The organism is Chryseobacterium sp. (genome assembly GCF_008014695.1).
Taxonomy (GTDB): domain Bacteria; phylum Bacteroidota; class Bacteroidia; order Flavobacteriales; family Weeksellaceae; genus Kaistella.
This window is the reverse complement of the sequence record NZ_VOXE01000002.1, coordinates 576,714-634,384: the sequence shown is the minus strand read 5'-3', so window position 1 is coordinate 634,384 and position 57,671 is coordinate 576,714. Positions and strand designations below refer to the sequence as shown.

The following is a 57,671-nucleotide window of genomic DNA, read 5'->3' as shown; positions in this document are numbered from 1 at the left end:
ATGATTTACGGCACGCTTTTCCTCACATTTCTTGGGGCACTCGCGGCGCAGGTCAATCCGCTTGTTCTGAAATATACGGTGGATGAAGTAACGGAACTCACCCAACTTCCCGATCCGATGTCGGAAGGAATTCATGTTCTCGTTATCATCACCGCCATTTTACTGGGAAAGGAACTTGCCAATATCTTCATTCAGTTCGGGCAGAAATTTTACGGCGAAAAAATCAGGATCAGCGTGAGTTCGGTTCTGGCCCAATCGGCGATCGATAAAATCCTGCGCTACCGGATTGCCTATTTCAATGACGAAAACCACGAAACCGGTAAACTTCAGATCCGCATCGACCGTGGAATTGAAAGCCTGACGAAACTCGTCCAGAATTTTTTCATCGATATTTTACCGCTTTTTTCGAATGCCATCATCGCACTGGTCATCATGTACATGCAGAATGTGTATGTTGGTTTGGTTTCCACTGTTGTGGTTCCGGTTTATTTTTATGTGAGTTCTTTGCAGGCCAGAAAACTTTCCGGAGTGCGACGGACTTTAAGAAATCAGCGGGAACAGAAGACTTCGGGGCTGCTGAACCTCATCAATTCAATCATGGTCATCAAAAGTTTCGTTCGCGAAAAGTTTGAAGGCAAAAAACAGTATGACCTGCAGATGCAGCTCATGGAAAGTCAGCTTTTTACGCGCAGAACGAATTTTATTTATGACGGGCTTAAAACATTCATCGAACAGTTCGGCGTGGTACTGATTATATTGCTCACGGTTTATCTTGTTCTGGACCAGCAGATGACGATTGGCGCGATCATGCTTCACATCATGCTTTTCAACAATGTTTCGTCTCCCATCCGACAGCTTCACCGCATTTATGACGATATGAATGACGCCTTTATTTATGCGGAAGGCTATTTTGACATTTTAAATGCGGATGAAGAAACGGAACCGAACGGAAATCTTATTGAAAAAAACATCAACGGTACGTTTGAACTTAAAAATGTTGATTTTTCGTATCCAAACGGCACAAAAGCGCTCAACAATGTTTCAATGCTCATCGAAAACGGCAAAACAACGGCTTTAGTCGGTTTGAGCGGCGCCGGAAAATCAACGGTCATCAATCTGCTCTGTAAATTCTATCTCCCCGATTCCGGTGAAATTCTTTTGGATGGGATCAGTCTTAACGAGTATGAAAATTCTTTCCTCCGGAATGACATCGGTTTGGTACTGCAAAAAAACCATATTTTCCAGGGGAGTATTGAGGACAACATCCGCTACGGAAACATGAACGCCACTTTCGAAGAAATTGAAACCGCGGCAAAAAAAGCGTACCTGCACGACCAGATTCTGGATCTTCCGGAAAAGTATCTGCACGATGCCACACAGCTTTCCGGCGGACAGCAGCAGCGGATTGCCATTGCACGGTTATTTCTCAAAAATCCGCCCATTATTTTCCTTGATGAACCTACTGCAAGTCTTGATGCCATTGCCACCGAACAGATCAAGAATTCGCTTGACGCAATAAAAGAAGGCAGAACCGTTATCATTATTTCGCATTCATTATCCCAGATTCTCGACAGTGACGCGATCTATGTCATGAAAAAAGGCGAAGTCGTGGAAAACGGAACGCACGATGAACTGATGCAGATGCAGGGAATGTACCGCGAAATCTTCGATGCTTCAGCCAGAAGCCTGAATCTTGACAAACTTATGAGTTCGTACCGGGAAAATTAATTAAATAAAAATGAAAAAATACATCCTGATATTCAGCGCAACAGCACTTTTGGTTTCCTGCACCAAAGTGGAAGAAAAAATAAACGAAGTAGTGACAAAAACCACTGAAACGGCCAAACAGAAAGCTCAGGAAACGGTGAACGAAACCATCAGCAATTCCATCAATTCCATTACAAAAACAGAAAACGCTGAGTTCAGTGCGGTTTTTCCCGGCGCTGATGCCGTCAAGATTGAAGAATTCAGCGGGAAAAAGCTGCAGTTCCCGAACGGCAGTCCGGCTTATTTCTTTAAATACAAAGCCGATCCCGCGGTACTCATTTCCTTTCTTGAAAAACAGACCACAACAAATGAGGGAAAATCTGATCAGAACGCACAGAAAATCAGTGGCGAAAACATCATCGAAAAAATAAGTTTTGTAGAAAAATTCCTGCCTGAAAGCGTCGTAAGTTCAGGTTTTCTGCAGGACCTTAAAAATGATAAAACCATGGAATATTACCAGCTCAGGAGATTCCCCAACAAAAGCACCATAATCGTAAGTCCGAAAAACGGCATGGTCTACCAATTTGTCGAAATTCAGAAATAATTTCCAATGAAATGCTGATCAAATGTTTATATTTGATAAAAAAATAAATCATGCCCAAAACAGATAAAAATGACGAGGTTTTCCGCGAAAAACTCAGCCACCTGAATGATTTTGAATTCAACGATAAGGTTGCAGGCGTTTTTGATGATATGGTAAGCCGGTCGGTTCCGTATTACGACGAAATGCAGCGAATGACGAGTGAACTGGTGAAGGATTTTGCCAAAAAAGACTCGCTTGTATATGATTTGGGATGCTCCACCGGGACCACGATGATTTTAATGGACAAAACTGTTGATCCCGAAATCAAATTCGTAGGAATTGATGATTCGGAAGAAATGATCATTAAATGCCGCGAAAAACTCGACCGCTTTAAACTGCACCGAGAAATCGATTTGAAAGTGGCAGATTTAACGGAAGAAGTACCTGTTGAAAATGCCTCTGTCGTTATGATGGTGCTGGTTCTTCAGTTCATCCGCCCCATTCACCGTCTTGAGATCGTAAGAAAAATCTACGAAGGAATGAACAAAGGCGGCGTTTTCATTTTAATTGAAAAAATTCTGACGGAAGAAAAATCCTTCAACCGCAGTTTTATTGATTATTACTACGAATTCAAAAGAAGGAACAATTACAGTGAGCTCGAAATTTCTCAGAAAAGAGAAGCGCTGGAAAATGTTTTAATCCCTTATAAGTTAAGCGAAAATTTAAACATGCTGAAAGAAGCCGGTTTCGAAGAGACTGAAGTATTCTTTAAATGGTACAATTTTACAGGAATCATCGCAAAAAAAATATAATGATACAGATCGGTAATTTTTTCTTTAAATACAGAAATCAGCTTTTTATTCTGCTTTATCTGCTGCTTTTTCTTCCTTCTCCTCCACTTTTCGGTGAAGACACATTTGGCCGCCATTATTACTGGATTCCGATTGTTTTGGGACTTTTGATAACGGTTACCGGACAGATCATCCGCGGAGGAACCATCGGTTTGGCCTATATCGTGAGAGGCGGAAAAGACAAAAAAGTCTACGCAGACGGTCTCGTGACAGAAGGGATTTTCAGCCACGTCCGGAATCCGCTTTACGTTGGGAATATCCTGATGCTGTTGGGAGTGGGGATTTTGGCCAATTCACTGTATTTTGTCGGCATTGTAATGCCCATTTTCCTATTTATTTATCAGTGCATTGTTTTGGCGGAAGAAAATTTTCTCAGACAGAAATTTGGCGACGGATTTAATGAATACACTAAAAATGTTCACCGCTGGTTTCCGAACCTTTCCGGAATCGGTAAAACATTTTCTACCATGGATTTCAAATGGAGAAGATGGCTGATCAAAGAATACAACACGCAGTTTATTTGGCTTTGCGGAATCGCCCTTATTCTGCTTTTCAAATATCCGCATTTCACTCACGACGATCATAATTTAAGAAATATGCTCGCGATCATGTCAGTTGTGGTCTTTGCAATTTATTATGTCAGCGTACGGTATATGAAAAAAACAAAAAAATGGACTGAGTAAAGAAATTTGCTCATCGTTCTCTTCTTTTAATTTTTAATATTATTCATGAAAATCTATACCAAGACCGGCGACAAAGGCGAGACCGCTCTTTACGGCGGAACACGGGTTTCCAAAGCCTCTGCACGGGTTGAATCCTATGGAAATATCGACGAACTGAATTCTTTCATCGGTTCTGCAAAATGTGAAATCACCGATGAAAAAGTTCTCAGCCAACTGAAAAAAATTCAGTTTGATCTGTTTACCGTTGGTTCAGAATCTGCCACTCCCGCAGACAAACTTACTTTGGCCAACGGAAAATCGCGGTTAACGCTGATGATTTCTGAAACCGAAATCGAAGAGCTTGAGAACTGGATGGATGATTTTGAAAAGGATCTGGAACCTTTGCAGTTTTTCATTCTTCCGGGTGGCGGCAAAGCCGCCACATCACTCCATATCTGTCGGACCGTATGCAGAAGAGCAGAACGAAGCATGGTTTTTCTGAATGAAACCGAAGAAGTACGACCCGAACTCATCAAATATCTCAACAGACTATCCGATTACCTTTTTGTTTTGGCCCGGTATATTTCAAAAATAAACGGTGAAAAGGAAGAATACTGGAATCCGAACGATAGGACAAATAAGCTACAGAAGTAACAAATTATGAAAAAGGGGCTAACACTTTTATTTTTTTGTTTACTCGTAATCAATTGTTATTCACAAAGTGAAGTAAGGTTTCCTTTTGAAATAAAATATCAATATTATCGCAATTCCTATGAAAAACCAGAAATAATTAGTTTATCTATATCAAATGATCATAAAGATTTATATCTAATTTCTGAAAGAGATTCCAATAGAATTTTTGTAGAAAATGACAGCTATAATATTATTATTAAATCTAATAAAATAGATTATTCTGAATCATTTTTGTACAGTCGTCCCGGTGCAAGATATATAAAAATCCATTCTACTAAAGATTTTTTTGAGGTTGGCAGATATAAGGCGAGAAAATATATTATAGATTTACCCGAGTATAAGATGTTAATTTTTGTGGACGAAAATTCAAAAATAAATAATACTTCGTTTCTTAATAAAGTATATGGCATTATTGATCCTCCTAAGCTGCCGACAGGTTTAGTTGTACGAGTTGATATTATTTTTGATGGAAAAAATAATGAGAATGTTTGGCTCTTACAAAATGTAAACATCAAAAGCAAGAAGGTACTCCATATAAATTTCAGTCAAATTAAATTATTGGAAAGAAATTTAAAGAAGGAATTCGGCGATACGACAATAAGAACTAAACCGAAAGAACAAAATTGAAAGCCCTTCTTTTCATCAACGGAATTCCGCCCCAAAATCTTCCGGAAACAGAAGATTATGACCTTATCGCGTGTTCTGACGGGGCTTTTCATTATCTGAAAGAGAAAAATTTTCCTTTTGAGCGGCTCGATTTTATCTCTGGTGACTTTGATTCTCATTCAGGTGCCGACGAAAATATTTACAAAGAAAAATTTATTTACACCCCAGATCAGGATAAAACCGATTTCCAGAAATCTTTGGAAATCATTAAAGAAAAAGGCTTTAAAAAAGTGGATGTATATGGCGGTAGCGGCGGCGAAATGGATCATTTTCTCGGAAATCTGACGGTTGCTTTTCTATTTAAAGGTGACATGGACATCACCTTCGTTGATGAATTTTTCACCTATTATTTTGCGCCGAAACATTTGGTCCTGGAACAGGCAAAAGGTAAAATCATTTCACTTTTTCCTTTTCCCACAGCCGGAAACATTACTACTTCAGGTTTAAAATGGCCGCTGAACAGTGAAAACCTTCAACTTACCCAAAAAATCGGAACCCGGAATTTTGCTGCGGAAGAAACGGTGGTGATCGGTTATGAAAGTGGCGATCTCGTTGTTTTTATCTCGCATCAATGAAAAAAGCCGGACGTTGAAAAATTCTCGGAAACTTCTTCAAGAAATGCGGAATTTCACTCATTATGCAATGCATTTTGAATTGAGTATTAATGAAGCGCCGTAACTGCCATTAACAAAAATTTTTACCTTTAAAACCAACTTTTTTTACCAAATTTGCATTCCGAACCGTAACACGAGCACGAAAACATGAAAATTAAATATTCAGAACTTATTGACCAGACTCTGTATTTCCCGACCGAAGAATTCAACGTCGCGGAAAATACATTACAATTTCACGATATCCCTTTAATGGAGGTGGTGGAACAGTTTGGAACGCCTTTGAAATTTAATTATCTGCCGAAAATCTCCACGAACATTCAGCGTGCAAAAGCATGGTTCAAGGAAGCAATCGAAAAAAACGACTATAAAAAAGGGTACCGTTACTGCTACTGTACCAAATCGAGCCATTTTGCTTTCGTTCTTGAAGAAGCCCTGAAAAATGACATCTCTCTGGAAACATCTTCGGCTTATGATATGGACATTGTGAAATCGCTTTATGACAAAGGGAAATTCGACAAAACGGTGGAAGTCATCTGCAACGGTTTTAAGACCGATGATTATCTGGCAAAAATTTCAGACCTGATCAACAGCGGATTCGAAAACATCACGCCAATCCTTGATAATTACCGGGAACTCGATAAACTTACAGAAAGCATTGATTCCACCTTCAACATCGGAATCCGGATCGCCTCTGAAGAGGAACCGAAATTTGAATTTTATACGTCCAGATTGGGGATCGGCTATAAAGACATTATCCCGTATTACAGCCAAAAAATTGCGGAACATCCGAATGCGAGGCTGAAAATGCTCCACTTTTTCATCAACACCGGAATCAAGGATACCGCGTATTACTGGAATGAACTGTATAAATGTCTGCGTGTTTACGCACGACTGAAAAAAATTGCCCCAGAAGTGGATTCCCTGAATATCGGCGGCGGTTTTCCGATCAAGACATCTTTGAATTTCGACTACGATTACCAGTATATGGTAAACGAGATCGTGTCGCAGATCAAGAAATTCTGTGAAGAAGAAGGCGTTGAAGAACCAAATATCTACACCGAATTCGGGAGTTTTACCGTTGGCGAAAGCGGCGGCCATCTTTATAAAATCATTTCCCAAAAACGTCAGAACGACCGGGAAAAATGGAATATGATCGATTCATCTTTCATGACCACATTACCTGATACATGGGCGATTTCACGCCATTTCATCATGCTTCCGCTGAACCGTTGGGAAGATACTTATGAAAGAGTCTTTTTGGGAGGTTTAACTTGCGATTCCGATGATTATTACAATTCTGAACAGCACACTAATGCAATCTATCTGCCTGTTTTCAGCGACACAAAGCCGCTTTATATCGGATTTTTCCACACCGGTGCGTATCAGGAAACAATCGGAGGTTACGGCGGCGTTCATCACTGTCTGATGCCACAACCAAAGCATATCCTCATCGACAAAGATGAAGAGGGGAATTTCACTTATGAAGTTTTCCGAGAAGAGCAGCAGCCTGAGGAAGTCCTGAAACTTTTGGGATATTAATGTCGGTCAAATACATTTAAATCAAACAAAAAGCCTGAGCTGATAAACAAAAACTCCGTCTTCAATGAAGACGGAGTTTTTTTTGTATGTTACAGGAAATTACTTCCGGATCATCAGTTTGCTTGAATAATCAACATTTATTCCTTTGATTTTTACCACATAAACCCCATTCGGTAAATTTTGGGTAGATATTGATTCTTTACCGCTCATGGTTTGGTAAGCAACCAGTTTTCCGGATGCATCATAAATATCCACTTTCACTTTGCCCAATGTTTTGGAAGGTAATTTTATAGAGAATTCATTTTTAGCCGGATTCGGATAAATTGAAATTCCAGCATTTGCAGTACCTTCCTCCGTAGCCAAGAAACATTCTGCAGGTACGGTAAAATCAGCCAACTGATCATTAATATCAGTTGCGGAACCTGCAGAAGCATTTAAACCCACGCCTCTTTTTGCAAAAGTCCTCCAAATCATACAGCGGTCTGCTCCGCCTGTTGCCAGTAATTCGGCTGCTAAAACAGCATCTCTTCCAGTCACAAAATCAGGGTTGCAGGGCTGAAGTTTTAAAGCATCGGTAACGAGCTGTAAAACCCTGCTGCTTCCGCTTGTAGTGTTTGTACTGACGTCAGCAGTGTATCCGTATTTTTGAACAAAATTCCAATGCAGATCCCATAATATAGTGGCCCAGACAAATCCTATGGAATGAACATCCGGCACCATTGTTCCGGATCCATCGTCGTATTCCATTCCATTGGTATCGTTATACGTATAATCATTCACCGTAAAAAGCGGCGAATATTTTGCAGGTCTGATTCCTGAACCCGAGTTGGCCTGTCCAATAGCATAGGTACCAATACCTCTGGCTACAGAAGCATTATCCCCCGGTTTATTGGTTAACATTAAAGCGAAGAAATCTGACCAGCCTTCGCCCATCTGTTCTTTTGAACTTGAAGAGGAAAGACAGGTATATCCGTCGCCGGTATTCCTGTTCGATATTCCATGACCATATTCGTGAGCAACTATTCCGTTGTCGAAGCTTCCGTCATATCTGATATCCCGTTTCAATGTGACATTCACTGTGCCGCTCAATTGGGTCTTAATATATTCCCCTTCAGCATTATTAATAATAACAGAAGGGATGGTTATGGTGTTATCAGTACCGTTCATTGATGTAAGTGCAGCTCCACCAGTATTATTATAAATAATGGCGGCAATTGCACCCGCATTCTGTGCATTTTTTACTTTTTCTGTGAAAGTACATGTTCCTCTTTCAATAAGACCAATTTTTCCCGTTAAGGATCCCGCAGGCAAAGCCGAACAGCCCAACAAAACCGGAGATAAGGCAACATCTCCAGTTACTCCTATATCATCGAGTTCATCTCCGAAATCTGAAGTTCCGGCTGTAGGAACCCTGGAAACCGCAGCAGAAGGAGCATTATACCAGAAACGCCGTGACGAAGCTTGCCACAGATACATTTGCATCCTTGGCCGGCTGCCATCCGCCGGAGTTGCAAAATTTGCGTTGTTATAACCGCCTCTGTCCTGCGACTCGGCATTCACATAATCATTCCCTAAACCTCCAAAACCAAAATTGGTCTGTTGGAAATTTCTGGCCGATTCATTAAAGCCGAATTTATAAAAGATATCGTGTACCTTGTTGTTAATATAAAACAAGTTGGTTGTAGCGGCAGATAAGCTGTTAAACGGTGTTGATGCAGAATTGTAAGGAAAATTAAAATTCCTGGCTGCACCGCCATCAGGCGAAGAGCCCGATCCGGCAATATTATTGGCATCTCTGTCTTCGTAAGCAAATACATTATTTCCGCGGGTAATGGTGTAATGCGTAGTGCCGTTAAAATGCCATCCTTCAGGAGATGAAGCAACAATCCATGGATTTGAAACCATGGTCCGGGAACCAAAACTCGGTGCCTCGATTGGAAGCTGGAAAACATTGTAAGAGGCATTGTCCGGAACCAGTAAGGATTGGGCGGCTTTATTATCTTCCGGAATATTCAGCAGAGGTTCATTGTGATCAACGATTTTGTGACCCTCAGGATATACCTGCGTGTACGCATTATGATTAAAATTACAGGACAGATTTAAATCTATTTTACTGAGAACAGCACCGCTATTGGCGTCTACCAAAACATTCCAGTAATGATTTGTTTTTTCTTCCGGAACCAGAAATTCGTAACTGAGAACCAAATTCCCATTGATTTTGGCATAAACAAGCCTTTGTTTGGCAGCCAAAGCATTTTCAGGATCAGCGTCGTTAAATTCTAAAACAGGATAATTTTTAAGACTGTATAGCGAAAGGTTTTGCAGCAATTTGCTGAACGCCGATTTCTTATCCAAGCCTGCAATTCTGGCAGAAGCGTTTACATAACTGTTCTGGAAGTTATCCTTAAAATACGATACTTTACGGTCCTTGATCACCACTGTTGCTACCGCACCGTAAATGGGCAAACCGTTGAAACTCTGCTGAATTTTAACAACATCCGCGTTTAACGATTTTGATGCATCAACATTGATAACAGTAAAATCAGTGAGATCAGATTTTTGAAGTTTTAAAGCTTTGCCAGCTGAGATATAATCTTTAATTAATCTCTCGTTCTCCTGAGAAAATAGACTGGCTGAAGTGAAAAGAGCAAATACCACCGCAAGAACAGGTAATTTTATATTTTTCATTAAATTTTTAAACTATTTGGTGCAAATATCATTTAATTTTAGAGAATAAAAAAACGCATCACCGAAGTGATGCGTTATTTATAAAAGAAATGTTAGGGATTAGTTTCCGCCTCCTTCCATTTTCTTTTTCAGTTCTGCCAAAACGTCAAGGTCTCCAAGCGTAGATTTCTCTTCGTTGCCTGAACTGCTTCCTGCCGGTTTGTTAGATCCTGATGATTCTCTCATATTTTTCTTCTCTTCATCTCTGAAGATTCCTGTATGGGAAACCACTACTCTTTTGAATTCTTTGTTGAATTCGATTACTTTGAAATCAGCAGCTTCACCTTTTTTAATTTTGGATCCGTCTTCTTTCTCCAATAATCTTGAAGGGCAGAATGCTTCTACTTCAGCATCCTCGAACTGAACCTGAGCTCCTTTGTCGAATACTTCTGTTGCAGTTCCGGCGTGTACCGTTCCTTCAGCATATTTGGTTTCAAATTTATCCCAAGGATTTTCCTGCAACTGTTTGTGACCTAAGGAAAGTCTTCTTGCATTGGTATCCAATTCAAGAACAATTACCTCAAGTTTGTCTCCAACTGCACAGAATTCTGATGGGTGTTTGATTTTCTTCGTCCAAGAAAGGTCTGAAATATAAACAAGACCGTCAATTCCTTCTTCCAATTCAACAAATACACCGAAGTTGGTAAAGTTTCTTACCGTTCCTGTGTGCGTAGAACCGATTGGATATTTGGTTTCGATATTTTCCCATGGATCTTTGCTCAGTTGCTTGATTCCCAAAGAGATTTTTCTGTCTTCTCTGTCCAAAGTCAATACTTCTGCTTCCACTTCATCACCAACTTTCACGAAATCACCTGCACTTCTTAAATGAGTTGACCAAGACATTTCAGAAACGTGGATCAGTCCTTCAACACCAGGAGCAACCTCAACGAATGCACCATAGTCAGCAAGAACAACTACTTTTCCTTTTACTTTATCACCAATTTTAAGGTCTGCTGAAAGTGCATCCCAAGGATGAGCTTCCAATTGTTTCATACCTAACTGGATTCTTGTTTTCTCGTCATCGAAATCAAGGATTACCACTTTTACAGTCTGTCCGTCTTCCAGAATTTCTGAAGGATGGTTCACACGGCTCCAAGAAAGGTCTGTAATGTGGATTAATCCATCAACACCACCTAAATCTACGAATACCCCGTAAGAAGTAATATTTTTAACAGTTCCTTCAAGAACCTGTCCTTTTTCTAACTGACCGATGATTTCTCTTTTCTGACCTTCAAGATCTGCTTCGATCAACGCTTTGTGCGAAACAACAACGTTTTTGAATTCCGGGTTGATTTTCACAACTTTGAATTCCATTGTTTTTCCAACAAACTGATCGTAATCTTTAATTGGCTTCACATCGATTTGTGATCCCGGTAAAAATGCTTCAATACCGTGAACGTCTACAATCATACCACCTTTGGTTCTTGATTTAACAAAACCGTTAACGATTTCTCCAGTTTCATGAAGTTCGTTTACTCTGTCCCAAGCTTTAAGCGTTCTTGCTTTTTTGTGAGACAACTGAAGCTGACCTGATTTGTCTTCTCTTCTGTCTACCATTACTTCAACTTCATCGCCTACAGCAAGACCCTGGTTGTAACGGAATTCGTTAAGAGAAATTACCCCTTCAGATTTGAAGTTGATGTCAACGATCGCTTCTTTATCGGTTAATCTCACTACTCTACCAACAAGAACATCATTGTCCTGAAGGTTGTTCAGTGAACCGTTGTAGATTTCTTCTAAATCGCTTTTTTCTTTTCTTGCATCTGCATCAAGACCTGATTCGAAAGAATCCCAGTCAAACTGTTCAGGTGCTACGTTCTGGTTCATAAGAACCTCTTCTTTTGTTGTCGTTTCTGACATAATAAAAATAATTTGTATTCCTTCTTTTTCAAATTTTGGCTGAATGTGGCTGTTGAAAAATACGGAAGATGTTAATTGTTAAGATTTTAACCTCGCCAAATGCTCCCACAAAAAGTGGTGCAAAAATACTGATTTATTTTCAAATACTGAACTATATGTCAGGATTTATACAGAAATAAATTCATTTTTACCGCCTTTGGCTTAACTTTGCAACATGGAATTACAGTCAGTTTATGAAAATCTGCAGATTCAGGATATGAATCAGATGCAGAAATCCGCGTACAAAGCCACATCAACAGGCAAAGACCTCATCCTTTTGTCTCCGACAGGGTCGGGAAAAACCTTGGGTTTTTTATTTCCTGTGCTGCGGAATTTGCGGCGGGATGTTTCCGGGATTCAGGCCATCGTTCTGGCGCCGTCGCGCGAACTGGCTTTACAGATCGAGCAGGTTTTCAAATCGATGGGTACCGACTTCAAAGTAACGGTCTGCTACGGCGGTCATGACAAAAAAATTGAAGTGAATAACCTCACGCAGGCTCCTGCCGTGCTTATCGGAACGCCCGGAAGAATTGCCTATCATTTAAAAAATGACAATTTCGATCCGGATTCCATTGAAACAATGGTTTTGGACGAATTCGATAAGGCCCTGGAATTCGGCTTCCACGATGATATGGATTTCATCATCAGTTCCATGGAGAATCTTTCCCAAAGAATTCTGACTTCAGCAACAGCAATGCCGGAAATTCCAAAATTTACCGGCATGAAAAGCCCTGAAACCGTAGATTTTCTGAGAGTTCATGAATCCAAACCGGATCTGCAGCTCCGGAAAGTCATGACGACTTCTGAAGAAAAACTCGACACACTTTTTAATCTGCTCTGCAAAATCGGCAACAAAAGATGCCTGATTTTCTGCAATCACCGCGATGCGGTGGACCGTATTTCTGAACTTTTGCGCGAAAAAGGGATTTCCCGTGAAACGTTTCACGGCGGAATGGAACAGGACGAACGCGAACGCGCACTGCTCAAATTCAGAAATGATTCTTCAAAAATTCTCATCACGACCGATTTGGCATCGCGCGGTCTCGACATTGCTGAAGTGGAATCCATTGTGCATTACCAGCTGCCGCCGAAAGAAGATGCCTTCATCCACCGGAACGGCCGAACTGCACGAATGAATGCAAAAGGTTTTGTTTATCTCATCATGACTGAGGATGAAAAATTCCCTTTCATAAAAAACAACACGCCGGAAGAAAGCCTCACGGGCAAATACAAAATTCCTGAAAAAACACCGAACCTAACGGTCTACATCAGCGCCGGAAAAAAAGACAAGGTGAACAAAGTGGATATTGTTGGATTTCTCATTAAAAAAGGAGGTCTGGACAAAGACGATATCGGCCTGATTGAAGTTAAAGACACCACCTCTTATGTCGCGGTGAACCGTCAGAAAGTAGTTCCGCTGCTAAAAAAACTCGAGAACGAGAGACTCAAAAACAAAAAACTGAAAATCGAAATTGCCTATTAATTTTTAACACAAACATTTGTGTTTTTACATCCAATTTTTATGTAATTTTGTTTCTGCACTATTTTCAAAATGAATCTTAATTTACCAGACAAACTCTATTACTCCATCGGCGAAGTAGCGAAAGCTTTCGACGTAAACGCCTCATTGATACGTTATTGGGAGCAGGAATTTCCCATCATCAGACCCAAAAAGAACAAAAAAGGAAACCGGTATTTTACTCCGGAAGACATTAAAAATCTGAAAATGATTTATCACCTGGTCAAGGAAAAAGGGTATACCCTGGATGGAGCCCGAGTGGCACTCACCACCAACTCCAAAATTTCTGAAACCATCAGCATGATTGACCGACTTCAATTTGTAAAAGCTGAATTATTGAAATTAAAAGATTCTCTGGTCGAAAAAAACGAAACCTGAGTTTTTTCCTCAAGAGGATGATTTTTATCTTTTCCTGAATTTAGCTTGCATCAATTCACCTGTAAGACTAAAGAGATGAAATCAAAACTTAAGTTTACAGACAGCAAAAAGTACTTTCTTGCTTTCTCAGCCGCGGGAATCATTATTGTAGCAGCCCTTTTTTATTACAGAAATGATTCGACCGCCCAAAACACTCCCCCTACTGCACTTCATTTTGTAGAAAAAAATCAAAAAGCCTTCACGAAATTCAATCCGAACGATCTGGAACAGACCCAGTGGATGGAAATGGGTTTCTCGGAAAAGCAGGCCGCCACGATTCTGAAATACAAAGATCTTCTGGGCGGAAATTTCTCCTCAAAAGCAGAACTGAAGAAATGCTATGTGATTTCCGAAGAAAAATTTTCGGAAATGGAGCCTTATCTTTTACTGCCGGAAACTTCAACTGGAAATAAGGCTTACTACTCTTCCTCTTTTGGAAATTATCAAAAAGAACGGAAAACCCGTCTGCAAATTCCGGGAAAATTTAATCCCGACCATTTTTCTGCAGTTGATTTTGAAAAGATGGGCTTTTCAGAAAAGCAGGCAGCAGCAATTATCAAGTATAAAAATTATCTCGGCGGAAGTTTTCTTAGCAAAGAAAAATTCAGTGAATGTTTTGTCATCAGCGAAGAAAATTTCCGTCAGATGGCGCCGTATTTACTCCTTCCTGAAAAAGCACCGGTTCAGGCGAGACCGGCTTTTACGAAATACAGTTATCCTGAAAAAGAAAAGATCACGTATCAGGTTTTCGACCCAAATGTAATCGGGGCCGAAGACTGGAAAGCGCTTGGGTTTTCAGAAAAGCAGACACAGGTGATTCTCAATTACCGCGAACGGAATTTAAAAGGGAGTTTTAAATCTCTGGAAGACATTAAAAACTGTTTTGTGATCTCAGAGGAAAAATTTGAGGAACTGAAACCGTTTATCCGGCTGAATGTGGAAACGATGAAGAAAACGACCCCAGAAAGTTCATCAAAACTGGCGGAAAACGCCGTTAAAACCGATTTTTCTAAAGTTGATTTGAACCAGATCACTTACCGACAGCTGATTGAATTTGGCTTCGATGAAAAAAGCGCGGGAATGATGATCGGTTTCCGCAAAAAACTGGGCGGGTTTGTAAACACGAAGCAAATCGTAGAAACCTATGATATCGACAAGGATTTGGCGCAGAAATTAATTTCTACTGCTTTTTTGGATGATTCAAAAGTTCAGAAATACACTTTGGTGGATGCGCCGGCGGAATGGCTTCAGAACCATCCTTACTTTAAATATTCGGCCGATAAAATCATTTATTACCGAACCTCAAATCCCGATGAGAAAAAAATCTGGAAATTTTTAAAACTGAAACCTGAATATGAAGCCAGGATGCGGCTTTACCTGAAAAACTAATCAACCGTTTTGGCAGAATCTTCCAAAAGCTGATCCAGTTCCTTCATTTCTTCTGTGGTCAGGTCGCGCCACTTTCCGACCGGCAGATCCAGTTTGATGTTCATGATCCTGATGCGTTTCAGTTTTTTAACTTCGTAGCCCAAATATTCGCACATTCTGCGGATCTGTCGGTTTAAACCCTGGGTCAAGACGATGCGGAAAGAAAGCGCGTCGATCTGGTCCACTTCACATTTTTTGGTAACAGTATCGAGAATGGGAACTCCGTTGCGCATTTTATGCAGAAACTGTGGTGTAATAGGCCTGTCGATACGAACAATGTATTCCTTTTCGTGATTATTTCTGGCGCGCAGGATTTTATTGACGATATCTCCGTCTGAAGTAAGTAAAATCAGCCCTTCACTCGGTTTGTCAAGCCTTCCAACCGGAAAAATCCTTTTCGGGTGATTGATGAAGTCGATGATATTGTCTCTTTCTCTCTTGGTATCGGTCGTGCATACAATTCCAACCGGCTTGTTGAAGGCAATGTACACGTGTTCTTCTTCATTTTTTTTAATGGAGACGCCATCGACAAGGATTTCATCTTCTTCGGAAACTTTCGTGCCCATTTCAGGCACCGTCCCGTTTACGGTGATCCTGCCCTGCTCCAGAAGCCTGTCGGCTTCCCTGCGGGAGCAGAAACCGATTTCGGAAAGGTATTTATTGATGCGGGTTTTTTCCATTTGATAAAAGCCGGTATTGACTTAATTATTTATTGATTTTCGGAAAACCGGAATTCATTTTCCAGCAGTTCAGCTGAAGCATTTTCAACCGAATATTCTCCGATTTTGGTCCTTCTTAAATTGGTAAGATAAGCACCCACTCCCAGCTCCTGACCGATATCGTGCGCAAGACTCCGGATGTAGGTTCCTTTTGAACAGCCAACGGTAAAACGGACGAAGGGCAAATCGATTTCAACATCTGTAATATAATGAACCGTTGTTTTCCGGAATTTCATTTCCACTTCCTGGCCTTTCCTTGCCAGATCGTAAGCGCGCTGTCCATCAATCCTGATGGCAGAAAAAACGGGCGGTTTCTGGTCGATTACTCCTAAAAAATTTTTTAAAGCTTCGCTGATGTTTTCTTCAGAAATATGGGAAAAATCCCGATGAAGCATTTCCGGTTTTTCGGTATCGTAAGATTCGGTCTGCACCCCGATTTTAATTTCCGTTAAATACTCTTTCGGCGCATCCTGAATTTCAGAAATTTTCTTTGTAAATTTTCCGGTGCAGATGATGAGTAAACCTGTTGCCCTCGGGTCCAATGTTCCGGCATGGCCAATCTTGAATTTCTTTGGAAGCCCGAATTCGCTTTTCAGTTTATACTTGAGTTTGTTCACTGCCTGAAAACTGGTCCAGTCCAAAGGTTTGTCGAGTAAAATAACCTGCCCGGAAAGAAGATCTTCAGCTGTCATTTTTCTTATTTTGCAAACTGCGTAAAGTAAATCAGCAAAATAATCCCGACAATAATTCTGTACCAACCCCACGGCTTAAAACCATACTTCATTAAAACGCCGATAAAGAATTTAATCGCGAGGACCGCCACCACAAATGCGACTAGATTTCCAATCAAAAAATACATGAGATTGTCGCCCTGCATAAGCATTTCGTAGCCTTTCTGGTCTACTCCTTTATGATTCCAGTCCTTTAAAAAAATGGAATAAACAGTCACTGCCAACATGGTAGGTACCGCCAGAAAAAATGAAAATTCGGCGGCAGCTTTCCGGGTGAGTTTCTGCTGCATTCCACCGATGATGGAAGCTGCACTACGGCTTGTTCCCGGCATCATCGCCAGACACTGCCAAAAACCAATAATAATTGCACTTTTATAAGTAATGTCTTTTTCATCATCCACATTATGGATTTTGAAAAGTTTATCGATAAACAGTAAAACCACTCCTCCCAAAATCAAAACAATTGCAATCGGAACCGGATCGCCGAGAACGGATTCAATTTTATCATCGAAGAGTTTCCCCAAAACCAAGGCCGGAACTACTGCAACAGCAAGTTTGAGATAAAAATTTATATTTTTAAAATCGAAGAATTTTTTCCAATACAGAAAAACCACCGCCAAAATAGCCCCAAACTGGATGGAAACCTGGAACATTTTTACAAATTCATCTTCCTGAATGCCGAAAATCGAACTCATAAAAATCATATGTGCTGTGGAAGAAACCGGTAAATATTCCGTTAGCCCCTCGATAATGGCAATAAAAATTGCTCTGAATAAATCCATTTATTTTATAGTGGTAGGGTTAAAGACGATACGTCTGGGTGAGCTACTTATTTCTTTTAAGAATGGCATATACTTCTACTGCGAAACCGGCAATCACCAGAAAAGGTGCTATCCGTATCCTTCTGACAGAGAAAATGCCTTCGTTCCAGGAATTGGGATCGTACTTTCCGTCAACCGTATTGGCATCAGGGCCCATCATCAGTAAAAATCCGACAACTATCAGCGCCAGACCGATGAGCATGAATCTGTAATTATCCTTCCCAAAATAAAAACTTTTTTCCTGAGGAACTTCTTTTGCAGCGCCGAAACGGTCTGCAGAAAATTGAGCTGTTTTTTTTGCCATTTTTAAGAATAATATAAATCATCAACATTAGAACGAAGAAAACGCCACGTGGCAAAAATTGTGCTGATCACGGTAATTAAAACGCCCAGCAGGAAAATTCCGACAATCAGCAGAATAAGTTTGTTATTGTCCTGCGCAAAAGGTGTTCCGATTTCGGTAATAAAATAATACCACGCGCCAAACAGTACAAGAAGGCCTAAAACCGCGCCAATCACCCCGAGAATCATGGCTTCCTTAATGAAAGGCATGAGGATGAACCGGCGTTTTGCTCCCACCAGCTGCATGGTTTTGATGATGAAACGTTTAGAAAATATTTTCAGCCTGATGGAATTGTTGATGAGCACGACCGCCAAAATGAGGAACAGCAGCGAGAAGCCTAAAATCCACTTCAGGATCCTGTTCAGGTTGTTGTACACTTCCACCATTAAGGTGCTGTTGTTTTTTACATCTACGATCCCGGGAACGGATTTGAGTTCGGCAATCGCAAGATCAATTTTTTCCGGATCTACATATTCCGGTTTAAGGGCCACTTCTACAGAAGCAGGAAAGATATTCTCTTCAAAGAGTGCGTCACTGTCGATTCCCATGCTTGCTTTGGCCTCTTTTGAAGCCATTTCACGGGAAATATAGGTGGCTTTTTTAACCGACTTCAATGTTTCAATTTTTTTAAAGGCTTCCTGTTCCTGTTTTAGAATCTTCAAAGAATCCTTCGCATCGTAATTCTCATCAAAATAAGCGTTTACCACAAGCTGTTCCTTGATGTAATCGGAATATTTCTGGGCATTGATGAGGATAAGCCCCATTAAACCTAACAGAAACAACACCAGAGCAATCGAGATTACCACAGTAATATTGCTGGATCTGAGTCGCCTTTGGTTAAAATCATCCACAGTTTTTGCCATCAAATAAAAATTTTCTGCTAAATTAGAAAAAATCTTCCGAAATTTGCCGTGAATCAGGGAAAATGCATGTTAAAAAAATATAATTAGAATCTCCTGATCAGGACTTCATGAGTGTAAGAGCAAAAAAACATCTGGGCCAGCATTTCTTAAAAGACGAGAATATTGCCAGAGATATTGTAGACGGACTGAGCTTCGGGAATTATGATAAAGTGCTGGAAATTGGACCCGGAATGGGTGTACTCACGAAGTATCTTCTGGAAAAAGAAGTGGAACTTTATGTTGCCGAAATCGATCAGGAATCTATCGAGTATCTGAAAAAGCATTTCTCAAAACTCGAAGAGAAGCATTTCAGCGGTGATTTCCTTAAAATCGACCTTTATGAAAACTTTGAGGACCAGGTAGCGGTCATCGGAAATTTCCCTTACAATATTTCTTCGCAAATTCTTTTTAAAATCATTGACTATTATAAACAGGTTCCGGAAATGGTAGGCATGTTTCAGAAGGAAGTTGCCGAGAGAACTGCAGCAGTTCCGCGAACGAAGGAATACGGCATTCTTTCAGTTTTGGTGCAGGCATATTATGATGTTACGTATCTCTTTACCGTCCACGAAAACGTGTTTAATCCGCCTCCAAAGGTGAAATCAGGTGTTATCAGACTGACCCGGAATCCAAAGGAAGGTTTGGCGGGTAATGAAGTTTTATTCAAGCAGATTGTAAAGACCGGTTTCAACCAAAGGCGCAAGAAACTGTCGAATGCGCTGAAGATCCTCAACATTCCAGAAGCTTTACAAAACCATGAATTTATGGATAAGAGAGCCGAAGAACTTTCGGTTGCTGATTTTATTACTTTTACAAAACTCTGGAAAGAACACAGCTGAAAATCAATTATTAGAGTGATTATAAAAAAAGAGTCCGGTACAATACCGGACTCTTCTTCTTTAATTTGAAAAATAACTATTCTCTGTTTTTCAGCATAATCCAACCTGTTTTAACCACTGTGGATTTATTGGCCGGATCTTCCCAGTTCAACTGATACCAATAGGTTGCAGTAGGAAGTGATCTCCCCTGGAATCTTCCGTCCCAGTTCGTTTTGGTTTTATCCAGTTTCTGGATAATCTTACCGTAACGGTCGAAGATATTTCCACCGAAATTTTTGTAGCGGCTCACTCCGGAAACATCAATCTCGTCATTTATCCCATCGCCGTTCGGAGTAATAACATTTGTCATATTGAATGTGAAATACTCTAAACTTCCTACACAACTGGTGTTTTTTACTTTAACTTTAATAACAATATTTACATTGTTCATCACGTTCGTGAAAACATTTGAAGACTGCCATGTAACGCCTCCGTCTATTGAATATTCCAGAACACCACTGCTTGGGTTGCTTGCGGTAAGGGTGAGTGTATTGTTTTCGAAAATAACATTGATCACTTCAGGAACAATCGCCTGAACCACATTGGTAGAGAATGATTTAGTACACACTCCATTGTTGATGGTCACCGTGTAGGTTCCAGGGGTATCAGCTACAATGGTTTGAGTGGTATCACCCGTACTCCAGAGGTAAGTGTAATTGGTTCCCGTTCCGGCATCCAAAATAATTTCATCACCTGGACAAATCTGCCCTCCTGTTAGGGTAGAAGTAATCGCAGGAATAACATTAATGGTGATCGTTGCTGGAGTATCATCAGCGCATCCATTTGCACCCACCGCAGTTACCGTATAAGTTGTAGTAACCGTCGGAGAAACCGTTTGTGTATTTCCTGTTCCGGCAATGTTCTGCCAAATATAATTGGGGCCGCCGGCTGCAATAAGCATGACGGATTCGCCGTTACAGATGGTCATCTTAGGTGCAGTAACGGAAGTATTCGGTTTTACCAAATCGGTTGTTACATTTACAGCCGCTGTCACAGTACAGGCGATATTTCCCGGTTGGTACGTTTTAACGATGGTTAAAGTATAAGTTCCCGCTGAGTTAACTGTCGGGGTTAATGTATTTCCTCCAGAAACCACGTATCCTCCTGCAGAAGCAGTCCATAAAAACGTTGAGCCGGCAGGATAAACCGAGCTTTGTGCATTGAGGACAATTTGAGGATTGGTACAGGTGATCGGAGTCGGAGGAGCAATAGTGGCCGTCATCTGAGCAGCTTTCACCAATTGAAGCTGGGCAATTTTAGAACAGAAACCGGATTTTACCACCACATATATTATTTGATTTCCAGCGCTTGAAAAAGCAGTAGGAGTTGCTATAGTATTTGAATTACCGGCAATGGCATCAGCCTGGTTTACGTAGTAAGAAAAACTCACCCCGTTTGTTGAAGTAATAGCTGGTTGTGCATTGGTTAAATTAAAGGTAGCATTTCCCGGTGCATAACACGCTGTTAAAGTGGCATTCTGAACTGTCGGGGAAGTTCCACCTATGATAGTTACTGAAGCAGATCCCGGACATTGATTGCCTGGAACCGTAACCTCAACGGTATAAACACCCGGCTGTGTTGCAACATACGTCGCCGCAGTAGCACCCGGAATGGCAGCGGTTCCGTTAAACCACTGATAAGTGGCACCTGGCGTTTGTACTGAAGCTGTAAGGGACTGTGGCGTATTGTCGCACATATTAATAGAAGGCGGCAAAGCCACTCCGGCAGGACTTAAAATCTGTACACCGATATCAAAGGATCCTGCTTCCAGAAAAACCGCAGAATCGTAACCGTTATCTCGGGCGTCAGCCAAAACCATTTTGATGTGGTAAGTCTGCCCCGGAACTACTGTAGCCTCTGCCACTAATGGAATAGTACGTCCGTAATAATTAGTCTGATTAGGTGCTATAGAGCCAAAATATTGTGCATTTATGGGACCGCAGGTAAAACTCGCAGGAACAATATTTGTGGCGGTAACAGGACCCGCTCCTGCAGGAAGCACCGCTAGATTGGTATACGTTCCACCAACAGGTTTCAAAAGCAATGCAAAGGCATCATCGTAACCCAAGCATGGAAATCCGCCGGTATATTCTTCCGATGCAAAGATGTACTTAAACTTCATTTGCGTGCTCGAAGGAACAAAATCAAACTCTAGTACCACTGCATCATTAAGTGTCGCAGTTGTATTAATTGCCTGCACAAGATCAGGATCACTGTTTGTTCCGGTTTGGTCACCCAATACTCCACTTTCGGCGGCATTACCGCCCCTCCGTGCATATCCTGTAGACAGTATGATTCCTTCCGCAAAAGGAAACTGAGAAGTTGATTTGTTAAAATAACCCCAAAACCGGTTATTATTACTCGCAACCTGATTGGGTGTAATACTCACATTTGAAATATTAGGAGTGCCACACTGCGGAGAACTTCCTACTAGGACATCAGTAACCAACTGTGTTGGGGTAAAAGCAGACTCGGGATAAGTCGGAACATTCACATCAATATAATCCCCTGCTTTGGCATTTGGAGGAATAATTTTAGCAGCTGGCGGTCTGCTTTGACCGGATAAAGCAGCAGCAAACAAAAACATCATTACTACTGAAATACATTTAAAATAATTTTTTAGTCGATATTCTAACATTTTATATACTTTTTACCAAATTTAATATTTTTTTTAAATAACAGGGTATAATTCTACTGTTTTTTAATATGAATAACAGCTTTTAACAGAAATTAGTACCATAAAACAAATTGGTATGCGGTAAATATCAGTTAAGATCTTTCTTTAGATATTCAACCATATTTTCCAGTTCCTGGATTTTATCTTTGAGGCTCTTGATTTCGGTTTTATTCAGGGAGACACTGCTTTTCAGCATAACGGTTTTTGCCCTTTCATTATGGTCTTCATCATCTTCATCTTCCGCAATATCCTCGATATCTTCCTGGATTTCATCGATGTCTTCATTAATTTCTTCGATATCTTCGCTGATTTCTTCAATATCTTCCTGGATTTCTTCCAGATCTTCCTGGATTTCAAGAACGTCATCCTTAATGTCCTCGATATGCTGTGAACTTTTGTTCACCGACATCTGAATGAATATCGCAAGATAAATGGCCTCGAGTGATACAATGGTCGTAAGCACCAGAAGCATTTGCTCAAAAGGCACAATTTTAAAAATGGAAAGCAAGAAAGACGAAATAAAAAGAATGGTATGCACAACCAAAGAGGAGATGGAGCCAATCCATCCGATGATACCGTTCGCAATTTTATCTAAAAACAGCAGTTTTTCCTGGTTTTGTTCCCTTATTTCCATCTTCAGAATATTTCGATAAATATAATTAAAAATCTCCGGAAACGCCCAACCCGAAAAGCGCAAAATCGTATTTTGCAGGATCTTTCGAATCCCATTTTCTAAGCACAGTGTCCATTTCCTCCACCGTTTTCCAGTCGTTTTGTTTCCGTTGGATAATACTGAGTTTACGGGAAATATTTCCGGTATGCACATCAAGCGGAACCGACAGGTATTTCTGGTCAATATTCGTCCAGATGCCGAAATCCACTCCCCTGCTGTCCTGGCGGATCATCCACCGTAGAAACATCATCAGTCTTTTAGCGGAAGAATTTTTATAAGTTGAACTCACGTGTTTCCGGCTTCGGTGGGGATTTTCGCCAATAAAAAACTGTCGGAAACGCTCAAGTGCATGATAGAAATTTTCTTCACCCTCTTTTAGAGCGAAATGGCTTTCAAGACTCTCCTTCTCTGCATATATTCTCTTTAAATGCAGGATAAATGCCCTGAAATCTTCACCTGTAAAGGTCCGGTGAATGCTTTTATCTTCCAGAAAAGCCAACTCTTTTTCAGAAACATTCCGGATGAAATCATAGGGTGCGTTTTCCATTATTTCCAGCATCTTTTCGGCATCATTGATGATCGATTTGCGGTTTCCCCACGAAATGGTGGCGGTCAGAAAGCCGGCAATTTCAACATCCTGCTTCAGATCAAACCGGTGCGGAATTGAAATCGGATCATTCGCTATAAAATCGATGTTGTTGTAGAGATCCGCCTTCTCGTCCAGGAAATCTTTTAAATCAGAAAAATTCATGACGGTGGCAGGTTTTAGGTTTGGAATACAGTAAAATTCCCCTTAAATTTTTACGGCTTCTAAAGCTTTGGGAAGGAAAGTATTAGGAAAAACTTCACGGGCTTCGTCGGTAAACACGGTAAGGTCGCCGTAACGGTTCGAAAAATGTCCGAGAATGAGTTTTCCGACATTGGCCTTTCTGGCAATTCTTGCGGCTTCCAGAGCGGTGGTATGACCAGTGTAATCGGCCATTTCCTTTAGATCGTGTAAAAAAGTTGCCTCGTGGTACAGCACATCTACATTTTCAATGATCGGAATGATTTCTTCGCGGTAACGCGTGTCACTGCAGAAGGCATAAGAAACCGATTTGGAAGGTTCGGTGGTTAGGATCTCGTTTTTCAGTACATAACCGTCGCTCAGTTTGAAATCTTTGCCGATTTTGAGGTTGTGGTAATCACAGGTCTCGATTTCGGGATATCTTGAAATTTCCTGCATGTTCAGATGCCTTTCCTTCGTTTTTTCCCGGAAAAGATAACCATTGCAGTAAATGCGGTGATCAAGCGGAATTGTATACACTTCTACCCTGCTGTCTTCATAAATTTTTTCTGAACCCTTATTCTCCAGTTCATGATAAATCACTTCAAAGCCGCGGTGCGTTTCAGTAATGGTGAAAATCGTTTCCATCATTTTCTTGATGCCCTTCGGACCGTAAACATGAAGCGGATTATCACGCCCCAACAATCTGAAACTCGCGATGAGTCCCGGAAGACCGAAACAGTGGTCACCATGGAGATGCGATATAAAAATATGGTTGATTTTAGAAAATCTGGCTTTGGCTTTGCGCAGCTGAACCTGAGTTCCCTCGCCGCAGTCGATAAGGAAAGCACGTTCCTCCATCTCCAGAAACTGTGCGGTAGGTGAAGCATTCACTGTAGGAATCGCCGAATTGTAACCGAGAATGGTAAGGTAAGTACTCAAAATTTAGTTATAAATGCAAATTTAAGGTAAATAATCAGTTATTCAGATAATCCAGAAACTGATCGAGGGCTTTCCGGCGGTGGCTGATCTTGTTTTTTTCCTCCGGAAGCATTTCTGCAAAAGTCAAACCAAGATTTTCCGGAATAAATATCGGATCATAGCCAAAGCCTTTTGCACCGCTGATTTCCCTTGTTAAATTGCCATAAATACGTCCTTCAAAATAATGCTCGCCGGTTTCGTCGACCAAACACATGACGGTAATAAAATAGGCTTTCCGGTTTTCGGAATCTTTCATTTCCTCTAAAACGCGGGCCATATTTTTAGCAAAATCGTGATTGCCGGCGTAACGTGCGGAAAAAATGCCTGGTCGGCCGTCCAATGCTTCTACCACGAGCCCGGAATCATCTCCAAGACTTGGTTTTCCCGTACTTTCGAAACAGTATTTGGCCTTGATCAAAGCATTTTCGTGGAAGGTTTTTCCGTCTTCCACAATTTCATCGTGAATATGATAATCGGTTAGCGAAGTAACTGTATACCGTTCGCCCAAAATCTGCTGAATTTCTTCCTTTTTGTGCTCGTTGTGGGTGGCGATGAGGATTTCTTTGGTCATATTATTCGTTTTTGTATAGAACTTTTAATAAAAAAAACAGCAGCGATAATACTAAAAATACAAGGCCTATAATAACAGAAAATATTGGCATTATATTAACATCTGGACTAAAAGGAATTAATAATATTTTATCACAGCTTGTAGAAAAGGAAACCATTCTATATATTCCCTGTTCCTGATTGTAAAAGTATCCAGAGCATTGATAACTTTTTGTCTTATATTTTACTATTTCTGATGAATAAGAAAAATCAACCGTTTCAGAAACTGTATTGCTGGTAAGATTTCTAAGCTCAAATAATTTTTTTTTGTCATCAAAATTTTTAATGCAATCTTCATTCAAATACAGTTTAAATCGGCCCTTTCCAAGTTTTATAACCATTTCACTCTTCACATCAGCTTCCAAAACTTCAGGGTCGTTTATAAAAACAGGAGAAAAACACAAAGCTGTCAGTCCGAGAACTAAAAATAAGATTGAAATTGTATTGAAAAACTTAATCATCATTTTCAGCGTAAAGAACCTTGTACTTTTTCATAAATAAAAAGAAAAACACTGAAAAAAGCACAACTCCGACTCCTAAAATAAGCAATTCAGACACTTTGAAGGCATCCGCAAAACTTTCGGTGTTACCGTAAAAAATCAGAAGTGAAGAACAGAGATTGTTAAAAGCATGAAGAAGCATCGGCAGCAAAAGCGATTTGGCTTTATAATATACCAGTCCCAAAACACAGCCAAGCAGCACCGCACCCACAAACTGCCAAGGATTGGCGTGAACAAGCCCGAAAATTACGGAAGAAATGAGGATCGCATAAAGAGGTCTCATTCCTTTGTTGATCAATCCTTTCAGAATAATCCCACGGAAAACAATCTCTTCAAAAATAGGTGCCATCACAACTGCGAGTAGGATGAGCGTGGCTTCATCCTTCGTCATCCTTTCCATAAGACCGGAGAAAAAATCATAAAATGGACCGAAGAACGGACCGGTAATAGGAATCTGGCCCGTAATGAATTCTGCAATAAGCATCATGCCGAACATCATCGGGAATATTAAAAGCCAGGTTTCAAAATTGACAGGTGAAAAATTGAAATTGAGTTTTCTTCCCGTTTGCGGACGAACAATAAAGTAATCGAAAGCGAAGATAGCTCCCAGAAATCCTGTGGCGTTTACGATCAGCAGATAAAAATCCCTGTACTGAAGGTCTTCATTAAAAACGAATACAGAAAAAACATTGATCAGCGAAAAAAGAGAAGAGCCAATCACCATTCCTCCAATTAATGCGACAGCGCCCTTCCAGTCGAAAATATATTTTTTTTCCGGGTGTTTTTCAGCCATTTAATTTTATTTCAACAAATATATAGTAAAAAGATAAAAAACCTCCAATTCGATGGGATCAAAACTGCGTTTTCATGTTCCATAAAAAAACACGATTTTTGCAGATTCAAATATTATTATGTCAGAACTCATCAAAGAAATAGAAAGAAGAAAAACCTTCGGGATTATCTCGCATCCCGATGCCGGAAAAACCACCTTAACGGAAAAGCTGCTTCTTTTTGGAGGCGCGATTCAGGAGGCAGGTGCCGTAAAATCAAATAAAATTAAAAAAGGAGCCACTTCCGATTTCATGGAAATCGAGAGACAGAGAGGGATTTCCGTGGCGACTTCCGTTCTGGCTTTCGAATATAAAAATCACAAAATCAACATCCTGGATACGCCAGGTCACAAAGACTTTGCGGAAGACACGTATCGAACTTTAACCGCGGTTGATTCTGTAATCGTGGTCATTGACGTTGCAAAAGGAGTTGAGGAGCAGACCGAAAAACTCGTGCAGGTCTGCCGCATGAGGAACATCCCGATGCTGGTTTTCATCAATAAACTTGACCGCGAAGGAAAAGACGCCTTTGATTTGCTGGATGAAGTGGAACAGAAACTGGGATTAACGGTCTGTCCGCTCTCTCTGCCTATTGGCATGGGCGCAGATTTTCAGGGCATTTACAACATATGGGAAAACAATATCCAGCTGTTTCTGGAAGAAAAAAAACAGAAAGTTGGTGAAGCCATTAAATTTGATGACATTACCGATTCCAAAATCGATGAGATCATCGGTGAAAAAGCCGCCGCCACTTTAAGGGAAGAACTGGAACTCATTCAGTCTGTTTATCCGGAATTTAACCGCGAAGATTATATGAATGGTGATTTGCAGCCGGTTTTCTTTGGCTCTGCGCTTAATAATTTCGGAGTCCGTGAACTTTTGGATGCCTTCATCGACATTGCACCGAAACCGCAGCCGAAAGAAAGTGAAACACGAATCGTTAAACCCGAGGAGAAAGATTTCACCGGATTTGTCTTTAAAATCCATGCGAATATGGACCCGAAACACCGGGATCGGTTGGCTTTCGTAAAAATTGTTTCCGGAACTTTTAAGAGAAATGAAAACTATCTTTTGGTACGAGAGAATAAAAAAATGAAGTTCTCGTCACCAAACGCATTCTTCGCCGATAAAAAAGAAGTGGTCGATGAAAGTTTTCCGGGCGATATTGTAGGCCTTCACGATACCGGAAATTTCAGGATTGGTGATACTTTAACGGCTGGTGAAAAGATCTTCTTCAAAGGAATACCGAGTTTCTCTCCAGAACATTTCCGTTACATCAACAACGATGATCCGCTTAAGGCAAAACAGCTCAACAAAGGAATCGACCAGCTGATGGACGAAGGTGTGGCACAGCTTTTCACGATGGAAATGAACAACAGGAAGATCATCGGAACTGTAGGTGCGCTTCAGTACGAAGTCATTCAATACCGGCTTGAGCACGAATACGGTGCAAAATGTACCTATGAGCCGCTTTCCATTCACAAAGCCTGCTGGATTGAAGCCGATGAAAAATCGGATGAGTTCAAGGAATTTGCACGGCTGAAACAGCGTTTTCTGGCCCGGGACAAATACAATCAGCCGGTTTTTCTGGCAGATTCATCCTTTACCATTCACATGACTCAGGAGAAATTCCCGAATGTGAAACTGCATTTCATCAGTGAATTCCGAAATGATCTGTAAAAACTCAATAATACAAATCTTCAGTTCGTCTGGAGATTTTTTTTGTTTTCGATTGGAAGGAGAAGAATAGTGTCTCATTTTTTTGTAATGATTCTGTAAAACGATTTGCAAAGAACTAACGTTCAGAGTTTTAATAAAAACAGTCAGAAATATTTCTGTTTAGGGGAATACTATTTGATTCTGTTCCACTGTTTTAAAATATAAATCAACCCATGAAGAAAATAGTTCTTGTCCTTTCTGTAGCAGTTGCTTTGATTTCCTGCGACAAAAGTTCCATTCAGCAGACCACGGATTCCATCAAAACTGCCGACAGTCTTTTCACGAAAGCAAACGACGGCCTGAAAACACTTGATTCTATTTCCAAGACCATCAATGATTCAAACGGAATTGCGAAAACCGTCATCATCCCTGAAATTGAAAAACAGAAAAAAGTCATTGACAGCACGATTAAATCGGGCGGTTTCAGGATTGATTCTATTAATAAAGAAATCGAAAAAATTACAAAAAATGTAAAAGCCGGAACTGAAGTCGCGAAAACGCTGGATTCGGCCAACCAATCCATTAAAAACGGAGAAAGCGCGCTAAAGGTCTTAACAAGAACTGCCGACCGGATTCTGAAACAGACCAAAACTGAAGACAACACTGGAAACCAAGATCCCAATACGGTTGTCATTCGGCCTTCATCAAAAAATGATCCGCTCATAAAAACCGCCAAACTGGAAATTCAGGTGGAGGATTTAAACAGCGCAAAGGCACTCCTGAAACAGAAAATCAGGGAAAACAATGCAGACTTGGTCAGTGAAAATTTCACGCAGAATGTAGGCATCCAGCGGGAATTTGTCTCGGTGAAGGTGCCGCTTCAGAACTTCGACCGTCTTGTAGCGAATCTTTCGGGTCAACTGGGTGAAGTGAAACTGAAAACGACTGAATCTGAAGGGAAAGATTACATCGATTCCCAAATCTGCGAGGTTGAAATCACATTGCTTCAGCACGAAAACATGGCGGATCTGGCTATTAATGACACTCAGAATGAGCAAAACACAAACACTTTCAGCGCCGCTTTTATGAAAGGCTTCAAAGTTCTGGGCGACGGACTACTGTTTCTGTTGCCGTTCTGGCCCATATTCGTGATCGGTGGGCTGGTGTGGTATTTCGTTCACCGAAATAGGAAAATGCGGGAACAGAAAGCGTTTGAAAGACAGCAGATCCTGAATCAGCAGACAGTACAATATCCTTCTCAAAACCAAACCTCCACGGCCGAAATCGAGGAAGCCAAACCGAAGGACGATCCCGAGACGGATTACTCCAAATATCTTCCTAAAAACTAACAAAAAATGCCTTCCGGATTGGAAGGCATTTTTATTTTAATTCAATATGGTTTACAACACAATGTTATTTCTTCGCAATGCTTCTGGAGATCACAATTCTCTGAATTTCTGAAGTTCCTTCATAAATCTGGGTGATTTTTGCGTCACGCATCATTCTTTCCACATGGTATTCCTTCACATAACCGTAACCGCCGTGAATCTGTACCGCTTCAATACTTGTATCCATTGCTACCTGTGAAGCGTAAAGTTTCGCCATGGCCCCGCTTTCAGAAATATCCTTGCCTTCATCTTTTTCGGTGGCGGCTTTATAACAAAGCATTCTGGCTGCAGTAATCTGCGTGGCCATATCGGCAAGTTTAAAAGCAATTGCCTGATGGTTGATGATTTCTGTACCGAAGGCTTTTCTTGTTTTGGCGTATTTCAGCGCCAGTTCATACGCTCCGGACGCAATTCCCAAAGCCTGAGAAGCAATCCCGATTCTGCCGCCGTTTAATACCGCCATTGCAAAACCGAATCCGAAACCGTCTTCACCAATTCTGTTTTCCTTTGGAACTTTAACATCCGTAAACAAAAGCGAATGCGTATCGCTTCCACGGATCCCGAGTTTGTCTTCCTTTGGACCTATTTCAAAACCTTTCCATCCTTTTTCAACGATGAAAGCATTGATTCCTTTATGTTTTTTTTCAACATCAGTCTGGGCAATAACCACATAATATGATGCTGTTCCACCGTTGGTGATCCAGTTTTTGGTACCGTTTAGCAAATAATGATCTCCCATATCAATGGCAGTCGTTCTCTGCGAAGTTGCATCTGATCCCGCTTCCGGTTCAGAAAGTGCGAATGCACCGATCACTTCGCCACTGGCAAGAGGTTTCAGATATTTCATTTTCTGCTCCTCATTACAGAATTTTTCCAGGCCTGCACACACCAAAGAGTTGTTTACTGACATCACCACTGCAGCTGAAGCATCTACTTTGGCAATCTCTTCGATTGCAAGGACGTACGAAACACTGTCCATTCCTGCACCGCCATATTTTGGATCCACCATCATTCCGAGAAAACCAAGTTCTCCCATTTTCTTTACCTGCTCATGAGGAAATTTCTGTGCGTTGTCTCTTTCAATAACTCCAGGCAAAAGTTCAGTTTGGGCAAAGTCTCTGGCTGCCTGCTGAATCATCAACTGCTCTTCTGATAAATTAAAGTCCATAAAATATTAATTGTTTGCGGGTAAATTTACAATTTTTCGCAAACCCTTGAAAGAAAAATATTTTTTTGAAATCTGAAATTAAAATGATACTTTTACGAATAGCTATAAGCAAAAAATTAAAAACACGTATCATGCCGATAAAAAGACTCTTTGATTTTGCACATCAGGCTTTGGAGAAATTTCCCAAAGATGATATGTTTGTGACGAAATATCATGGTGAATGGCAAAAAACCTCCACTCAGGAATTTATTAATTTAGGAAACAAAATTTCCCGTGGACTTCTGAAATCCGGTATAAAACCGGGCGATAAAATTGCGCTCATCACTTCTGCAACCCGAACAGAATGGGCGGTGATGGATCTCGGAATTTCACAGATCGGTGCCGTTTCGGTACCGGTATATCCTACTATTTCAGCGGAGGATTACGATTTCATCTTCAATGATGCAGAGGTAAAATACTGTTTTGTTTCAGACCGGGTTCTTCTGGATAAAGTATTGCTGATCAAATCAAAAGTACCGACATTACAGGGTATTTTCACCTTTGACACGGTTGAGGGAGAAGCCAGCTGGAACGAAATACTGGACCTCGGTGAAGACCACTCGATCCAAAATGAAGTGGACGATCTTGCCAACAGCATCAATTCTGAAGATTTAGCCACGATTATTTATACCTCCGGAACCACCGGAAGACCCAAAGGGGTTATGCTTACGCACCGCAATATTGTTTCGAATGTAATGGCTTCTGATCCCAGAATTCCGCGAAAAAAAGGAATGAACAATAAAGATGTGGTCGTTCTAAGCTTTCTGCCGATTTGCCACATCTTCGAAAGAATGCTTTTTTACCTTTACCAATACAACGGTTTTACGGTTTATTTTGCTGAAAGCATTGATAAAATGGGCGAAAACATCAAAGAAGTCAAACCGCATATCATGTCGGTGGTACCGAGACTTATAGAAAAAGTTTACGATAAAATATACGACAAAGGCACCCATGCAGGCGGGCTTAAATCCAAAATATTCCTTTGGGCGCTTGGTGTAAACAAAGCCAAACAGAACATCGGCAAACCTTCGGGTATCAAAGAAATCATTGCCGATAAACTCGTATTTTCGAAATGGAGAGAAGGTTTAGGCGGAAATATCATCACGCTCGTTTCAGGATCTGCAGCACTGTCTGAAAGGCTGAACAGAATGTTTCAGAATGCAGGAATTCCTATTCTGGAAGGCTATGGTTTAACTGAAACTTCTCCTGTAATCTCCGTTAACAGTTTCGAAAAAATGAAAATCGGAACGGTAGGCCATGTTCTGGATAACCTGACGGTAAAAATCCAGGAAGACGGCGAAATTACCGTAAAAGGTCCATCCGTTTTTAAAGGATATTTCAAGAACGAGACCATGACGAAAGAAGTCTTTACCGAAGACGGGTTCTTTAAAACAGGCGACATCGGCCACATCGACAGCGAAGGTTTCCTGAAAATCACCGACCGTAAAAAAGAGATGTTCAAAACTTCCGGTGGAAAATACATTGCGCCGCAGGTCATTGAAAATCTTGCAAAATCTTCCAAATTCATCGAACAGATCATGGTCGTGGGCGACGGTGAAAAAATGCCTACGGCATTCATACAGCCCAATTTCGATTTTGTGAAAAACTGGGCAGAAAGGCACCATCTCAACATCGGAACCACACCGGCGGAGATGGTAAAAAACACTGAACTGAAAGACCGGATCGGAAAAGAAATCGATTATCTGAATACAAAACTTGGCAGCTGGGAACAGATTAAGAAGTTTGAACTCACCCCTGAAGTGTGGTCAATCGACCTGGGGCTTCTGACTCCGACTTTAAAGCTTAAACGAAAAGCGGTGAAAGAAAGATACATTGATCTGTACAACAGTATGTACGGTTACTAAAAACTTCTTAAAAAATTGAAAAAACACGGCTTTTGTCCGTGTTTTTTTTATACTTAAATATAAGATTGAAGAGAAGTTTCAATCTACTTTTCTATAATTTAAAATCTGCGGCTTCAAACTCTTTTAACAGGTTTTTAAAAACGGCTTCCACAGGCAGAATTTCATCAATTAAGGCTGAAACCTGCCCTATTTCCAGTTCGCCCTCTTTCAGGTCTCCTTCAAACATTCCGCGTTTTGCACGAGCGCGTCCGAGGGTTTCTTTCAATGCTTCCACATCCCGTCCTGTCTCGTAAAGCCTTTCAAGACCGTAAAAAAAATCGTTTTTTACCAAACGTACAGGCGCCAGTTCCTTTAAAGTCAGCTGGGTGTCGCCTTCCTGAAGTTCGGTGATTTTATTTTTCCAGTTTTGATGGGAACTTGCTTCAGTGGTAGCTGCAAATCTCGACCCGATCTGCACGCCGTCAGCTCCCAAAATCATCGCCGCTTTCATCTGTGATCCCAGTGCAATTCCACCGGCTGCGATCAACGGAAGTTCAATATTTTTTCGGACGTTCGGAATCAGGCAGAATGTGGTGGTTTCATCGCGCCCGTTATGTCCGCCTGCTTCAAAACCTTCAGCAACCACGGCATCAACGCCTGCGTCCTGACATTTTAAGGCAAATTTGGTGGAGGAAACCACATGTGCTACCTTTAATCCTTCTTTTTTCAGGGTTTCGGTATAGGTTTTGGGATTTCCGGCAGAAGTAAAAACGATTTTCACCTCTTCTTCCAGGATAATTTTAAAAATTTCCTCGAGATTCGGGTACAGCATCGGAACGTTAACGCCAAAAGGTTTATCGGTCGCTGCTTTGCACTTTCTTATATTTTCCCTTAAAATATCCGGATACATACTTCCGGCTCCTATCAATCCCAAACCTCCGCAGTTGGAAACGGCAGAAGCAAGCCGCCAGCCGGAATGCCAGATCATTCCGCCCTGAACAATGGGATATTGAATATTAAAGAGTTGGGTGATTCTGTTTCTTTTTTCGCTGTAAAGTTTTCCGGCGGTCCCGAAATCGATATAACTGCTCATTGCGTAAATTTAAAAATAATTTGATGACAAAAAAAATCCCTGAAGTTTCAGGGATTATTATTATTATTTGGTAAGTGCTTTCTTGTTCCAGTCGGTTTTAAAGGTGCAGTCCTTATAACGGTTATCAATGGAGATGAAAGTATTCGGAAGTTTTTCATTGACCCACTTTTCAACCATTTCATTTTTCTTTTTGTTGAGGGCCATCTGTTTGATACGGTCATAATCAGTTGCGGTATCAAGTTGGTGCGCCGGAATAATTTCATTCATTTTAATGAGAGTGACGGTTTTTTTCTGGTTCATTTCGTCTTCAAAAACTTCTGTGAAATCTCCCGCATTTAAACCTGCAATCTGATAACTAACGGTAGGCGGAAGGTTGAGTTTTTCCAGCCTGTCTGAACCAGTTTCGCTGTTTGCAAGCATTCCACCGTTGAATTTTGTTCTTTTGTCATCAGAATATTTAAATGCTGCTTCCTTGAAGGTCATTTTCCCTGCTATAATCTGAGTTTTAATACTGTCGAGTTCTTTTTTGGCATTTGCAATTTCTTCTGCATTTGGTTCCGCCTTAATCAGGATATGACGTGCGTCATACATTTTTCCTGATCTTTTTTCAAGCTGAATGAGATGGTAACCAAATTCCGATTCAATAGGGTCAGAAATTTCGCCTTCCTGAAGGTTCAGTGCTGCTGCTTCAAAAGGTTTTACCATTTTTCCCTTGGAAATATTTTTATAAAGCCCTCCGTTGGAAGCGGAACCCGGATCTTCGGAATAAATACGCGCCTGACTTTCAAAAGTTTCGCCCTTCAGGATGTCCTGACGGATTTTGTTAAGTCTTCCGATAATTTCTGCTTTGTGTGCCTCGGTAAGTTTTGGATAAATGCTGATCTGCGACAATGTAACTTCATCCTTAACTTCAGGAAGCTGCGTTTTGAACATATTGAAAAAATCGGTCACCTCATTCGGAGTAACATCGGCTTTTTCTGTAATGCGCTGGTATTTGGCCTGTCCGTAATAATTATCCGTATCAATTTTCTCAATTGCATTTTTCATTTCATATTGGTTCCGGAACTTGTAAGTTGCAAGCATTGTTTTTTCATCCGGAAACTGACCAACAATCTGCTGATATTTTGCATTAGCCTGTTCTTTTATTGCTGCAGAGCGGTTTTCGATAAGCGTATCTTTTTTCGCTTCGTAAATAAGCAGTTTATTATTCACAATACTTTCCAGAAACTGGCATTTATCGGAAACGTTTGCACCCTGCTGTTTTGCATAGTTGGCCTGTTCCTCAATATCCGATTCCAAAACAATTTCATCCCCTACCACAGCGGCAATACCGTCAATAAGCTGACCTGGTTGTATCTGTGCGTTAAAATTTGAAGAAAATAGAAGTGAAAAAATCCCCAATAGTAAAGTGATTTTTAGTCTGTTAATCATGTTTTATTTTTAGTAAGTTGCAAATTTAGAATTCTAATTGAATAAGTCTCAATTTTTTTTGATAATTATTTCTTAAAATTGTAACAATCAAACTCCTACTTCGAAAGTAGTGAGTTCTTTAAATTCTTTAATTCTTCGGTCCATATCATCTGCAGTAATTTCCTGAAGCCTTTCTGTTCCGAATTTTTCCACGGTAAAGGACGCCATTGCAGAACCCACAATTAGTGCAGCTTTCATGGTTTCAAAAGTCATCGAACCTTTCTTCGCCAAATAAGAGGCAAAACCCCCTGCAAAGGTATCTCCGGCTCCTGTTGGATCAAAAACTTCCTCAAGCGGCAAAGCAGGAATCGCAAATATTTTTCCTTCATGGAAAAGCAGTGCGCCGTGCTCACCTTTTTTAATGATGACAAACTGCGGACCCATTTCATGAATTTTTTTAGCGGCTTTAACCAGTGAATACTCACCGGAAAGCTGTCTTGCCTCCTCATCATTGATGGTAATCACGTCGGTTTTTTTCACCATTTCCATTAAGATATCCAGTGCAGAATCCATCCAGAAATTCATCGTGTCCAAAATAACGAGTTTGGGCTTTTTTTCCATTTTTTCAAGAACCGACAACTGAACGCCCGGATGAAGGTTGCCTAAAAGTAAAATCTCAGCATCCTGCATCGAAGCCGGAATTTTTGGATCAAAGTTTTCCAGCACATTCACTTCGGTAACTAAAGTATCTCTTGTGTTCAGGTCGTTATGGTATTTCCCGCTCCAGAAAAAAGTTTTACCTTCCTTCACGATTTCAATTCCTTCGATGTTTACACCCCGGTCTGAAAGCATGTCCAGATCAGTTTGGGGGAAATCGCCGCCAACCACCGAAACAATACCAGATTTCACATCCATTACAGAAGCGGCCAAACCGATATACGTTGCGGCACCGCCTAAAATTTTATCTGTTTTCCCGAATGGGGTTTCTATCGCGTCAAAGGCTACACTTCCTACTACTAAAAGTTTCATTTATCTCTTTTTATTATTTGATTGATTTAAAGATCACGGACGGATCCCGGCGTATTGCTTCAATTCTTCTCACTTCCATTCAAAAGTGTCGAGCAGATGAAGCAGGTCTTTTTTTACATAGTCAACAGCGGGAGCCAGAGAATCCGGTTTCGGTCTGGTGTTGAAATACAAATATCCTGTTACAAAATGCTTCGTGGAATCGGTTGCATAAAACTGCAGATTCGAAGCGCTCTGACCTTTCAGTTCATAAAAATTCCCGAAAACATTCCTTTCCGGATAGGCAAAGGATTTTGTTTCAATGGAACTGGCCTTTATGGTATGTTCATAGACCATTTTTTCCGCCTCTTTTATATGAAGGTCGAAGTCGTTATTGATAGGATAATAAGTCAGAAAAACCTTTGCTTTCATTTTTGGATAGGTAAGATAGAACCAGCACGGCTTTTTTGCATTCGTAATTTCAGCAAAATCCGAATACTCGAACGTGTAGGAACATGAATTGACAAAAGGCTTATATTTTGGTGTGGGATATTCCAGGCGAAGCTCACCGGAAGGTTTCGGAACCGCTTCTTTACTGCATGAAATGAGCAGTGTGCCTGCAAAAACGAAAATAAGTTTTTTAAACATTTTGTAAAAATACGAATTTGATTTTAGATGAAGCTTAATCGGTTTCATTGTTTTAAAAGATGCTGTTGACATAATTTTCAAGCGGTTTCGGAAATGATTTGCGGTGAAATTCCTCCACATTCACAATGCTGAAGGCTCCCTGTTCCGCGAAACTCCTGAAAACGCTTTCAGAATCAGGCTGCACCCTGTACATCTGAACCGTAAGATTTTTGTGCGTGAGCTTGTGGAGTACCGTTTTGTGATGGATGATAAATTCTTCGAAAGCTGCCGGAATCTCCGTAGGAAATTCAAAAAGTCTTTTCCAGATGAAGTCTTCCTTTCTTTGCCGTATTAGAAAATCACCGTTGAATTCCACGAAATAATAAATCAGTTCCAGATCTGTGGGCTTCGTTTTCTTGGTTTTTACTGGGAAGTTTTGAACAAGTCCCAAATTAAACGCAAGACAGTCTTTATTTAAAGGACAGATTTCACACTCCGGATTCCTTGGTTTGCAGATTGCTGAACCCAGATCCATCATGGCCTCATTAAAATATCCTGCTTCATTTTCAGGCATCATTTTAAGGACAAGTTCAGAAAAATAAGCAAAAGCTTTAGGACTAGAGACATCAAAATCATCCGCAAAAACCCGGGACAGGACGCGGTAAAAATTTCCGTCCACAGCCGGAATGGCTTTTCCGAAGCAAATACTGGAGATCGCCGCGGCCGTATATTTCCCCACGCCTTTCAGATTCAGGATGTCGTCGTAATTTTCGGGGAATTTGCCACCGAAATTTTCTACAATCTGTTTCGCGGCAATGTGAAGGTTAATCGCGCGGGAATAGTAGCCCAGGCCCTTCCAGTACAGCAAAACCTCATCATTTTCAGCATTGGCCAGAGTTTCAACGTCGGGAAATCTTTTGATAAAGGAGTTATAATGATTCAAACCCTGTTCAATACGGGTTTGCTGGAAAATGATTTCACAGATCCAGATTTTATAAGGATCTTTCGTATTGCGAAAGGGCAAATCTCTTCCGTGGATTTTGTACCAGGCCAATAATTTTACACCAACGTGAAGAAAATCAGCATTTTGTTTTTTAGTTTTCAAAAATAAGTTTTATATTTGCACACCAAAAATATAAATAAATAAAGGAAATGACAAAGGCAGAATTGGTAAACACGATCTCAAACAAATTGGGAACTGAAAAGAATGAAACACAGAAAGTTGTAGAAGCATTTATGCAGGAAATCAGAACATCAATGTACAATGGGGATAACGTTTATTTAAGAGGCTTCGGTTCGTTTGTTATTAAAACCAGAGCAGCTAAAACGGGAAGAAATATCTCGAAAAACACCGCCATCGAAATCCCTGCTCACAATATTCCGGCTTTCAAACCTTCAAAAACTTTTGTAGAAAAGGTTAAAACCAAAGTAGCGATTAAATAATCATTTGCAAATCAATAACTTACATATAAAATTTTAAATTATGCCAAGCGGAAAGAAAAGAAAAAGACACAAAGTTGCTACACACAAGAGAAAGAAAAGGAGGAGAGCAAACAGACATAAGAAAAAATAATCTCCGAGAGATTTACAATATAACAATATAGTTGGTGTTTTTATATGTATAAAACTTCACCGACTATATTTTTGTTTTAATGCAGGTTTAGAAACATCTTCCTGATTTCTTCAGAGGAAATTTCTAAATTCCACCAAAAGATCAGTTGGCCTTTTAGGTTTGGGGAAAACTGATTCATTATTTCTTAAAAAATACAAGAACCTGTAAAATGAAGAAAGAACTGATTATATCACATGAAGATGAGCAATCTAAAATTGCCCTGCTGGAAGACGGCCGGCTTTTCGAACTCCACGAACAGGAGGACAAAAGCGACTTTGTAGTAGGTGACCTATTTATCGGTAAAGTAAAAAAACTGGCACCCAACCTCAATGCTGCCTTTGTGAGCATTGGGTATGATAAAGATGCATTTCTGCATTATCAGGATCTGGGACCGCAGTATCTAACGTATAAAAAATTCCTGAAAGACACCGTTTCCAAAAAACAGCAGAATTCTTCCCTGAAAAATTTTGAAGTTCAGCCGGAAATTCATAAAAACGGAATCATCGACAAAGTCCTGGCCAAGGACGACCTGGTTATTCTGCAGATCACGAAAGAACCGATTTCCACCAAAGGTCCCCGAATTTCCACCCAAATTTCCCTAACAGGAAGATTTTTAGTACTCATTCCATTCGACAAAAGCGTCTCCATTTCCAAAAAAATAGGCAGCGCTGAAGAAAGAGAACGTTTACGCACTTTAATCGAAAGCATTAAGCCGGAAGGTTTCGGCGTCATCATCAGAACCGTTGCCGAAGGCAAAAAAGTTGCAGAACTGCACAACGACATGAACCAGCTGGTTCAAAAATGGGAAACTACTTTCAAGAACATCCAGAAAAACAAAGCGCCCGGAAAGATTTTGAGTGAAGAAGACAAAGCTTCCTCCATTCTCCGCGATAATTTCAATGCCGATTTCGTATCCATTATCTGCGACGATGAACAGATGGTCAATGATATGAAAGCCTATATCGAAGTCATTGCGCCAGAAAGAAAAAATATCGTTCAGTTTTACGACAAGCCGCTGCCGCTTCTGGAATATTATAATGTTGAAAAACAGCTGAAACAGAGTTTCGGGAAACACGTCAACATTCCAAGTTCAAAAGGTGCCTATCTCGTTATTGAACACACAGAAGCCCTTCACGTAATTGATGTGAATTCCGGGAACAACATTTCTTCGGGCAATTCTGCGAGCAAAGAACATGCGCTGAACATCAATAAAATGGCCGCCACCGAAATCGCCCGTCAGCTCAGGCTGCGCGATATGGGCGGAATCATTGTCGTGGATTTTATCGACATGATCAATGCAGACCACCGCCGCGACCTTTATGAGCATCTGAAAGAGGAAATGCAGCGTGACAAAGCGCGTCATAAAATTTTACCCCCAAGTAAATTCGGACTGATCCAGATGACGAGACAGCGGACACGTCCGGAAAATATCATCGAAACGAAGGAGGAAAACCCTAATGTAGACGGTGAAATTCTTGCTCCGATTGTAGTGGTGGAGCGTATGGAGGAAGTGATCCGTAATATCATTCAGATTGAAAAAGGCAAAGTGTTTCTGCACGTTCATCCTTTTGTAGAAGCATATCTGACGAAAGGTCTGATGAGTATTCAAGTGAAATGGTACCTGAAATACAAAAAATGGGTGACCATTATTCCACGTGATTCCTTTAAATATCTGGAATACAAACTGGTTAATTCCGAGAAAGTTGAACTGATGGGCCATTCTAATTAGAAGAGACAAGGTAAAAGTAAAAAGAACCAATTTCAGCAAAAGCTTGTGAAGAAAGCTTAACTTCAAAAAACTATCACTCCCGAATTCTCGGGAGTTTTTTATATATTTGATTGAAGAGGTTATTTCCGAAGCTTGAAATTACACGTCCGGAATCATCAAACAAAACCCTTTTTAAGGAGGAAACAAGGCACTATATCTGCCCGCGGTTCCTTAGTAATGACCAATAACTCCAAATATAATGTCCCAAAATAAATCTTATGACGCAGCAAAGCAATGATCCGCAGGAGAATGACGGTAACTATTCGTACTTTCAGAAAAAAATATGGACAATCGCGGGCATATTTTCTTTTACCATCTTATTTTTACTTTTCATCAATTCTACATTTAATGTGCTTTTGCTGGTTCTGGCGGGCAGTCTTATTGCAATCTTCCTTCGTGCAATCAGTTCTATGATTCAACGCAAGACCAAATGGAAGGAAGGAGTTTGTGTAGCAATTTCCATAACCTTTACCCTTTTGACAGCTGCAGCGTTGTTCTGGCTGATTGGGGCGAAAGTGCAGGCACAAACCGTCGAGTTAATTGATACTTTACCAAAGACGATAACCAATATAAAAGATAAATTAAACGACAGCAGCATCGGCGAGAAGATAGTTGACCGTATAACTTCAAATAAGGCAGTTGATAAAGCCCAGGTCTTCGCCGGAAAGTTCTTCCAGTCAACTTTTGGCGTTTTAGGAGATGTGTATGTAGTATTGTTTATTGGCATTTTCTTTACCATTTCGCCTAAAACTTATACTGAAGGTTTTGTACAGCTGATCCCAGTAAAAGGACAGGCGAAAACCAAAAAAGTTTTGGATAAACTGGGTGAGGAACTCAGAAAATGGCTGAAAGGGAAACTCTTCTCAATGCTTGTGGTATTTATTTTAACAGCTGTTGGACTTGCGATCTTAGGAATTCCACTCTGGCTGGTCCTGGCATTATTGGCCGGGCTCATCAGTTTTATCCCGAATTTTGGCCCTTTGCTTGCCTTAATTCCTGCTGTAATGGTAGCATTTTCCCAGAGTCCACAAACCGCACTGTTAGTCGTAGGTCTGTATGTACTGATTCAGTTTATTGAAAGTAATTTCATCACCACATTTATTCAGCAGAAACTCATCAATATGCCCCCGGCTCTTGTTTTAATTGCGCAGTTGTTTATGGGTGCATTAACCGGCGGTTGGGGCCTTGTTCTGGCTACACCACTTACTTTGATTGTCATGGTGTTGGTTCAAGAACTCTATATCAAAAACAGGGAAAACGGTGATTCCAAGTAGATTGTGAACATACTGAGGCTGTTATAATTTAGTAAGTGGAATCAAATCCGAGAATTTCTCCGGTAAAAATATCAGCATTCCGCTACATTTACCGCGATAGCAAGTCCGCCTTCTGAGGTTTCCTTGAAGCGGTCGCTCATGTTCTGTGCAGTTTCCCACATCGACTGGATGACCTGATCGAGCGAAACTTTTGCTTTTTTCGGGTCAGATTCAATTGCGATATTGGCTGCGGTAATGGCTTTGATCGCGCCCATCGAATTTCTTTCAATACACGGAATCTGGACCAAGCCGGCAATCGGATCACAAGTCATTCCCAAATGATGTTCCATGGCAATTTCAGCCGCCATTAAAACCTGTCCCGGTGTTCCGCCCATTATTTCGGTCAGTCCCGCTGCAGCCATGGCCGAGGATACGCCGACTTCCGCCTGACAGCCGCCCATTGCTGCCGAAATGGTGGCATTTTTCTTAAATAAAGTCCCGATTTCTCCTGCTACCAAAAGAAATCGGATGATATCGTCTTCACTCGTGAACTCTGTAAAGCACTGCGCATACATTAAAACCGCCGGAATCACTCCGCTTGCTCCATTGGTTGGCGCAGTGATGATCCGTCCGAAACTCGCGTTCTCCTCGTTCACGGCCAACGCAAAACAAGAAACCCATTTGTTGATCCGGATAAATGTTTCTTCCGAATCTTTCACGAGTTGAAACCATTCTTCTTTATTAGTGTAGACCTGATTTCCGAGAAGCGTTCGGTTCAGACCCGGTGCACGTCGCGTTACATTCAGGCCACCGGGAAGAATGCCTTCCTTGTTTACCCCTTTGTAAATACATTCTTTGATCTCATCCCAGATATACAATGCAAGTTTTTCCGTCTCTTCTTTCGTTCGCCACGATTCCTCATTCATGAAAATAAGGTCGGAGAATTTATTCAGACCCATCTGCTCCACATATTTCATGACATCGCTGCCGTGGTGGCAAGGATAAAGTGTCCTTATGCAGTGTTTTTCGTAAGAATTTTCATTCTGCGTAGCAATAAAACCGCCACCAACAGAGTAATAGTCCTGGATCAGCTCTCTGCCGTCTTCGAAGACCGCTCTGAAAATCATCCCATTCGGATGGTAGTCCAGGGTTTTATTTTTATTCAGAATTAAATGCTCCCCGTAGATAAAAGGGATCACCTTTTCTCCTCCAAGATTGATCTTTCCTGAACTTTTGATAATGTCAATTTTCGCATTAATGGTTGAAGTGTCTATCGTCTTAAAATTCTGGCCCGAGAGGCCCAGCATCCCCGCAATATCGGTTCCGTGACCGATTCCTGTTTTTGCCAATGAGCCGAAAAACTCAACAAAAACCTCTTTTACGTCTTGAAGATTATGATCGGTCCGGATCTGGATTAAGAAATTTTCCGCGGCATTCCAAGGACCCATGGTATGAGAACTTGAAGGGCCAATTCCTACTTTGATGATTTCGAAAACTGAAATAGACTGCATGCTGACTTTGTAAGATTTAACGTTACAAATTTACGTGAAAATTTGCTTTAAAATCTCCGAAACTTCACGGTGTTTTGTAGCAGGAAAGAGATGGGTGCCGTTTTTAATGACGTAATCAGGTTTTGAATACTTCAGCGGAAAAACAATATCGTTCTCGGCAGAAATTTGTATGACCTTCGGATTTGCTTCAAACTTCCAGGCAGAAATCTTTTCAATGCACCATTTCAGGTAGTAAGGATTGCGGACGGTAAAATATTCCCAAATTTTGGGGTTTTTAGGATCGAAAAGTTTCCGTAAAAATGCATACACAAGCGCAGATTTTTCGTTGAATATATTTTCCGGCAGGTATTTTGGGATTTTGGTAACCTCCCCCACTTTCATGAACCTTGATTTTTCTTTGTCAGACTTAATGCTTCCTAAAATAACAATTTTCTCCGCCGGTTTGAGTTTATCGATCTCCTGAACCATAATTCCGCCAAAGGAATATCCGAGAAGACAGAAAGGTTCAGAATCATCAATTTTCTCGGCCATTCGGGCAACATAATCTCTGAAATGTTCATTCCTTTCCGGAATAAGCCATTCAATAGGAACGATTTCAAGATGTTCCGGAAATTTTATTTTTTTCAATACGCTGAAATCGGCACCCAAGCCACTGATTACATACAGTTTCATGATTTAGTCTGTATTTTTTCTTTCGTTTTTACATAAAAAAAGAGCAGAAAAACTGCTCTTCTTTATTATTTAAGAATCCATTACTTTGTCGCCACTTTTATCTGAATATCCATATCATCCTTGATGATCACATCCCTCAAGGACGAACGGTAAAATACGCCGTAATCCTGCCTGTTGATGGAAAACTTATCCGATTCGATACTTACAGAATAATTATCAACTTTAACTTTTGCCGGGAAAGAAATCGTTTTTCTAACTCCTTTCAGTGTTAAATTCCCGATCACTGTGTAGTTGTAAACCTCATCTTTCAGCGGAATTATTTTCGTTAAGTGGAATTTGGCAACAGGGTATTTTTTCACTTCAAAAAAATTGATGCTTTTCAGATCATTGGTCAATGTCGCCTGATCCTCTCCTGTTAAATCGGTGTCTGTAAGACTCCTCATATCAATCACAAATTCACCGTCAACCAACTCTCCTTTTTCAAAATTAAATTTACCGCTTTTGAGTTTTACATAACCTGAATGGGTAGTGGCATCTGTTTTAACGAGCTTGTAACCCCACCATCTGATGTCTGACGTGATCACTTTTGAAACTTTGGTATTACTCTTTCTCTTCTGCCCGAAAATGAAAGTAACACTCATCACCATCATTGCCAATAACAATATTTTTTTCATTCCTTTTTATTTATATTTTAACAAAAATAACAAAAAACACAGAATAATGGATGATTTCGAAAATTTATTTGAAATTATTTGGCGGTAACCTTCACAAGCATATCCACTTCGTCTTTTACCAAAACATCCTGCATGGCTGATTGGTAGGCTACATCAAATTTCTGTCTGTCGAAAGAAAATTTGTCGGAAACCAGGCTTACAACACCCTTACTGTATGCAATTTTTGCAGGAAAAGTGATGGTATTGGTTTTACCCTTTACCGTTAAATTACCGGTGATGAGACGGTTGTAAATTTTATTGGCATTTTTCTTCACCGAAGTGATTTTAAAAGAAGCCAAAGGAAATTTATCGGTTTCGAAAAAATCTCCGTTCTTGAGGTGATTGTTGAGTTTGGTCTGGTACTCACCGGAAAGATCTGTGGCATTTATGGAGTTCATATCCAGAACGAAATTACCTCCTACCAGTTCCTGACCTTTCATCACCATGGTTCCGGATTTCACTTTGACGTTTCCGCTGTGTGAAGACGCTTCGGTTTTGGCGACTTTATATCCCCACCACTGCACGTCGGATGCTACAATTTTCTTGGTTTGACCAAAGGCTAAACCACCGATTAAAACGGCAAATAATGCTAATTTTTTCATGTTTTTTTATTTGATTGGCACAAAGATATCTGATTTTTGCCTCCTGCTGAATTGATCTATGATAATAAAATGAATTTTCTCAAGGTAGGGTACTAAAAACTCCGGAGTTACCGGAGTTATTTTACAGTTCGCAGTAGGCTGCATAAATAGCGACTCCTTTGAGCCCCGCCTTTTCGTCTACAGCCAGGTAAAGAGGAATTTCCTTTAAAAGATTTTCCATTTTATCACTGATTTTAAATTTCTGATAAAATTTGTCCTTATCCATATAATCTTTTAACGCCATCGGAATTTCTCCGGTGATGAGAAGGCCGCCCGTTGCTTTAAGTTTTAATGCCAAATTGTTGGCTTCACGCGCCAGAAACTCCAGAAAAGTATTCATGGATATTTTACAGATCTGCACGTCGTCTTCAACGGCAGCTTTAAAAAGCTCCGTCATAAAATCGCCGCCCGAAAGTCTTGCGCCAAGCCATTCCGGTTCGGGATGCCTTTTGACATCCCTCAGAAAGCGGTAAATATTGAAGAGCCCTTTTTTTGACAGGACACTTTCCCAGCTCACAATCCCATACAGGTTGTTCAGAAACTGATAAAATTCTACTTCGGTGTTGGTTCTTGGGGAGAATTCAGAGTGGCCGCCCTCGCTGGCAAAAGGCCTCAGATATTCGCCGTCATAAAACAGTCCTGATTCGCCCAATCCGTTTCCGGGAGCCAGAATTGCCACGTTTCCTTTCGGCTGGTTTTCACTTTTATAAATGGGAATAAGTGCCTCATCAGAAATACAGGCCAAGCCGTAGGCAAAACCTTCAAGATCATTCAGAAGATGGACTTTTTTCAGCTGAAGTGTGTTTTTTATTTCCTCCGCATTCAAGTCCCACGGCAGACGGGCAGGTGCGCTTTTGGCGTTAATCACCGGTCCGGGAACCGCAACTGCAAGCCTTTCAATATCATTCAGGCGGTATTCCTGAATAAATTTCCCTGCCATTTCAGAAAAAGAGGAAAAACTTTTGGTGGAATAAGTACACTCTTCCACCAAATCCACTGTGCCGTTTGCAGATTTAAAATATCCAAAAACGGTATGATCTTCGCGCACATCTGCAGCGACAATTGCTATATTTTTATTCCGTTCACTTCCTATACCTGGTAAGTAAAGACGGTATCCTGATTCCGAATTCATAGTTTTGACTTTAATATCAAAGATAATAATTGTTTTGACAACTTAGGAAATAAAAAAAACCTTTTCGAATTGAAAAGGTTTTAAAGCTAAAATGATTTTTTCTTATTGTGCTGGTGCTGTAATTGGCCCGCTTCCTAAAGGAATGTTGTAACCTACCCCTACGCCTATGGTACCTGCATTGAAATTCTGTCCTGCAAATTCTCCATTGCTTCCTGTAAACACTTTGGTATAATGTGCATAGAAGTTCCAGTCTTTGTTGTGGTAACCGATTTCAGGTCTTAAATAAAAACCTCCGGTAGGCATGTCGGCATTGTAAACAGCGTTATTGGTTACCTTGTCGTCTCCAACAATAAATCCGTAACCCAAATCTGCACCTGCATAAAATCCGAACTGTTTAGGATACACTCTGATTAAAGCAGCAACTGGTACTACTCCGAAACCATTGTTTTCAACAGAAGTCCCATTGATGGTATTGTCTTTCCCGAAAAACTGATTGTAACCTGTCGCAAGACCCAAACCAAAACCTGGTGTTACCAGATGCTGATAAGAAACATCCAAACCAAGATTTGCCGAAGCATTCTCAGACGGTACTGCTACACCTGCATTAATTCCTACTTTCAGCATATTGTTCATGTCTGAATCCTGAGCATTCATAAAAGAAGCTCCAACAATCCCTGCCACTAAAATGGCTGATTTCATCATTTTCATAATTTTTAATTTTAATGTTTTAACGATTTCAGAAAAGAAAAAATTATGCCAAATAACCGGAAAAATCAAGCAAAACACGAATAAAGCTCTACAATTCACTCATTTACAGTAAGTTAAAAATTAAACAGGCATTTAAGTTTTCCCAGGTAATTTGTCTCAGAATTGGTGATTTTGTCAGAATTCCGGCGCAGGTTCTGACCATTTTGTCCGGAACGATTTACAGTCTTTGAGAATAATTCATCACCCTAACTTTATCTATGAAAAATTACTTTCAAAATAGACTTTTGCCCTGCCCTTTTTGTATTCCAGCCAGTCAAATTTTTCCAGGAAATCTAAGGCGGATTCAACTCCTTTTAAAAAGAGTGCCTTTTTAGTCTCCTCATCCATATTGAAATCGAGCCAGTTGGCTTTCGTTTCGAAAGTCGGAATATCGGCAATGCTGTATTTTTCGTAAAAGTTGTTTTTCGACAGAAAGTCCTTGTCGAAATTGCTTTTCATGGTGTTGAGAATTTTCCCTGCATAATCCCAGAAAGATTTGATCTCAGGTTTCGTGTTGGTTTTCGTTTCTTTCATTCTCACACCGAAAACCGGCAGCCTCGGAATGATCATACTGCTGTTATGAAAGATACTGATGGGAAAATTGGAAATGGAACCGCCGTCTATAAAAATTCCTTTATCCGGAATATCGTCTCTGCTCACAAAAATATTTCCCCAGTTTTTAATGATATTCTTGTCGGTCCGGTCAATATTAACCATGACCGGTTCAAAAAAAAGCGGGATGGCCATTGACGCACGCACAAAAACCGATGGGTTGACATTGAGACTGGCATTTTTCCAGTAAAGACCGGCGTGTGCGGGAAGTTCTATTTTTCTTTCAGAAGCAATATCTACTGTTATAAATGTGTAATCGGCTTCCAGACCTTTGAGGGTGTTTTCGTAATAAATGTTTTTGTGATACTGCTCATTCATCTGCTGCATGATCCGGTCATTTTCCTGTTTTCCGGCGGCACTAAGCTGGAAATGATAGTTCGTATTGCCTTCCACAAGGCCGTTTTCATCAATATAGAATTTTGCAATGCGGTCCAGTTCCAATTTGTTCGTAATGTGTTTCGAAGCCAGGATTTTTTCGAGAAACCGGAGGAATACATTTCCGGGATTGATGCCAAAACGGGCTTTCTTAAATTTTAAAAGCAGGAAAACAATCATCCCGGTAAGCAGCAAAAAAACAGAAAGCAAGATAAGATATACCGTTTTACCAATGACTGCAAAGGCAGAAACAACCGGAAAGATCAGCGTAAGCAAACACAGAAGCAGTGCATAAACCAGCAGGACCGTTTTAAACCAGCCGTCTTTTGAAATGATGCTCTTAATGATTCTTTTTGCCAGTGGATTTCCGTCGACAAAAGAAAAAAGATCCATATTCCTGATGATCCGGAAAAGTTCCGGCGTTACCGCTTCTTTTTTGTTTTTCCCCAAGGCCGCCATCAGCAACGTATTGACGGCTCCTGCGCTAGTTCCGGCAAGTTTCGTAAACCGGATTCCGATATATTCCAGAACGAAACAGAAACCCACAAGGGAAATTCCCAAGGTACCACCGCCTTCCTGCACCAACTGTATGTACTGCTGTTTTTCACCATTTTCCTCGGTAAACACATCCGAGAAGGTCCTGTTCTCCTTTTTCAACAGGTGGAGCCTTTCCAAAAGGAGAGCGGTATTGGTATCCGTTTTTATTTTCGGATCTGAAATATAATTGATGATATCCGCTAACTGTTGCCCATTCATCCTTTTAAATTTTGAATGTTAAACGAAGATGTAGTCATTTGGCTGCAAAAAGTACGTTGCATTTTTCACCAGGTCGGCTTCGCGATCCCTGCGCAGCCGCAGACCTTTGGACCTGGGCCATAACCTCTTCATATTCCGTATTTCTTCTGAGATTTTTTGAAGATTTTTTGAAAAGATCCATTTCCGAATATTTTTCATCTCAACACGGCTGTCTCCTTCCAGTCCTGAACCTCTGTTATACACCAACGAGAGCAGCGCACCCTGTGCATCGGGCGGCAGAAGCGCGATTCCTGGATAAGTTTTCGCAGTCAGCGCGGCATATTCAGACAAAGATCTGGTGTAGAATATTTCCAAAGCGGCTTCCAGCGGTATGGTGAGGTTTTTTACCGTGGACAAAGCCTTTTTTGCATGGGCGGCTTTAAGCCCAACCACGGTTTTAAGTCTGTTATAAACAGCAGGTGATAAAAGAGATTCCCAGTCTTTTTTAAATTTCGCCTGCGTGGCATAGCCCAGATCATAGCCGATTCCTATGGTAATGCCGCTTTCTCCTTCCGGCCAGATGGGATGTTGGTAAAGCGACAGATATCTTGCGTGCGAACCGATCTCAAATTCCAGGATCATTTCCGCAGATTTCCGGGAGATGATCAGCGAAGCGCCTTTTGGAAGGTCCGGAAGTTTTAGGTCGAGGAAAGACTCAATTCTTGTAAGGGTTGCAACGCCAAAGATTCCGTCAACCGCTTTTCCCGCAAAACCTAGTTTTTTCTGGATGTTTTTTTTCTTTTCTTCAATAGTGATTCCTGATAGCGGAAGCCCGAGCAATTTCATCAGTTCATCACACGTCTTGCCGTCAAAAATACCTGTTTGGAGAACCTGAAGGTTCTTCTGAATTTTTTTGATCCGTATTTCCAAAGGATGGTCCATGTCGAAATATTTAGCAGTTGCCTCATCAAATTTAGGAAGAAAAGTATATTTTAATGGATATCCATTTAAATTTTAACGGACGAACCGGTCAAAAAAAAATCCAACTGCATTGCTGCGTTGGATAATTTTTTAAAGTGCCGTGTTTTTGGCCATTGCTTTCTCCTGCTGTTTGCGGGCCCGCTTTTCTTCGTATTTTTTCATTACGTAACCGATGGCTATTGGTGCCACCCACATCAGGACTCTTCTTAATAATACTGGATTCATAATATTTATTTTTAGAAGTGAGTTTCAAGAATTAAGCCAAGAGTTTAAAAACTGTTAATTTACGTTTTTAATTAGCAGCCAACCAGTAAAGATTCTTTTGTCGGAAATTTCAATGACATACCAATAGCTTCCGGTAGGCAATGGGTTTTCGTTCATTTTGCCATCCCAAATAAACTTTTCGGTTTGTATGGTTTTAGAGAAAACAGTTTGACCTTGTCTGTTAACCACTGTTATCTTCGATCCCGGATAATTTTCTATTCCTTTAATATACCAATTATCATTGTAACCGTCGGCATTAGGAGTAATCGTATTCAGTATGCTGAAAATTGTGAAATTCTGTTGGTCTACGAAACATCCATTTGGTGTCCTGACATACACTGTATACTCCTGATTAAGTAAATTTTCGAAAACATTAGAATTTTGCCAGATGGAATTGTCCAGTGAATATTCATAATTACCCGCGGGTGTTATTGTAACTGTTGCTGAACTATTATTGATCGTAACAGCACTAATTTCACCAAAATCGTAATAAGACGCTGTAATGCTTGCCGTACTTTTGCACCCTTCTGCAGTTGTCACCTCAACAGTGTAAATGCCAGGTAGCGAAATACTGATAGAAGGTGTAGTCTCTCCCGTGCTCCATAAATACTTAAAATATCCAGAACCTGCGTTCAGTGTCAAATTTTGGCCTTTACAGAACCTTACCGTGGCAGGAATTTCTATAAACGGTTTCAGATAAAGTATGATTATCAGATCCACTATTTTATAGCAGCCTTCGTTATTACTAACCTTAACTTTAATCGTATTTTGGCCGCTGGTAATAAGATATGCTGCAGGATTATTGATAATATTCCCTGCTCCATCTGAATACTCAAAAATATAATTATTAGAATTAGTGATGAGGTTTTGCTCAAACTGATGCAAATTTATTGTCGCATCACTAGCAAAACTGTTGTTACACAAATGATGAGTGTAATTAGCCGCAGGAATGTTATTAAGTGACAGTGATACTAACACCGGAGTTTTAGCAGAAACACAGCCAGCCACAGATTGGGAGATATAGTACGTTTCACTGTTCACAAGAGGCGTTGTTAATGGCAATACATTGCCGGCCAAATCGTAATACTGTAATGAATTTCCTGTTACAGTTATATCCGCTAAAGTGGGGTTAGATGAAATACAGAAATCCTGGGTGGCAACAGCAACAGGAGGGGCTGTAGTGGTAATCTGGATTAAAAGCGGAATTTTTATGCTTTCACAGTTGTTAATGGTTTGAGTCGCATAGTAAGTCTGTCCGTTCACCAGCAATGTGGTTGAATTTAACAGATTTCCACCAGCATCATACCACTTAATATTTTGTCCGGTGATTTGAATATCAGAGATCTTGGGAAAATTGGCGGCACAGAAAGTCTGAATGGCATTTTGGGTGACTGGCGGTGGAACAGCGGTTATAATCACATTCTGATTTTGGGTTACCGTATTCCCGTTACCATCATCATAACTCCAATGAATAACATAACTCCCCGCTGAGGAGTAAGATAACGGATCTGAAGTTGTAGCGGTAATGGTTCCCGAACAGTTATCGGAAGCAGTGGGAAATAGAGTAATTGCCGTCTGGCAATCCCCTGTGATATCCGGTAAATTGGCAACATTTGGTATTGGTGATACCGTGTCTCCCACCATTACGTTAACGGTAAAACTACCGTCACAAGCTCCCGAGCCGGTAATTTCACAGGTATATATCCCGGAATTGGCAATTGTAGCATTGGGGATCGTTGGATTTTGACTGATTGAAGTGAAGCCGTTTGGCCCGGTCCAGTTATAGGTTGTTCCACCACTCGCATGTAACTGTATTAAAGAATTTACGCAGACCGGAGAATTGGAAGTTATTATTGCAGAAGAGGTGCAGTCTTTGAATTTTGCAATAAAAATGTCATTGGAAGGATGTCCCCCAGTTTGCTGAAAAGTTCCGGGTGTGGCAATTCCAGTGGTATTATTGCTGGACATGCCGGTTAAGTAAATAAAGTCTTCATCATCTTTTGTTACCTCTCCTAATTGAGTACCCCCGTTTCCTCCATAAAATGTACCCCATTGTTTAATGTTGTTGGCGTTGTATTTTATCATAAAGGTTTTAAGTGTGGGACCAGTTTGCTCCATATAAGCACCTGGCGTCGCTATATCGGTTTGATTAATGTGATGTGTGAGACCACTGAAAAACACATTTCCTGCACTATCGATATATGCTGTTAGCTGAACTTGATACTGAAATGGCAATCCAACTTTTGTTATGATATTGTTGTTGAGGTTTATTCTCCATATTCCCGGTACTGTGTAAGTAGGTGCGTTAAGATCAGGAAATTCTCCTGCCAAAATCAAGTTCCCATTTACAATTCTTGCTTCTCGAACAACATCCTGAATGGAATTTCCGAAATAGCTTGACCGCAATAACACTCCCGAATTTGAAAATTTCAAATACAAACCATCAGTTACCCCCGAATTAGTTGCCTGAAAAGGATTAATCATTGGTATAAGTTGAGATCTTGTTGCACCAATTATCTCTAAATCACCCGTGGAAGAGAAGATATTAAAAATTGATGTTGAATAATCTGTTGCACCAAAATAAGTGGACCACAATGTAGTTCCTGATGCATCAACACTTGCAAGAAACCCATCCGTCGATCCATTCGGACTTAGCTTATTCTGCTGTACAGCATTATTAGTCGGAAAATTAGGACTAAAAGTTTGCCCGCCTATATAGATTTTATTCTGATTATAGGAGACTGTGTATAAATAGTCGGGGGAATTTCCAATATAATCTCTCCGGAAAATCAGACCTCCATTAGTGTTAAATTTCGCCAAAACCACATCAATATTACTACCCACTCTGTAAATTTCACCCCCAGCATAAATATTGAAATTTTCATCAAAATCAATATCTCCAAATGCATCATTTTGTGGTGTTCCAAAATAAGTTCCCCAAATTTTTTGCCCGTCTTTACTGATTTTCATAAGAAAAGCATCACTATTTCCGGCTAAATTCTGCTGATATGTTCCTGAGGAAGCAAAATTGGTAACGCTTGTTGTGCTACCGTAAAGATAGCCTTTGTTCTGAGAATCAGTTTTTATGCGGCCATAATCCTCTCCATATCCCCCCGCATAACTCCCCCATATTCTTGTTGGAACGGGGTCAATAATTACTATTTGGTCCGATACCTCCATAGGAGTCTTAAAGCCGAATATCTGGTCGCCTAAATCCTGAAAAGATACTTCAATATTTTCAGTGCGGCCATCATTATTTAAAAGCCAACTGTTCGGAATGTTTTCTTCCAAATCTCCAAACCGCACCTTCATGGTAAGTTTACCATTTGCTATTTGTGCCCTGGCCCCGTTGATTTTCATTTTAATATCTGAAATCTTTCCTCCCGGGTGTATAATAAAATTGTACTCTATAGGTTTAAGGCTATCCTTAGGTTTAAAAAATTTAAGATCAATTTTCGGGTAAATATTTTTATAAAGCAAGCTTTTAAAACGATGTACATTGGTAACACCTTTCTGTGTGCTTTCTAAATTATAATAATTATCATACTCAGCGGTTTTTCCTTCCGGAATTATTACAGGATCAGTATTTGAGCCCATCAATTCTATATCAACCCGGTGTAGCATTTTTTCGTAAAGAAAATCATCAAAATGATAAATTTTCCCTTCAGGAATATTGGTTTCCGGAACGGTTTTATTTTTTGGATTTTGTATTTTTTTTACTTCGTACAGGTCATATGAAAAACCATTTTTACGAAGCTGAACATTTAACCCTGCCGAATGATAGAGGTATTTTACTTCAGCATTTTGTTTGCCGTCCTGATCTACAATCTGTCCTTTATTCTCATAAAACAGGTAATCATTTTGAGGAGTTAATTTTTCCTGTGAAAACATAATAATATGAGTCAAAGTAAATATAAGACAGAGTGTAATTTTCTTCATGAATTAGTTTTGAACAAAAATAAAAAAACAATTGAGGATTATGGATAATTTATGTGGCATTTCAAACTATTTTATAAAAAGCCACTGGATTTATCTCCTCACCTCATCCGACAGGAAATTTTCCTTATCTGCTTTTCCCATTTTAACCTCTTTTAAAACTTATCATCAAACCCTCAAATTGATAGCATGAGTGTTTCCCAACTTCAAAAAAACAAACATCTGCTTTTACGCGCCGGTTTTGGGTCAAATCTTTCTCAGATAAAAAATTTAGCCGGCCGGCCCCTCACCGAAATCTGGAAGAATTTAGCTGCAGATTATCCCTTCAAACCTCTTGAATTAAAAGACGGACCCGAAAATGTAGATTATCAAAAAGTCGCAAAACTCGATGAAGAAGCCAAAAAAACCTTACTTCAGAAAAACCGAAAAAACAATCAGGAAATTAACCTCGCCTTTTTTGATCAGATGGTATATTCCGAAGACCAGCTGAGGGAAAAAATGGCCTTTTTCTGGCATGGTCATTTTGCAACCCGAATTGTAAACTCCAGGTTCAATCTTCAGCTTTTAAATACCATCCGCGAAAAAGCCCTCGGGAATTTTGGCGATTTGCTCCGGGCAGTTTCCCAAACTCCCGCCATGCTGCAGTTTCTCAATAATCAGCAGAATAAAAAAGGCCATCCCAACGAAAATTTTGCCCGTGAAGTCATGGAACTTTTTACTTTGGGTCGCGGTAATTATACTGAAAAAGATATTCAGGAAGGTGCGCGTGCCTTTACCGGCTGGAGTTTTCTTCCCGACGGAAGTTTTTTCGAAAGACCGAAACAACATGATTTTGGCACAAAAACGTTCTTGGGCAAAACAGGAAATTTTGATGGAAACGATGTTTTAAACATTATTCTTGATCAAAAAGCATGTGCCCGATTTATTGTTACCAAAATTTATCAATTTTTTGTCAACGAAAAACCGGATGCCAATATTATTGAGCATTTAAGCGATCGGTTCTATGCATCAAAGTATGATCTTAAAGGTCTGATGACTGAAATATTCACCGCAAAATGGTTTTACAGCCCGGAAAATATTGGAGTAAAAATAAAATCACCCATCGAACTCATGGCAGGAATCATGCGCATTCTTCCCATGCAGATTGAAAAACCCGAAAATTTAATTGTCTATCAGAAATTGCTGGGACAAATGCTGCTTTATCCGCCCAATGTTGCGGGCTGGCCTTCCGGGAAAGCCTGGATCGACAGTTCCACCTTAATGTTAAGATTGCAGATTCCCCAGATTTGGTCGGGTTTAAGACCCTTAGAATTTAAACCCAAAAGTGACGATGATGTAGAAATGGGGATGAAAAATACGCAGAATTATTATAAAAATTTTAAAAACCCCAATATTTCAATTGACTGGCCTGCGGTGGAGGAGGTTTTTAAAGATAAAGAGCCCATCGATATCTTACTTCAGAAAAGCAACTCCCTTTCTGAAAAAACTTCGGAACAGTTTTCCCATAACTCGGTAAAACAGAAAATAATCAACCTCATGTCAACCCCCGAATTTCAGCTTTGTTAATGAATATTTACATAACCAACCTCTAATATCCGAAATATGTTAATCAAAAGACGAGATTTTCTCAAAGTATCTTCTTTGGCTGCGGCTTCACTCATGATTCCCAATTTTCTGCAGGCGATGACTTTGCCCGATGTTTTGGATAAGGAAAACAGGATACTGGTCGTTCTCCAGTTCAGCGGCGGAAATGACGGTTTAAACACCATTATCCCCACGAAAAACGATATTTATTTCCGGGAAAGAGCCACCATTGCCATCAAAGATTCCCTGCGTCTCAGTGATGAAGCAGGAATCAATCCCAGTCTCAGTTATTTTAAAGAGCTTTTTGATGGTGGCGAGCTTGCCGTTTTGAATAATGTAGGCTATCCAAATCCGGACAAATCGCATTTCCGAAGTATGGATATTTGGCATTCCGCCAGCAAAAGTGACGAATTTTTAGAAACAGGTTGGGTCGGTAGATACCTTGATGAAGCCTGTTACCGTTGCGACCATCCGACACAGGCACTCGAAATTGACGACATGTTGAGTTTGGCGCTGAAAGGAAAAGAGAAAAAAGCCTTTGCCTTCAAGGATCCAAGAAGATTATATCAGACCTCGCAGGAAAAATATTTCAAAGCGCTTTACGACACTCATCATCACGACGATGAAACGGTAGAATATCTTTACCAGACAATGGGTGCTACCATCAATAACGCCCAATATATCTTTGAAAAAAGCAAGGCGAAAGCAACCACCGCACTTTATCCCGATTCGGCTTTAGGAAAGGATTTCAAGAACATTGCGTCGCTCATTAATTCTGATATCAATACGAAAGTGTATTATCTTTCCGTCGGAAGTTTCGATACCCATGTGAATCAGAATCAAAAACAGTCCCAGCTTTTTTCCGAAATCAATGAAGCCGTGAAAGCCTTTGTAAAAGATTTAAAATCCCAGCGAAGATTTGAGGATGTTTTAATCATGACGTTCTCCGAATTCGGTCGGCGCGTTTCCCAGAATGCCAGCAGAGGAACCGACCACGGTACCGCTAATCAGATGTTTTTCGTTTCCGGTGGATTGAAAAAGAAAGGAATGCTGAACCAGTTGCCCGATCTGGAAAAGCTCAATGACGGAGATTTAATCTACACCGAAGATTTCCGGAAAGTGTACGCAACAGTTCTGAAAAACTGGCTGGGTGCCGATTCCTCCAAAATTTTAGGCTGGAAAAACGGAATTTACGACTTTGTATAAAAAAACCACCGTTCATCCGGTGGTTTTTTTATTGATATCTTTTCAGTCTTAGAATTCACGTCCCAAAAAGCTTGACCTTCGAACTAAATACCGTCCCACGCAAACTTCATTCCGGATATTTTGGCGGTCGTTTCCATCGGGAATTCTCCAAGGGAGCTTCAGGCATTAAGCCAAAAACGGGAGGAAACCGATTTAGAAATTTAAGGATTCTGTGACTTCACACCATCAAACAATTTTGTAATTGTTCAAAGCCAACTGCAGATTTTTTTCAATCCTTTCCTTTAACTTACTGGGTTTAAGAATGGTGATTGATTCACCCATACCTAAAATCAAACGCTCCAATTCAAAATTAAGCTGCACTCTAATCCGGAAAGTGACGCCACAATCATCTTCTTCTAAAATTTCCTGAGTGCGGTGGAAAGGTTTTGTGATCACATAAGGCGCATTGCGGCTTTCGATCCTGAAAACAACATTTTGGGGCCGTTGCGTCTCCGATACCGTAACTCCAATCACTTCACCGAAATATCGGTCAGCATCAAAATCTTTTTCAATGTACGGGGTTCCCTCTTGTGTTTGGATTTCTTCCATCCGGTCCAACGCCAGGTTATACAGTTTGTTTTTGTGCCAACAGATTAAAAACCAGCGATTATTGTATTCCTTTAGCAACTGTGGGTGAACAGTCATATAACTGGCATCTCTGGCGTTGAAACTTTTATACAGGATCCTTAAAACCTTTTTACTCACCACTGCCTGATAAAGCACATCAATATGCTCCAGACCCTTCAACCGTTCATTTTTGTCCAAATGAATAATCGATTTTTCCTGTACTGACTTTACAGAATCTTCAAGTTTTTGAATGACACCGTTCATCTCTGTAAACATCGAAAAATCCTTAAATTGTTTGAGTATTTGAATCGCATTATTCATCGCTTTCAAGTCCCTTTCGTTTACCTGAATCTGA

The 57,671-nt window shown here is 40.4% G+C and carries 51 protein-coding genes (1 of these 51 only partly in view); 20 read left to right on the top strand and 31 right to left on the bottom strand.

The genetic code is table 11. The annotated features are described in order from the left end of the window. The 8 genes from FUA25_RS07360 (at position 1) to FUA25_RS07325 (ending at position 7,315) form a co-directional block, all read left to right on the top strand. Positions 1 to 1,728, top strand: a complete 1,728-nt coding sequence (locus tag FUA25_RS07360) for an ABC transporter ATP-binding protein (protein WP_147756343.1) — start codon at positions 1 to 3, stop codon at positions 1,726 to 1,728. 10 nt (positions 1,729 to 1,738) lie between these two features. Beyond that, a complete protein-coding gene (locus tag FUA25_RS07355; RefSeq protein ID WP_147756249.1) occupies positions 1,739 to 2,311 on the top strand; it encodes a hypothetical protein in 573 nt (190 codons plus the stop codon). 50 nt (positions 2,312 to 2,361) lie between these two features. Beyond that, positions 2,362 to 3,102: a carboxy-S-adenosyl-L-methionine synthase CmoA gene (cmoA, locus tag FUA25_RS07350; protein ID WP_147756248.1), complete on the top strand. Its 741-nt coding sequence runs from the start codon at positions 2,362 to 2,364 to the stop codon at positions 3,100 to 3,102. After that, positions 3,102 to 3,824 carry a methyltransferase family protein gene (locus tag FUA25_RS07345; protein WP_147756247.1) on the top strand — a complete coding sequence of 241 codons (723 nt, stop codon included), beginning with the start codon at positions 3,102 to 3,104 and terminating at the stop codon, positions 3,822 to 3,824. The genes cmoA and FUA25_RS07345 overlap by 1 nt, the downstream gene beginning before the upstream one ends. A 45-nt stretch (positions 3,825 to 3,869) precedes the next feature. Then, positions 3,870 to 4,457 (top strand): cob(I)yrinic acid a,c-diamide adenosyltransferase, encoded by a 588-nt coding sequence (locus tag FUA25_RS07340; protein WP_147756246.1) that lies wholly within the window; start codon positions 3,870 to 3,872, stop codon positions 4,455 to 4,457. Between the two features lie 6 nt (positions 4,458 to 4,463). Then, a complete protein-coding gene (locus FUA25_RS07335; protein ID WP_147756245.1) occupies positions 4,464 to 5,123 on the top strand; it encodes a hypothetical protein in 660 nt (219 codons plus the stop codon). Next, positions 5,120 to 5,737: a thiamine diphosphokinase gene (locus tag FUA25_RS07330; RefSeq protein ID WP_147756244.1), complete on the top strand. Its 618-nt coding sequence runs from the start codon at positions 5,120 to 5,122 to the stop codon at positions 5,735 to 5,737. The genes FUA25_RS07335 and FUA25_RS07330 overlap by 4 nt, the downstream gene beginning before the upstream one ends. Before the next feature lie 186 nt (positions 5,738 to 5,923). Continuing rightward, positions 5,924 to 7,315 carry an arginine decarboxylase gene (locus tag FUA25_RS07325; protein WP_147756243.1) on the top strand — a complete coding sequence of 464 codons (1,392 nt, stop codon included), beginning with the start codon at positions 5,924 to 5,926 and terminating at the stop codon, positions 7,313 to 7,315. 99 nt (positions 7,316 to 7,414) lie between these two features. Here the strand turns inward: FUA25_RS07325 and FUA25_RS07320 are convergent, their stop codons facing one another. Further along, on the bottom strand, positions 7,415 to 10,003 hold the full coding sequence (locus FUA25_RS07320; RefSeq protein ID WP_147756242.1) for a T9SS-dependent M36 family metallopeptidase: 2,589 nt from the start codon (positions 10,001 to 10,003) through the stop codon (positions 7,415 to 7,417). Between the two features lie 99 nt (positions 10,004 to 10,102). Beyond that, positions 10,103 to 11,902 (bottom strand): 30S ribosomal protein S1, encoded by a 1,800-nt coding sequence (gene rpsA, locus FUA25_RS07315; protein ID WP_147756241.1) that lies wholly within the window; start codon positions 11,900 to 11,902, stop codon positions 10,103 to 10,105. A 214-nt stretch (positions 11,903 to 12,116) separates the two neighbouring features. On the opposite strand from rpsA, the gene FUA25_RS07310 reads away from it, so the two are divergent. The 3 genes from FUA25_RS07310 to FUA25_RS07300 all read left to right on the top strand — a co-directional run bounded on the left by FUA25_RS07310 (position 12,117) and on the right by FUA25_RS07300 (position 15,266). Then, the gene (locus tag FUA25_RS07310; RefSeq protein ID WP_147756240.1) at positions 12,117 to 13,424 is read left to right on the top strand and encodes a DEAD/DEAH box helicase; all 1,308 of its coding nucleotides are present in this window, start codon (positions 12,117 to 12,119) and stop codon (positions 13,422 to 13,424) included. Between the two features lie 69 nt (positions 13,425 to 13,493). Further along, positions 13,494 to 13,838, top strand: a complete 345-nt coding sequence (locus FUA25_RS07305) for a MerR family transcriptional regulator (protein WP_147756239.1) — start codon at positions 13,494 to 13,496, stop codon at positions 13,836 to 13,838. Positions 13,839 to 13,913: 75 nt separating this feature from the next. Further along, positions 13,914 to 15,266 carry a helix-hairpin-helix domain-containing protein gene (locus FUA25_RS07300; protein WP_147756238.1) on the top strand — a complete coding sequence of 451 codons (1,353 nt, stop codon included), beginning with the start codon at positions 13,914 to 13,916 and terminating at the stop codon, positions 15,264 to 15,266. On the opposite strand, the gene rluF is transcribed toward FUA25_RS07300, so the two are convergent. Genes rluF through FUA25_RS07275 form a run of 5 tightly spaced genes read right to left on the bottom strand, consistent with a single transcriptional unit; the run spans position 15,263 to position 18,782 of the window. Continuing rightward, positions 15,263 to 15,985, bottom strand: a complete 723-nt coding sequence (rluF, locus tag FUA25_RS07295; RefSeq protein ID WP_147756237.1) for a 23S rRNA pseudouridine(2604) synthase RluF — start codon at positions 15,983 to 15,985, stop codon at positions 15,263 to 15,265. The two genes, FUA25_RS07300 and rluF, sit on opposite strands and share 4 nt — an antisense overlap. Positions 15,986 to 16,014: 29 nt before the next feature. Then, positions 16,015 to 16,716 carry a tRNA pseudouridine(55) synthase TruB gene (truB, locus tag FUA25_RS07290; RefSeq protein ID WP_147756236.1) on the bottom strand — a complete coding sequence of 234 codons (702 nt, stop codon included), beginning with the start codon at positions 16,714 to 16,716 and terminating at the stop codon, positions 16,015 to 16,017. 5 nt (positions 16,717 to 16,721) lie between these two features. Next, positions 16,722 to 17,537: an undecaprenyl-diphosphate phosphatase gene (locus FUA25_RS07285; protein WP_147756235.1), complete on the bottom strand. Its 816-nt coding sequence runs from the start codon at positions 17,535 to 17,537 to the stop codon at positions 16,722 to 16,724. A 43-nt stretch (positions 17,538 to 17,580) separates the two neighbouring features. Continuing rightward, positions 17,581 to 17,880 carry a DUF3098 domain-containing protein gene (locus tag FUA25_RS07280; RefSeq protein WP_147756234.1) on the bottom strand — a complete coding sequence of 100 codons (300 nt, stop codon included), beginning with the start codon at positions 17,878 to 17,880 and terminating at the stop codon, positions 17,581 to 17,583. A gap of 2 nt (positions 17,881 to 17,882) precedes the next feature. Further along, on the bottom strand, positions 17,883 to 18,782 hold the full coding sequence (locus tag FUA25_RS07275; protein WP_147756233.1) for a cell division protein FtsX: 900 nt from the start codon (positions 18,780 to 18,782) through the stop codon (positions 17,883 to 17,885). A gap of 107 nt (positions 18,783 to 18,889) precedes the next feature. On the opposite strand from FUA25_RS07275, the gene rsmA reads away from it, so the two are divergent. Further along, positions 18,890 to 19,660: a 16S rRNA (adenine(1518)-N(6)/adenine(1519)-N(6))-dimethyltransferase RsmA gene (gene rsmA, locus FUA25_RS07270; RefSeq protein ID WP_147756232.1), complete on the top strand. Its 771-nt coding sequence runs from the start codon at positions 18,890 to 18,892 to the stop codon at positions 19,658 to 19,660. Between the two features lie 76 nt (positions 19,661 to 19,736). On the opposite strand, the gene FUA25_RS07265 is transcribed toward rsmA, so the two are convergent. From FUA25_RS07265 to FUA25_RS07235, 7 genes are all read right to left on the bottom strand, one after another. Then, on the bottom strand, positions 19,737 to 22,289 hold the full coding sequence (locus FUA25_RS07265) for a choice-of-anchor L domain-containing protein (RefSeq protein WP_147756231.1): 2,553 nt from the start codon (positions 22,287 to 22,289) through the stop codon (positions 19,737 to 19,739). A 175-nt stretch (positions 22,290 to 22,464) separates the two neighbouring features. Further along, the gene (locus tag FUA25_RS07260) at positions 22,465 to 23,010 is read right to left on the bottom strand and encodes a DUF1003 domain-containing protein (protein ID WP_147756230.1); all 546 of its coding nucleotides are present in this window, start codon (positions 23,008 to 23,010) and stop codon (positions 22,465 to 22,467) included. Positions 23,011 to 23,035: 25 nt separating this feature from the next. Continuing rightward, positions 23,036 to 23,800: a TIGR02757 family protein gene (locus tag FUA25_RS07255; protein WP_147756229.1), complete on the bottom strand. Its 765-nt coding sequence runs from the start codon at positions 23,798 to 23,800 to the stop codon at positions 23,036 to 23,038. Positions 23,801 to 23,842: 42 nt separating this feature from the next. Next, positions 23,843 to 24,757, bottom strand: coding sequence for a ribonuclease Z (locus FUA25_RS07250; RefSeq protein WP_147756228.1), 915 nt, complete (start codon positions 24,755 to 24,757; stop codon positions 23,843 to 23,845). 34 nt (positions 24,758 to 24,791) lie between these two features. Further along, on the bottom strand, positions 24,792 to 25,367 hold the full coding sequence (gene rdgB, locus FUA25_RS07245; protein WP_147756227.1) for an RdgB/HAM1 family non-canonical purine NTP pyrophosphatase: 576 nt from the start codon (positions 25,365 to 25,367) through the stop codon (positions 24,792 to 24,794). Between the two features lies 1 nt (position 25,368). Beyond that, a complete protein-coding gene (locus tag FUA25_RS07240) occupies positions 25,369 to 25,869 on the bottom strand; it encodes a hypothetical protein (RefSeq protein WP_147756226.1) in 501 nt (166 codons plus the stop codon). Continuing rightward, positions 25,859 to 26,698, bottom strand: coding sequence for a CPBP family intramembrane glutamic endopeptidase (locus FUA25_RS07235; RefSeq protein ID WP_147756225.1), 840 nt, complete (start codon positions 26,696 to 26,698; stop codon positions 25,859 to 25,861). Before FUA25_RS07235 ends, FUA25_RS07240 begins: the two co-directional genes overlap by 11 nt. 118 nt (positions 26,699 to 26,816) lie before the next feature. Between FUA25_RS07235 and FUA25_RS07230 the strand changes: the two genes are divergently transcribed. Next, a complete protein-coding gene (locus tag FUA25_RS07230) occupies positions 26,817 to 28,415 on the top strand; it encodes a peptide chain release factor 3 (RefSeq protein WP_147756224.1) in 1,599 nt (532 codons plus the stop codon). A 212-nt stretch (positions 28,416 to 28,627) separates the two neighbouring features. Further along, entirely contained in the window at positions 28,628 to 29,743 is a 1,116-nt protein-coding gene (locus FUA25_RS07225) for a DUF4349 domain-containing protein (RefSeq protein WP_147756223.1), read from the top strand. Between the two features lie 64 nt (positions 29,744 to 29,807). On the opposite strand, the gene FUA25_RS07220 is transcribed toward FUA25_RS07225, so the two are convergent. After that, positions 29,808 to 30,950 carry an acyl-CoA dehydrogenase gene (locus FUA25_RS07220; RefSeq protein ID WP_147756222.1) on the bottom strand — a complete coding sequence of 381 codons (1,143 nt, stop codon included), beginning with the start codon at positions 30,948 to 30,950 and terminating at the stop codon, positions 29,808 to 29,810. 131 nt (positions 30,951 to 31,081) lie between these two features. On the opposite strand from FUA25_RS07220, the gene FUA25_RS07215 reads away from it, so the two are divergent. After that, complete coding sequence (locus FUA25_RS07215; protein ID WP_147756221.1) at positions 31,082 to 32,854, top strand: AMP-dependent synthetase/ligase; 1,773 nt, start codon at positions 31,082 to 31,084, stop codon at positions 32,852 to 32,854. Between the two features lie 91 nt (positions 32,855 to 32,945). On the opposite strand, the gene FUA25_RS07210 is transcribed toward FUA25_RS07215, so the two are convergent. From FUA25_RS07210 to mutY, 5 genes are all read right to left on the bottom strand, one after another. Next, a complete protein-coding gene (locus FUA25_RS07210) occupies positions 32,946 to 33,926 on the bottom strand; it encodes an NAD(P)H-dependent flavin oxidoreductase (protein WP_147756220.1) in 981 nt (326 codons plus the stop codon). Positions 33,927 to 33,989: 63 nt separating this feature from the next. Beyond that, complete coding sequence (locus FUA25_RS07205) at positions 33,990 to 35,357, bottom strand: peptidylprolyl isomerase (protein ID WP_147756219.1); 1,368 nt, start codon at positions 35,355 to 35,357, stop codon at positions 33,990 to 33,992. An 87-nt stretch (positions 35,358 to 35,444) separates the two neighbouring features. Next, complete coding sequence (locus FUA25_RS07200) at positions 35,445 to 36,365, bottom strand: PfkB family carbohydrate kinase (RefSeq protein WP_147756218.1); 921 nt, start codon at positions 36,363 to 36,365, stop codon at positions 35,445 to 35,447. A gap of 69 nt (positions 36,366 to 36,434) precedes the next feature. After that, positions 36,435 to 36,989 carry a gliding motility lipoprotein GldD gene (gene gldD / locus FUA25_RS07195; protein ID WP_147756217.1) on the bottom strand — a complete coding sequence of 185 codons (555 nt, stop codon included), beginning with the start codon at positions 36,987 to 36,989 and terminating at the stop codon, positions 36,435 to 36,437. Positions 36,990 to 37,041: 52 nt separating this feature from the next. Continuing rightward, positions 37,042 to 38,073 carry an A/G-specific adenine glycosylase gene (mutY, locus tag FUA25_RS07190; RefSeq protein ID WP_147756216.1) on the bottom strand — a complete coding sequence of 344 codons (1,032 nt, stop codon included), beginning with the start codon at positions 38,071 to 38,073 and terminating at the stop codon, positions 37,042 to 37,044. A 47-nt stretch (positions 38,074 to 38,120) separates the two neighbouring features. Here mutY and FUA25_RS07185 point away from each other — a divergent pair, with 47 nt between their 5' ends. The 3 genes from FUA25_RS07185 to FUA25_RS07175 all read left to right on the top strand — a co-directional run bounded on the left by FUA25_RS07185 (position 38,121) and on the right by FUA25_RS07175 (position 41,622). After that, a complete protein-coding gene (locus FUA25_RS07185) occupies positions 38,121 to 38,411 on the top strand; it encodes an HU family DNA-binding protein (RefSeq protein WP_088264242.1) in 291 nt (96 codons plus the stop codon). A gap of 338 nt (positions 38,412 to 38,749) precedes the next feature. Next, the gene (locus FUA25_RS07180; RefSeq protein ID WP_147756215.1) at positions 38,750 to 40,309 is read left to right on the top strand and encodes a ribonuclease E/G; all 1,560 of its coding nucleotides are present in this window, start codon (positions 38,750 to 38,752) and stop codon (positions 40,307 to 40,309) included. 257 nt (positions 40,310 to 40,566) lie between these two features. Next, positions 40,567 to 41,622 (top strand): AI-2E family transporter, encoded by a 1,056-nt coding sequence (locus FUA25_RS07175; RefSeq protein WP_147756214.1) that lies wholly within the window; start codon positions 40,567 to 40,569, stop codon positions 41,620 to 41,622. A 71-nt stretch (positions 41,623 to 41,693) separates the two neighbouring features. Here the strand turns inward: FUA25_RS07175 and FUA25_RS07170 are convergent, their stop codons facing one another. From FUA25_RS07170 to FUA25_RS07130, 10 genes are all read right to left on the bottom strand, one after another. Further along, a complete protein-coding gene (locus FUA25_RS07170; protein WP_147756213.1) occupies positions 41,694 to 43,112 on the bottom strand; it encodes an L-serine ammonia-lyase in 1,419 nt (472 codons plus the stop codon). A 30-nt stretch (positions 43,113 to 43,142) separates the two neighbouring features. After that, on the bottom strand, positions 43,143 to 43,784 hold the full coding sequence (locus FUA25_RS07165; RefSeq protein WP_147756212.1) for an alpha/beta hydrolase: 642 nt from the start codon (positions 43,782 to 43,784) through the stop codon (positions 43,143 to 43,145). 80 nt (positions 43,785 to 43,864) lie between these two features. Then, the gene (locus tag FUA25_RS07160; RefSeq protein ID WP_147756211.1) at positions 43,865 to 44,458 is read right to left on the bottom strand and encodes a YceI family protein; all 594 of its coding nucleotides are present in this window, start codon (positions 44,456 to 44,458) and stop codon (positions 43,865 to 43,867) included. A gap of 74 nt (positions 44,459 to 44,532) precedes the next feature. Then, the gene (locus FUA25_RS07155) at positions 44,533 to 45,099 is read right to left on the bottom strand and encodes a YceI family protein (protein WP_147756210.1); all 567 of its coding nucleotides are present in this window, start codon (positions 45,097 to 45,099) and stop codon (positions 44,533 to 44,535) included. Positions 45,100 to 45,220: 121 nt separating this feature from the next. Further along, positions 45,221 to 46,270 carry a glucokinase gene (locus FUA25_RS07150; protein ID WP_147756209.1) on the bottom strand — a complete coding sequence of 350 codons (1,050 nt, stop codon included), beginning with the start codon at positions 46,268 to 46,270 and terminating at the stop codon, positions 45,221 to 45,223. A 102-nt stretch (positions 46,271 to 46,372) separates the two neighbouring features. Beyond that, a complete protein-coding gene (locus FUA25_RS07145) occupies positions 46,373 to 46,978 on the bottom strand; it encodes a hypothetical protein (protein WP_147756208.1) in 606 nt (201 codons plus the stop codon). Between the two features lie 255 nt (positions 46,979 to 47,233). After that, on the bottom strand, positions 47,234 to 48,760 hold the full coding sequence (locus tag FUA25_RS07140) for a patatin-like phospholipase family protein (RefSeq protein WP_147756207.1): 1,527 nt from the start codon (positions 48,758 to 48,760) through the stop codon (positions 47,234 to 47,236). A gap of 18 nt (positions 48,761 to 48,778) precedes the next feature. Next, positions 48,779 to 49,681, bottom strand: coding sequence for a hypothetical protein (locus FUA25_RS07135; protein ID WP_147756206.1), 903 nt, complete (start codon positions 49,679 to 49,681; stop codon positions 48,779 to 48,781). Positions 49,682 to 49,810: 129 nt separating this feature from the next. Further along, positions 49,811 to 49,945: a hypothetical protein gene (locus tag FUA25_RS13390; protein ID WP_262712205.1), complete on the bottom strand. Its 135-nt coding sequence runs from the start codon at positions 49,943 to 49,945 to the stop codon at positions 49,811 to 49,813. Positions 49,946 to 49,999: 54 nt separating this feature from the next. Continuing rightward, positions 50,000 to 53,923, bottom strand: coding sequence for a T9SS type B sorting domain-containing protein (locus tag FUA25_RS07130; RefSeq protein WP_147756205.1), 3,924 nt, complete (start codon positions 53,921 to 53,923; stop codon positions 50,000 to 50,002). 186 nt (positions 53,924 to 54,109) lie between these two features. On the opposite strand from FUA25_RS07130, the gene FUA25_RS07125 reads away from it, so the two are divergent. Continuing rightward, positions 54,110 to 55,486 carry a DUF1800 family protein gene (locus FUA25_RS07125; RefSeq protein WP_147756204.1) on the top strand — a complete coding sequence of 459 codons (1,377 nt, stop codon included), beginning with the start codon at positions 54,110 to 54,112 and terminating at the stop codon, positions 55,484 to 55,486. A 36-nt stretch (positions 55,487 to 55,522) separates the two neighbouring features. Continuing rightward, on the top strand, positions 55,523 to 56,710 hold the full coding sequence (locus FUA25_RS07120) for a DUF1501 domain-containing protein (RefSeq protein WP_147756203.1): 1,188 nt from the start codon (positions 55,523 to 55,525) through the stop codon (positions 56,708 to 56,710). Positions 56,711 to 56,935: 225 nt separating this feature from the next. Here the strand turns inward: FUA25_RS07120 and FUA25_RS07115 are convergent, their stop codons facing one another. After that, positions 56,936 to 57,671: the 3' portion of a helix-turn-helix transcriptional regulator gene (locus FUA25_RS07115; RefSeq protein ID WP_147756202.1), read on the bottom strand. It continues 266 nt past the right edge of the window; only the last 736 of its 1,002 coding nucleotides appear in the window; its start codon lies off the right edge, out of view — the gene reads right to left on this strand; its stop codon occupies positions 56,936 to 56,938.

Bases quoted from the DNA above. Each gene is read 5' to 3' on its own strand.
- FUA25_RS07200 (WP_147756218.1), bottom strand. From the start codon at position 36,365: ATGAAACTTTTAGTAGTAGGAAGTGTAGCCTTTGACGCGATAGAAACC.
- rpsA (WP_147756241.1), bottom strand. From the start codon at position 11,902: ATGTCAGAAACGACAACAAAAGAAGAGGTTCTTATGAACCAGAACGTA.
- FUA25_RS07220 (WP_147756222.1), bottom strand. From the start codon at position 30,950: ATGGACTTTAATTTATCAGAAGAGCAGTTGATGATTCAGCAGGCAGCC.
- FUA25_RS07305 (WP_147756239.1), top strand. From the start codon at position 13,494: ATGAATCTTAATTTACCAGACAAACTCTATTACTCCATCGGCGAAGTA.
- FUA25_RS07255 (WP_147756229.1), bottom strand. From the start codon at position 23,800: ATGAATTTTTCTGATTTAAAAGATTTCCTGGACGAGAAGGCGGATCTC.
- FUA25_RS07235 (WP_147756225.1), bottom strand. From the start codon at position 26,698: ATGGCTGAAAAACACCCGGAAAAAAAATATATTTTCGACTGGAAGGGC.
- FUA25_RS07145 (WP_147756208.1), bottom strand. From the start codon at position 46,978: ATGAAAATGATGAAATCAGCCATTTTAGTGGCAGGGATTGTTGGAGCT.
- rdgB (WP_147756227.1), bottom strand. From the start codon at position 25,367: ATGACCAAAGAAATCCTCATCGCCACCCACAACGAGCACAAAAAGGAA.
- FUA25_RS07170 (WP_147756213.1), bottom strand. From the start codon at position 43,112: ATGCAGTCTATTTCAGTTTTCGAAATCATCAAAGTAGGAATTGGCCCT.
- FUA25_RS07150 (WP_147756209.1), bottom strand. From the start codon at position 46,270: ATGAATTCGGAATCAGGATACCGTCTTTACTTACCAGGTATAGGAAGT.
- FUA25_RS07175 (WP_147756214.1), top strand. From the start codon at position 40,567: ATGACGCAGCAAAGCAATGATCCGCAGGAGAATGACGGTAACTATTCG.
- FUA25_RS07335 (WP_147756245.1), top strand. From the start codon at position 4,464: ATGAAAAAGGGGCTAACACTTTTATTTTTTTGTTTACTCGTAATCAAT.
- FUA25_RS07325 (WP_147756243.1), top strand. From the start codon at position 5,924: ATGAAAATTAAATATTCAGAACTTATTGACCAGACTCTGTATTTCCCG.
- FUA25_RS07155 (WP_147756210.1), bottom strand. From the start codon at position 45,099: ATGAAAAAATTAGCATTATTTGCCGTTTTAATCGGTGGTTTAGCCTTT.
- FUA25_RS07275 (WP_147756233.1), bottom strand. From the start codon at position 18,782: ATGGCAAAAACTGTGGATGATTTTAACCAAAGGCGACTCAGATCCAGC.
- FUA25_RS07320 (WP_147756242.1), bottom strand. From the start codon at position 10,003: ATGAAAAATATAAAATTACCTGTTCTTGCGGTGGTATTTGCTCTTTTC.
- FUA25_RS07340 (WP_147756246.1), top strand. From the start codon at position 3,870: ATGAAAATCTATACCAAGACCGGCGACAAAGGCGAGACCGCTCTTTAC.
- truB (WP_147756236.1), bottom strand. From the start codon at position 16,716: ATGACAGCTGAAGATCTTCTTTCCGGGCAGGTTATTTTACTCGACAAA.
- FUA25_RS07160 (WP_147756211.1), bottom strand. From the start codon at position 44,458: ATGAAAAAAATATTGTTATTGGCAATGATGGTGATGAGTGTTACTTTC.
- FUA25_RS07125 (WP_147756204.1), top strand. From the start codon at position 54,110: ATGAGTGTTTCCCAACTTCAAAAAAACAAACATCTGCTTTTACGCGCC.
- FUA25_RS07280 (WP_147756234.1), bottom strand. From the start codon at position 17,880: ATGGCAAAAAAAACAGCTCAATTTTCTGCAGACCGTTTCGGCGCTGCA.
- FUA25_RS07230 (WP_147756224.1), top strand. From the start codon at position 26,817: ATGTCAGAACTCATCAAAGAAATAGAAAGAAGAAAAACCTTCGGGATT.
- gldD (WP_147756217.1), bottom strand. From the start codon at position 36,989: ATGTTTAAAAAACTTATTTTCGTTTTTGCAGGCACACTGCTCATTTCA.
- FUA25_RS07140 (WP_147756207.1), bottom strand. From the start codon at position 48,760: ATGAATGGGCAACAGTTAGCGGATATCATCAATTATATTTCAGATCCG.
- rluF (WP_147756237.1), bottom strand. From the start codon at position 15,985: ATGGAAAAAACCCGCATCAATAAATACCTTTCCGAAATCGGTTTCTGC.
- FUA25_RS07130 (WP_147756205.1), bottom strand. From the start codon at position 53,923: ATGAAGAAAATTACACTCTGTCTTATATTTACTTTGACTCATATTATT.
- FUA25_RS07135 (WP_147756206.1), bottom strand. From the start codon at position 49,681: ATGGACCATCCTTTGGAAATACGGATCAAAAAAATTCAGAAGAACCTT.
- FUA25_RS07300 (WP_147756238.1), top strand. From the start codon at position 13,914: ATGAAATCAAAACTTAAGTTTACAGACAGCAAAAAGTACTTTCTTGCT.
- FUA25_RS07240 (WP_147756226.1), bottom strand. From the start codon at position 25,869: ATGATGATTAAGTTTTTCAATACAATTTCAATCTTATTTTTAGTTCTC.
- FUA25_RS07205 (WP_147756219.1), bottom strand. From the start codon at position 35,357: ATGATTAACAGACTAAAAATCACTTTACTATTGGGGATTTTTTCACTT.
- FUA25_RS07120 (WP_147756203.1), top strand. From the start codon at position 55,523: ATGTTAATCAAAAGACGAGATTTTCTCAAAGTATCTTCTTTGGCTGCG.
- FUA25_RS07185 (WP_088264242.1), top strand. From the start codon at position 38,121: ATGACAAAGGCAGAATTGGTAAACACGATCTCAAACAAATTGGGAACT.
- FUA25_RS07345 (WP_147756247.1), top strand. From the start codon at position 3,102: ATGATACAGATCGGTAATTTTTTCTTTAAATACAGAAATCAGCTTTTT.
- FUA25_RS07165 (WP_147756212.1), bottom strand. From the start codon at position 43,784: ATGAAACTGTATGTAATCAGTGGCTTGGGTGCCGATTTCAGCGTATTG.
- FUA25_RS07210 (WP_147756220.1), bottom strand. From the start codon at position 33,926: ATGAGCAGTTATATCGATTTCGGGACCGCCGGAAAACTTTACAGCGAA.
- FUA25_RS07265 (WP_147756231.1), bottom strand. From the start codon at position 22,289: ATGATGTTTTTGTTTGCTGCTGCTTTATCCGGTCAAAGCAGACCGCCA.
- FUA25_RS07180 (WP_147756215.1), top strand. From the start codon at position 38,750: ATGAAGAAAGAACTGATTATATCACATGAAGATGAGCAATCTAAAATT.
- FUA25_RS07285 (WP_147756235.1), bottom strand. From the start codon at position 17,537: ATGGATTTATTCAGAGCAATTTTTATTGCCATTATCGAGGGGCTAACG.
- FUA25_RS07310 (WP_147756240.1), top strand. From the start codon at position 12,117: ATGGAATTACAGTCAGTTTATGAAAATCTGCAGATTCAGGATATGAAT.
- FUA25_RS07225 (WP_147756223.1), top strand. From the start codon at position 28,628: ATGAAGAAAATAGTTCTTGTCCTTTCTGTAGCAGTTGCTTTGATTTCC.
- FUA25_RS07215 (WP_147756221.1), top strand. From the start codon at position 31,082: ATGCCGATAAAAAGACTCTTTGATTTTGCACATCAGGCTTTGGAGAAA.
- FUA25_RS07360 (WP_147756343.1), top strand. From the start codon at position 1: ATGATTTACGGCACGCTTTTCCTCACATTTCTTGGGGCACTCGCGGCG.
- FUA25_RS07260 (WP_147756230.1), bottom strand. From the start codon at position 23,010: ATGGAAATAAGGGAACAAAACCAGGAAAAACTGCTGTTTTTAGATAAA.
- cmoA (WP_147756248.1), top strand. From the start codon at position 2,362: ATGCCCAAAACAGATAAAAATGACGAGGTTTTCCGCGAAAAACTCAGC.
- FUA25_RS07355 (WP_147756249.1), top strand. From the start codon at position 1,739: ATGAAAAAATACATCCTGATATTCAGCGCAACAGCACTTTTGGTTTCC.
- rsmA (WP_147756232.1), top strand. From the start codon at position 18,890: ATGAGTGTAAGAGCAAAAAAACATCTGGGCCAGCATTTCTTAAAAGAC.
- FUA25_RS13390 (WP_262712205.1), bottom strand. From the start codon at position 49,945: ATGAATCCAGTATTATTAAGAAGAGTCCTGATGTGGGTGGCACCAATA.